Source organism: Streptomyces sp. NPDC026417, assembly GCF_055567695.1.
The window spans coordinates 249,942-304,975 of sequence record NZ_JBVHPY010000007.1 but is presented as its reverse complement, the minus strand read 5'-3'; the positions used below and the strand labels follow the sequence as shown (position 1 = coordinate 304,975).

At 72.3% G+C, this 55,034-nt stretch carries 52 protein-coding genes and 4 pseudogenes (2 of these 56 cut by a window edge); 23 read left to right on the top strand and 33 right to left on the bottom strand.

What is annotated here, in order from left to right; genetic code table 11:
- From ACZ4NT_RS14390 to ACZ4NT_RS14380, 3 genes are all read right to left on the bottom strand, one after another.
- Positions 1-498: the 5' end (the start) of an AI-2E family transporter gene (locus tag ACZ4NT_RS14390; RefSeq protein WP_467725427.1), read on the bottom strand. The gene continues 609 nt to the left of window position 1, outside the view; 498 of the gene's 1,107 nt are visible here — the first part of the coding sequence; it begins with the start codon at positions 496-498; its stop codon lies beyond the left edge, outside the window.
- A gap of 151 nt (positions 499-649) precedes the next feature.
- Positions 650-1,621, bottom strand: a complete 972-nt coding sequence (locus ACZ4NT_RS14385) for a pirin family protein (protein ID WP_121405080.1) — start codon at positions 1,619-1,621, stop codon at positions 650-652.
- Between the two features lie 154 nt (positions 1,622-1,775).
- Positions 1,776-2,240 carry an SseB family protein gene (locus ACZ4NT_RS14380; protein ID WP_121405079.1) on the bottom strand — a complete coding sequence of 155 codons (465 nt, stop codon included), beginning with the start codon at positions 2,238-2,240 and terminating at the stop codon, positions 1,776-1,778.
- A gap of 143 nt (positions 2,241-2,383) precedes the next feature.
- On the opposite strand from ACZ4NT_RS14380, the gene ACZ4NT_RS14375 reads away from it, so the two are divergent.
- From ACZ4NT_RS14375 to ACZ4NT_RS14365, 3 genes are all read left to right on the top strand, one after another.
- Positions 2,384-4,210 carry an acyl-CoA dehydrogenase gene (locus ACZ4NT_RS14375; RefSeq protein ID WP_121405078.1) on the top strand — a complete coding sequence of 609 codons (1,827 nt, stop codon included), beginning with the start codon at positions 2,384-2,386 and terminating at the stop codon, positions 4,208-4,210.
- Positions 4,211-4,364: 154 nt separating this feature from the next.
- On the top strand, positions 4,365-5,657 hold the full coding sequence (locus ACZ4NT_RS14370; RefSeq protein ID WP_121405077.1) for a M18 family aminopeptidase: 1,293 nt from the start codon (positions 4,365-4,367) through the stop codon (positions 5,655-5,657).
- A gap of 78 nt (positions 5,658-5,735) precedes the next feature.
- On the top strand, positions 5,736-5,978 hold the full coding sequence (locus ACZ4NT_RS14365; RefSeq protein WP_121405076.1) for a DUF6458 family protein: 243 nt from the start codon (positions 5,736-5,738) through the stop codon (positions 5,976-5,978).
- 233 nt (positions 5,979-6,211) lie between these two features.
- Here ACZ4NT_RS14365 and ACZ4NT_RS14360 read toward each other — a convergent pair.
- The 3 genes and pseudogenes from ACZ4NT_RS14360 to ACZ4NT_RS14350 form a co-directional block, all read right to left on the bottom strand.
- A pseudogene (locus tag ACZ4NT_RS14360) lies at positions 6,212-6,586 on the bottom strand (alkyl hydroperoxide reductase); the annotation flags it as partial.
- Between the two features lie 73 nt (positions 6,587-6,659).
- Entirely contained in the window at positions 6,660-8,207 is a 1,548-nt protein-coding gene (locus ACZ4NT_RS14355; protein WP_467725424.1) for a recombinase family protein, read from the bottom strand.
- A gap of 45 nt (positions 8,208-8,252) precedes the next feature.
- Positions 8,253-8,384: pseudogene (locus ACZ4NT_RS14350) on the bottom strand (thioredoxin-like domain-containing protein); the annotation flags it as partial.
- Between the two features lie 153 nt (positions 8,385-8,537).
- Here ACZ4NT_RS14350 and ACZ4NT_RS14345 point away from each other — a divergent pair.
- On the top strand, positions 8,538-8,831 hold the full coding sequence (locus ACZ4NT_RS14345; RefSeq protein ID WP_121405074.1) for a hypothetical protein: 294 nt from the start codon (positions 8,538-8,540) through the stop codon (positions 8,829-8,831).
- A gap of 173 nt (positions 8,832-9,004) precedes the next feature.
- The gene (locus ACZ4NT_RS14340; protein WP_121405073.1) at positions 9,005-9,499 is read left to right on the top strand and encodes an LURP-one-related family protein; all 495 of its coding nucleotides are present in this window, start codon (positions 9,005-9,007) and stop codon (positions 9,497-9,499) included.
- Between the two features lie 13 nt (positions 9,500-9,512).
- On the opposite strand, the gene ACZ4NT_RS14335 is transcribed toward ACZ4NT_RS14340, so the two are convergent.
- On the bottom strand, positions 9,513-10,307 hold the full coding sequence (locus ACZ4NT_RS14335) for a carbon-nitrogen family hydrolase (RefSeq protein ID WP_121405072.1): 795 nt from the start codon (positions 10,305-10,307) through the stop codon (positions 9,513-9,515).
- 144 nt (positions 10,308-10,451) lie between these two features.
- Here ACZ4NT_RS14335 and ACZ4NT_RS14330 point away from each other — a divergent pair, with 144 nt between their 5' ends.
- The gene (locus ACZ4NT_RS14330; protein WP_121405071.1) at positions 10,452-11,276 is read left to right on the top strand and encodes a maleylpyruvate isomerase family mycothiol-dependent enzyme; all 825 of its coding nucleotides are present in this window, start codon (positions 10,452-10,454) and stop codon (positions 11,274-11,276) included.
- Positions 11,277-11,348: 72 nt separating this feature from the next.
- On the opposite strand, the gene ACZ4NT_RS14325 is transcribed toward ACZ4NT_RS14330, so the two are convergent.
- Together ACZ4NT_RS14325 and ACZ4NT_RS14320 are read right to left on the bottom strand one after the other, a co-directional pair.
- Positions 11,349-12,644, bottom strand: a complete 1,296-nt coding sequence (locus ACZ4NT_RS14325; protein WP_467725421.1) for an MFS transporter — start codon at positions 12,642-12,644, stop codon at positions 11,349-11,351.
- A complete protein-coding gene (locus tag ACZ4NT_RS14320) occupies positions 12,641-13,339 on the bottom strand; it encodes a GntR family transcriptional regulator (RefSeq protein WP_467725420.1) in 699 nt (232 codons plus the stop codon). The genes ACZ4NT_RS14325 and ACZ4NT_RS14320 overlap by 4 nt, the downstream gene beginning before the upstream one ends.
- Positions 13,340-13,578: 239 nt before the next feature.
- On the opposite strand from ACZ4NT_RS14320, the gene ACZ4NT_RS14315 reads away from it, so the two are divergent.
- A complete protein-coding gene (locus ACZ4NT_RS14315; RefSeq protein WP_467725508.1) occupies positions 13,579-14,424 on the top strand; it encodes a D-alanyl-D-alanine carboxypeptidase family protein in 846 nt (281 codons plus the stop codon).
- A gap of 69 nt (positions 14,425-14,493) precedes the next feature.
- On the opposite strand, the gene ACZ4NT_RS14310 is transcribed toward ACZ4NT_RS14315, so the two are convergent.
- Together ACZ4NT_RS14310 and ACZ4NT_RS14305 are read right to left on the bottom strand one after the other, a co-directional pair.
- Positions 14,494-14,676, bottom strand: a complete 183-nt coding sequence (locus ACZ4NT_RS14310; protein WP_121405068.1) for a DUF397 domain-containing protein — start codon at positions 14,674-14,676, stop codon at positions 14,494-14,496.
- 5 nt (positions 14,677-14,681) lie between these two features.
- Positions 14,682-15,563, bottom strand: coding sequence for a Scr1 family TA system antitoxin-like transcriptional regulator (locus ACZ4NT_RS14305; protein WP_121405067.1), 882 nt, complete (start codon positions 15,561-15,563; stop codon positions 14,682-14,684).
- A 260-nt stretch (positions 15,564-15,823) separates the two neighbouring features.
- Here ACZ4NT_RS14305 and ACZ4NT_RS14300 point away from each other — a divergent pair, with 260 nt between their 5' ends.
- The gene (locus tag ACZ4NT_RS14300; RefSeq protein WP_467725418.1) at positions 15,824-16,312 is read left to right on the top strand and encodes an ATP-binding protein; all 489 of its coding nucleotides are present in this window, start codon (positions 15,824-15,826) and stop codon (positions 16,310-16,312) included.
- On the opposite strand, the gene ACZ4NT_RS14295 is transcribed toward ACZ4NT_RS14300, so the two are convergent.
- From ACZ4NT_RS14295 to pdhA (ACZ4NT_RS14285), 3 genes are read right to left on the bottom strand one after another with little or no spacing between them, the layout of a single operon-like run.
- Positions 16,299-17,726, bottom strand: coding sequence for a dihydrolipoamide acetyltransferase family protein (locus ACZ4NT_RS14295; RefSeq protein WP_467725416.1), 1,428 nt, complete (start codon positions 17,724-17,726; stop codon positions 16,299-16,301). The genes ACZ4NT_RS14300 and ACZ4NT_RS14295 overlap by 14 nt on opposite strands.
- 11 nt (positions 17,727-17,737) lie before the next feature.
- A complete protein-coding gene (locus ACZ4NT_RS14290; protein ID WP_121405065.1) occupies positions 17,738-18,718 on the bottom strand; it encodes an alpha-ketoacid dehydrogenase subunit beta in 981 nt (326 codons plus the stop codon).
- 2 nt (positions 18,719-18,720) lie between these two features.
- Positions 18,721-19,908 (bottom strand): pyruvate dehydrogenase (acetyl-transferring) E1 component subunit alpha, encoded by a 1,188-nt coding sequence (gene pdhA, locus ACZ4NT_RS14285; protein ID WP_121405064.1) that lies wholly within the window; start codon positions 19,906-19,908, stop codon positions 18,721-18,723.
- 368 nt (positions 19,909-20,276) lie between these two features.
- Between pdhA (ACZ4NT_RS14285) and ACZ4NT_RS14280 the strand changes: the two genes are divergently transcribed.
- The 3 genes from ACZ4NT_RS14280 (at position 20,277) to ACZ4NT_RS14270 (ending at position 22,575) form a co-directional block, all read left to right on the top strand.
- Positions 20,277-20,942 (top strand): response regulator transcription factor, encoded by a 666-nt coding sequence (locus ACZ4NT_RS14280; RefSeq protein ID WP_121405063.1) that lies wholly within the window; start codon positions 20,277-20,279, stop codon positions 20,940-20,942.
- Between the two features lie 113 nt (positions 20,943-21,055).
- Positions 21,056-21,454, top strand: a complete 399-nt coding sequence (locus tag ACZ4NT_RS14275) for a pyridoxamine 5'-phosphate oxidase family protein (RefSeq protein WP_121405062.1) — start codon at positions 21,056-21,058, stop codon at positions 21,452-21,454.
- Between the two features lie 89 nt (positions 21,455-21,543).
- Entirely contained in the window at positions 21,544-22,575 is a 1,032-nt protein-coding gene (locus ACZ4NT_RS14270) for a phosphotransferase (RefSeq protein WP_121405061.1), read from the top strand.
- A gap of 103 nt (positions 22,576-22,678) precedes the next feature.
- Here ACZ4NT_RS14270 and ACZ4NT_RS14265 read toward each other — a convergent pair whose 3' ends face one another.
- Complete coding sequence (locus ACZ4NT_RS14265; RefSeq protein ID WP_467725413.1) at positions 22,679-24,220, bottom strand: protein kinase domain-containing protein; 1,542 nt, start codon at positions 24,218-24,220, stop codon at positions 22,679-22,681.
- A gap of 350 nt (positions 24,221-24,570) precedes the next feature.
- Here ACZ4NT_RS14265 and ACZ4NT_RS14260 point away from each other — a divergent pair, with 350 nt between their 5' ends.
- Complete coding sequence (locus ACZ4NT_RS14260; protein WP_121405059.1) at positions 24,571-26,208, top strand: protein kinase domain-containing protein; 1,638 nt, start codon at positions 24,571-24,573, stop codon at positions 26,206-26,208.
- 147 nt (positions 26,209-26,355) lie between these two features.
- Here ACZ4NT_RS14260 and ACZ4NT_RS14255 read toward each other — a convergent pair whose 3' ends face one another.
- The gene (locus ACZ4NT_RS14255; protein WP_121405058.1) at positions 26,356-26,898 is read right to left on the bottom strand and encodes a bacterial proteasome activator family protein; all 543 of its coding nucleotides are present in this window, start codon (positions 26,896-26,898) and stop codon (positions 26,356-26,358) included.
- 154 nt (positions 26,899-27,052) lie between these two features.
- Between ACZ4NT_RS14255 and ACZ4NT_RS14250 the strand changes: the two genes are divergently transcribed.
- Positions 27,053-27,673 (top strand): hypothetical protein, encoded by a 621-nt coding sequence (locus ACZ4NT_RS14250; RefSeq protein ID WP_467725411.1) that lies wholly within the window; start codon positions 27,053-27,055, stop codon positions 27,671-27,673.
- A gap of 29 nt (positions 27,674-27,702) precedes the next feature.
- On the opposite strand, the gene ACZ4NT_RS14245 is transcribed toward ACZ4NT_RS14250, so the two are convergent.
- A complete protein-coding gene (locus tag ACZ4NT_RS14245) occupies positions 27,703-28,683 on the bottom strand; it encodes an NAD(P)H-quinone oxidoreductase (protein WP_121405056.1) in 981 nt (326 codons plus the stop codon).
- Between the two features lie 14 nt (positions 28,684-28,697).
- Positions 28,698-29,345: pseudogene (locus ACZ4NT_RS14240) on the bottom strand (potassium channel family protein); the annotation flags it as partial.
- A gap of 67 nt (positions 29,346-29,412) precedes the next feature.
- On the opposite strand from ACZ4NT_RS14240, the gene ACZ4NT_RS14235 reads away from it, so the two are divergent.
- The gene (locus ACZ4NT_RS14235; protein WP_467725408.1) at positions 29,413-30,660 is read left to right on the top strand and encodes a potassium channel family protein; all 1,248 of its coding nucleotides are present in this window, start codon (positions 29,413-29,415) and stop codon (positions 30,658-30,660) included.
- Between the two features lie 42 nt (positions 30,661-30,702).
- Here ACZ4NT_RS14235 and ACZ4NT_RS14230 read toward each other — a convergent pair whose 3' ends face one another.
- The 6 genes and pseudogenes from ACZ4NT_RS14230 to pdhA (ACZ4NT_RS14205) all read right to left on the bottom strand — a co-directional run bounded on the left by ACZ4NT_RS14230 (position 30,703) and on the right by pdhA (ACZ4NT_RS14205) (position 37,540).
- Complete coding sequence (locus tag ACZ4NT_RS14230; RefSeq protein WP_467725406.1) at positions 30,703-32,073, bottom strand: molybdopterin molybdotransferase MoeA; 1,371 nt, start codon at positions 32,071-32,073, stop codon at positions 30,703-30,705.
- On the bottom strand, positions 32,070-32,990 hold the full coding sequence (locus tag ACZ4NT_RS14225; RefSeq protein WP_467725506.1) for a DUF6457 domain-containing protein: 921 nt from the start codon (positions 32,988-32,990) through the stop codon (positions 32,070-32,072). The genes ACZ4NT_RS14230 and ACZ4NT_RS14225 overlap by 4 nt, the downstream gene beginning before the upstream one ends.
- Positions 32,991-33,329: 339 nt before the next feature.
- Positions 33,330-33,764: pseudogene (gene mobA, locus ACZ4NT_RS14220) on the bottom strand (molybdenum cofactor guanylyltransferase); the annotation flags it as partial.
- A gap of 76 nt (positions 33,765-33,840) precedes the next feature.
- A complete protein-coding gene (locus tag ACZ4NT_RS14215) occupies positions 33,841-35,385 on the bottom strand; it encodes a dihydrolipoamide acetyltransferase family protein (protein ID WP_467725403.1) in 1,545 nt (514 codons plus the stop codon).
- Positions 35,385-36,389, bottom strand: a complete 1,005-nt coding sequence (locus ACZ4NT_RS14210; protein WP_121405053.1) for an alpha-ketoacid dehydrogenase subunit beta — start codon at positions 36,387-36,389, stop codon at positions 35,385-35,387. Before ACZ4NT_RS14210 ends, ACZ4NT_RS14215 begins: the two co-directional genes overlap by 1 nt.
- Entirely contained in the window at positions 36,386-37,540 is a 1,155-nt protein-coding gene (gene pdhA / locus ACZ4NT_RS14205) for a pyruvate dehydrogenase (acetyl-transferring) E1 component subunit alpha (protein ID WP_467725401.1), read from the bottom strand. Before pdhA (ACZ4NT_RS14205) ends, ACZ4NT_RS14210 begins: the two co-directional genes overlap by 4 nt.
- Before the next feature lie 190 nt (positions 37,541-37,730).
- Between pdhA (ACZ4NT_RS14205) and ACZ4NT_RS14200 the strand changes: the two genes are divergently transcribed.
- Complete coding sequence (locus ACZ4NT_RS14200) at positions 37,731-38,222, top strand: Lrp/AsnC family transcriptional regulator (protein ID WP_121405051.1); 492 nt, start codon at positions 37,731-37,733, stop codon at positions 38,220-38,222.
- Between the two features lie 35 nt (positions 38,223-38,257).
- Here the strand turns inward: ACZ4NT_RS14200 and ACZ4NT_RS14195 are convergent, their stop codons facing one another.
- Positions 38,258-38,848 (bottom strand): TetR-type transcription factor C-terminal domain-containing protein, encoded by a 591-nt coding sequence (locus ACZ4NT_RS14195; protein WP_121405050.1) that lies wholly within the window; start codon positions 38,846-38,848, stop codon positions 38,258-38,260.
- Positions 38,845-40,359, bottom strand: a complete 1,515-nt coding sequence (locus ACZ4NT_RS14190) for a 3-hydroxyacyl-CoA dehydrogenase (RefSeq protein WP_467725399.1) — start codon at positions 40,357-40,359, stop codon at positions 38,845-38,847. The genes ACZ4NT_RS14195 and ACZ4NT_RS14190 overlap by 4 nt, the downstream gene beginning before the upstream one ends.
- A 148-nt stretch (positions 40,360-40,507) precedes the next feature.
- On the opposite strand from ACZ4NT_RS14190, the gene paaN reads away from it, so the two are divergent.
- Positions 40,508-42,214: a phenylacetic acid degradation protein PaaN gene (gene paaN / locus ACZ4NT_RS14185; protein ID WP_121405048.1), complete on the top strand. Its 1,707-nt coding sequence runs from the start codon at positions 40,508-40,510 to the stop codon at positions 42,212-42,214.
- Positions 42,215-42,279: 65 nt separating this feature from the next.
- Here the strand turns inward: paaN and ACZ4NT_RS14180 are convergent, their stop codons facing one another.
- From ACZ4NT_RS14180 to ACZ4NT_RS14170, 3 genes are read right to left on the bottom strand one after another with little or no spacing between them, the layout of a single operon-like run.
- A complete protein-coding gene (locus ACZ4NT_RS14180; protein WP_467725396.1) occupies positions 42,280-43,083 on the bottom strand; it encodes a TrmH family RNA methyltransferase in 804 nt (267 codons plus the stop codon).
- Positions 43,084-43,093: 10 nt separating this feature from the next.
- Complete coding sequence (locus ACZ4NT_RS14175) at positions 43,094-44,389, bottom strand: HTTM domain-containing protein (protein ID WP_467725394.1); 1,296 nt, start codon at positions 44,387-44,389, stop codon at positions 43,094-43,096.
- Positions 44,389-45,525, bottom strand: a complete 1,137-nt coding sequence (locus tag ACZ4NT_RS14170) for a DUF5819 family protein (RefSeq protein WP_467725392.1) — start codon at positions 45,523-45,525, stop codon at positions 44,389-44,391. The genes ACZ4NT_RS14175 and ACZ4NT_RS14170 overlap by 1 nt, the downstream gene beginning before the upstream one ends.
- A 269-nt stretch (positions 45,526-45,794) precedes the next feature.
- Between ACZ4NT_RS14170 and paaA the strand changes: the two genes are divergently transcribed.
- The 6 genes from paaA (at position 45,795) to ACZ4NT_RS14140 (ending at position 50,771) form a co-directional block, all read left to right on the top strand.
- Positions 45,795-46,856, top strand: coding sequence for a 1,2-phenylacetyl-CoA epoxidase subunit PaaA (gene paaA, locus ACZ4NT_RS14165; protein ID WP_121405046.1), 1,062 nt, complete (start codon positions 45,795-45,797; stop codon positions 46,854-46,856).
- Positions 46,853-47,137, top strand: coding sequence for a 1,2-phenylacetyl-CoA epoxidase subunit PaaB (gene paaB / locus ACZ4NT_RS14160; protein WP_121405045.1), 285 nt, complete (start codon positions 46,853-46,855; stop codon positions 47,135-47,137). Before paaA ends, paaB begins: the two co-directional genes overlap by 4 nt.
- Entirely contained in the window at positions 47,134-47,868 is a 735-nt protein-coding gene (gene paaC / locus ACZ4NT_RS14155; RefSeq protein ID WP_121405044.1) for a 1,2-phenylacetyl-CoA epoxidase subunit PaaC, read from the top strand. The genes paaB and paaC overlap by 4 nt, the downstream gene beginning before the upstream one ends.
- On the top strand, positions 47,865-48,446 hold the full coding sequence (gene paaD, locus ACZ4NT_RS14150; protein WP_467725390.1) for a 1,2-phenylacetyl-CoA epoxidase subunit PaaD: 582 nt from the start codon (positions 47,865-47,867) through the stop codon (positions 48,444-48,446). Before paaC ends, paaD begins: the two co-directional genes overlap by 4 nt.
- Complete coding sequence (locus ACZ4NT_RS14145) at positions 48,446-49,513, top strand: 2Fe-2S iron-sulfur cluster-binding protein (protein WP_121405042.1); 1,068 nt, start codon at positions 48,446-48,448, stop codon at positions 49,511-49,513. Before paaD ends, ACZ4NT_RS14145 begins: the two co-directional genes overlap by 1 nt.
- 124 nt (positions 49,514-49,637) lie before the next feature.
- A complete protein-coding gene (locus tag ACZ4NT_RS14140; protein WP_467725387.1) occupies positions 49,638-50,771 on the top strand; it encodes an acyl-CoA dehydrogenase family protein in 1,134 nt (377 codons plus the stop codon).
- A gap of 129 nt (positions 50,772-50,900) precedes the next feature.
- Here the strand turns inward: ACZ4NT_RS14140 and ACZ4NT_RS14135 are convergent, their stop codons facing one another.
- The 4 genes from ACZ4NT_RS14135 to ACZ4NT_RS14120 all read right to left on the bottom strand — a co-directional run bounded on the left by ACZ4NT_RS14135 (position 50,901) and on the right by ACZ4NT_RS14120 (position 54,380).
- Positions 50,901-51,230, bottom strand: coding sequence for a rhodanese-like domain-containing protein (locus ACZ4NT_RS14135; RefSeq protein WP_121405041.1), 330 nt, complete (start codon positions 51,228-51,230; stop codon positions 50,901-50,903).
- Positions 51,231-51,379: 149 nt separating this feature from the next.
- Entirely contained in the window at positions 51,380-52,405 is a 1,026-nt protein-coding gene (locus ACZ4NT_RS14130; RefSeq protein WP_467725386.1) for a hypothetical protein, read from the bottom strand.
- 67 nt (positions 52,406-52,472) lie between these two features.
- Positions 52,473-53,921: a DUF2252 domain-containing protein gene (locus ACZ4NT_RS14125; protein WP_121405040.1), complete on the bottom strand. Its 1,449-nt coding sequence runs from the start codon at positions 53,919-53,921 to the stop codon at positions 52,473-52,475.
- Between the two features lie 96 nt (positions 53,922-54,017).
- Complete coding sequence (locus ACZ4NT_RS14120) at positions 54,018-54,380, bottom strand: winged helix-turn-helix transcriptional regulator (RefSeq protein WP_121405039.1); 363 nt, start codon at positions 54,378-54,380, stop codon at positions 54,018-54,020.
- Positions 54,381-54,503: 123 nt separating this feature from the next.
- Between ACZ4NT_RS14120 and ACZ4NT_RS14115 the strand changes: the two genes are divergently transcribed.
- Positions 54,504-55,034: the 5' portion of an FMN-dependent NADH-azoreductase gene (locus ACZ4NT_RS14115; protein ID WP_467725383.1), read on the top strand. Its footprint extends 123 nt past the window's final position; 531 of the gene's 654 nt are visible here — the first part of the coding sequence; the start codon lies at positions 54,504-54,506; its stop codon lies off the right edge, out of view.

The following is a 55,034-nucleotide window of genomic DNA, read 5'->3' as shown; positions in this document are numbered from 1 at the left end:
GAAGAACACGAGCAGCAGGGCGAGCACGGCCATGGCGAGGCTCTCGCCGACCACGCTGACGCCGCTGATGACGCCGGAGGCTGCGGTCCCGCCGAACTTGCCGAGCAGGTCCTTGGAGTTCGAGGCGATGTCGTCCAGGGAGGTGCCGGCCGCCCCGAAGTGCTCGGCGAGCGAGGTCGCGGCCTGTCTGAGGGAGGCGACGATCTGGTCGCCGCTGTTGATGAGTGCGGCGACGACGATGTAGACGGCGCCGCCGACGACCACGACCACCGCGACGCAGGTGAGGCCGGCCGCCAGGGACCGGTTGACCTTCACCTTCACCAGCCGCCGGTACAGCGGTCCGAGCAGGGCCGTCCCGAGGAGGGCGAGCAGCACCGGCACGACGGCCGTCCGGAGTTCGCCGCAGAGCTGCACCCCGACCCATCCGACGCCGGCGACGAGCAGGATGACGGCGCACCAGGCGGCCAGTCGCCGGGCGCCCTCGGGAAGAAGCTGCACGCTTCCACCCGATCACGCGACGGGCGGGCTGTCCTCACGGGACGGCCCGCCCGGGTGACGCGCCGTCACCGGCACGGGCCGCCGGGGTGACGCGGTGTCAGTCGGGGACGCGCGGCCGGAGAGGGCCCGCCCGCCCGTGACGGCGTACGGATCACATGCCGCCCTCGGTCATCCCGTGCACCGCCGGGACGGTGCCGAGGCGGCCCTTCTGGAAGTCCTCGAAGGCCTGCTGGAGCTCCTCGCGGGTGTTCATCACGAACGGACCGTAGTGGGCCATGGGCTCACGGATCGGCTGTCCGCCGAGGATCACGACCTCCAGGTCCGGCGTGTTCGAGTCCTGCCGCTCGTCCGCGCGGACGGTCAGCGAGGACCCGGCGCCGAAGACGGCGGTCTGGCCGGTGTGGACGGGGCGGCGCTCCGCACCGACGCTGCCGCGCCCGGCGAGCACGTACGCGAGGCCGTTGAAGTCCTCGCGCCAGGGCAGGGTCAGCTCCGCACCCGGCGCCACCGTGGCGTGGATCATGGTGATCGGCGTGTGCGTGATGCCGGGACCCTGGTGGCCGTCCAGCTCACCGGCGATGACGCGCATGAGCGCGCCGCCGTCGGGGGTGGTGAGCAGCTGGACCTGGCCGCCGCGGATGTCCTGGTAGCGCGGCGCCATCATCTTGTCCCTGGCCGGCAGGTTCACCCACAGCTGGAGACCGTGGAAGAGACCGCCGGACATGACGAGCGCCTCCGGGGGCGCCTCGATGTGCAGCAGGCCCGAGCCCGCGGTCATCCACTGGGTGTCACCGTTGGTGATGGTCCCGCCACCGCCGTTGGAGTCCTGGTGGTCGAATATCCCGTCGATGATGTAGGTGACGGTCTCGAAGCCGCGGTGGGGGTGCCAGGGGGTGCCCTTGGGCTCTCCCGGCGCGTACTCCACCTCGCCCATCTGGTCCATCATGATGAACGGGTCGAGGTGGCGGTAGTTGATCCCGGCGAACGCACGGCGGACCGGGAAGCCCTCGCCCTCGAAGCCGCCGGGCGCGGTCGTCACGGCGAGTACGGGACGGGCCACGGCATCGGACGCCGCGACCACACGGGGAAGGGTCAGCGGGTTCTCGACGGTCACTGCAGGCATGTCGGGTACCTCCTTGGCTTCGAGTTTAGTTGATTATTGAACTTTCTGCTACCCGTAACGAAGGACGCCCGGAGGGCATTCCCTCCGGGCGTCCCGGGTGCATGGGGCACGTCAGCGGCGCTCGCGACCCGTGGGCCGCGGCGAGGCACGGCCGTCAGCCGTACATCCGGCGCATCGCGAAGTCGACCATCTGCTCCACGGCCTTCGCGTCGAACACCATGCGGTGCTCACCCTCCATGTCGAGCACGAAGCCGTAGCCGGTCGGCAGCAGGTCGATCACCTCGGCACCGGTGATCACGAAGTACTTGGACTCCTTGCCCGCGTACCGGCGCAGCTCCTTGAGCGAGGTGAACATCGGGATCACGGGCTGCTGGGTGTTGTGCAGCGCCAGGAAACCGGGGTTGTCGCCGCGCGGGCAGTAGACCTTCGAGGTCGCGAAGATCTGCTGGAAGTCCTCGGCGGCCATGGACCCCGTGGTGAAGGCGCGGACCGCGTCCGCGAGGGACGGCGGGGACGGCTCGGGGTACAGCGGCGGCTGCTGGCCGTAGCCGCCGGGCATCTGCTGCTGCGGCGGGGCGTACTGCTGCTGAGCGCTCGCGTTCTGGTCGTAGCCGTACATGCCCCAAAGACTACTGAGTCACAGATGACCGGCTCGGGGTTGCGTCTTATTACCGACGGGTAGCATCATCGTAGCTACTTGCCGGTATGTGTAACGAGGCTGCCAGTTCTCCGGCCTCACCGATCTCTTACGGAGCCGTCGCCATGGGGCACTACAAGTCGAATCTCCGCGACATCGAGTTCAACCTCTTCGAGGTGCTCGGGCGCGACAAGCTGTACGGCACCGGCCCGTTCGAGGAGATGGACACCGACACGGCCAAGAGCATCCTCGACGAGCTGACCCGCCTCTCGGAGAACGAGCTGGCCGAGTCCTTCGCCGACGCCGACCGCAACCCGCCGGTCTTCGACCCGGAGACCAACACCGCGCCGGTCCCCGCGTCCTTCAAGAAGAGCTACCAGGCCTTCATGGACTCCGAGTACTGGCGGCTCGGCCTGCCCGAGGAGATCGGCGGCACCACCACGCCCCGCTCCCTGATCTGGGCCTACGCGGAGCTGGTGCTCGGCGCCAACCCGGCCGTGTGGATGTACTCCTCGGGCCCCGCCTTCGCGGGCATCCTCTTCGAGGAGGGCAACGAGGTCCAGAAGCACATCGCGAAGATCGCCGTCGACAAGCAGTGGGGCTCCACCATGGTGCTCACCGAGCCGGACGCCGGCTCGGACGTCGGCGCCGGCCGCACCAAGGCGGTCCAGCAGGAGGACGGCTCCTGGCACATCGAGGGCGTGAAGCGCTTCATCACCTCCGGTGAGCACGACATGTCGGAGAACATCCTCCACTACGTCCTCGCCCGCCCCGAGGGTGCCGGCCCCGGCACCAAGGGCCTGTCCCTCTTCCTCGTCCCGAAGTACGAGTTCGACTTCGAGACCGGCGAGCTGGGCGAGCGCAACGGCGTGTACGCGACCAACGTCGAGCACAAGATGGGCCTCAAGGCCTCCAACACCTGCGAGATGACCTTCGGCGACCGCCACCCCGCCAAGGGCTGGCTGATCGGCGACAAGCACGACGGCATCCGCCAGATGTTCCGCATCATCGAGTTCGCCCGCATGATGGTCGGCACGAAGGCCATCTCCACGCTCTCGACGGGCTACCTGAACGCGCTGGAGTACGCCAAGGAGCGCGTCCAGGGCCCCGACCTGGCGAACTTCATGGACAAGACCGCGCCCAAGGTCACCATCACGCACCACCCCGACGTGCGCCGCTCGCTCATGACGCAGAAGGCGTACGCCGAGGGCATGCGCGCCCTGGTGCTGCACACCGCCGCGATCCAGGACGAGATCCAGGTCAAGGAGGCGGCCGGCGAGGACGCCGCCGCCCTGGAGGCCCTCAACGACCTGCTCCTGCCGATCGTGAAGGGCTACGGCTCCGAGAAGGGCTACGAGCAGCTCGCCCAGTCCCTGCAGACCTTCGGCGGCTCCGGCTTCCTGCAGGAGTACCCGATCGAGCAGTACATCCGCGACGCCAAGATCGACACCCTGTACGAGGGCACCACCGCGATCCAGGGCCAGGACTACTTCTTCCGGAAGATCGTCCGCAACCAGGGCGCCGCGCTGAACTCCCTCGCCGAGGACATCAAGAAGTTCCTGGCGCTCGGCACCGGCGGCGAGGACCTCTCCACCGCCCGTGAGCAGCTCGCCAAGGCCGCCGTCGAGCTGGAGGCCATCGTCGGCCTCATGCTCACCGACCTCGCCGCCACCGAGCAGGACGTCAAGAACATCTACAAGGTGGGCCTCAACACCACCCGCCTGCTGATGGCCTCCGGTGACGTGGTCGTCGGCTACCTGCTGCTGCGCGGCGCCGCCGTGGCCGCCGAGAAGCTCCAGACCGCCTCCGCCAAGGACAAGGCCTTCTACACCGGCAAGATCGCGGCGGCGAAGTTCTTCGCGGCCAACGTCCTGCCCGGCGTCACCGGCGCGCGCAAGCTCGCCGAGGGCGTGGACCTGGACCTCATGGAGCTCGACGAGGCCGCCTTCTAGGTCGCGTCCAGGGGCCCCTCGCCCCGCCCGGCGGTCCCCGGCGGCGGCGCCGGCACCGGTCGGCGGGCCGGGTGTCCGCCCTTCACATCCCTCTCACCAGGGCCCGTTCCCCATCCCGGGGAGCGGGCCCTCGTGCGTCGTTAAGGTGAACCCCATGCGCACACCCTCTCGCTTCGATCGCGGCCACACCGACGACCTCATGACCTTCCTCGCGGCGACACCGACGCCGTACCACGCCGTGGCGAACGCCGCCGAGCGGCTGGAGAAGGCCGGATTCCGTCAGGTCGCCGAGACCGACGCATGGGACGGGACCACCGGCGGCAGGTTCGTGCTGCGCGGCGGCGCGATCATCGCCTGGTACGTCCCCGAGGGCGCCGCACCGCACACCCCGTTCCGGATCGTCGGCGCGCACACCGACTCCCCCAACCTGCGCGTCAAGCCGCTGCCCGACACCGGTGCCCACGGCTGGCGGCAGGTCGCCGTCGAGATCTACGGCGGCCCGCTCCTGAACTCCTGGCTGGACCGCGACCTCGGTCTCGCCGGACGCGTCTCGCTGCGCGACGGCACCACCCGCCTGGTGAACATCGACCGGCCGCTGCTCCGCGTCCCCCAGCTCGCCATCCACCTCGACCGCTCCGTGTCCGCCGAGGGACTCAAGCTCGACAAGCAGCGCCATCTGCAGCCCGTCTGGGGACTCGGCGACCCCCGCGAGGGCGACCTGATCGGCTTCGTCGAGCAGGAGGCGGGCCTCTCCGCCGGCGAGATCACCGGCTGGGACCTGATGACCCACTCCGTCGAGCCCCCCGCGTACCTGGGCCGCGACGAGGAGCTCCTCGCCGGTCCGCGCATGGACAACCTGCTCTCCGTCCACGCCGGCACCGCCGCCCTCGCCGCCGTGTCCGCCGCCGGGGACCTCCCGTACATCCCCGTCCTCGCCGCCTTCGACCACGAGGAGAACGGCTCCCAGTCGGACACCGGCGCGGACGGCCCGCTCCTCGGCGGCGTCCTGGAGCGCTCGGTGTTCGCCCGCGGCGGTACGTACGAGGACCGGGCGCGCGCCTTCGCCGGCACCGTCTGCCTCTCCTCCGACACCGGTCACGCCGTCCACCCCAACTACGCCGAGCGGCACGACCCGACGCACCACCCCCGCGCCAACGGGGGCCCCATCCTCAAGGTGAACGTCAACAACCGCTATGCCACCGACGGTTCGGGGCGCGCGGTGTTCGCCGCCGCCTGCGAGAAGGCCGGCGTCCCGTTCCAGTCCTTCGTCTCCAACAACGCCATGCCCTGCGGCACCACCATCGGGCCCATCACCGCGGCGCGGCACGGCATCAGGACCGTCGACGTCGGCGTGGCCATCCTCTCCATGCACAGCGCGCGTGAACTGTGCGGCGCGGAGGACCCGTTCCTGCTGGCCAACGCCCTCGCGGCGTTTCTGGAGGGGTAGCCGGGCATGCCCGCGACGGCCCCGGGTACCCGGAGTTGACCTAAGAGAAGCCGACTCGGCTACAGGAGGCGACACCCAATGGGCCTGGGCGGGTGCATCATTCTGATCGCCACAGGGGCGATCCTCACATTCGCGACCGACTGGGACATGGAAGGGGTCAACCTCGACCTGGTCGGCATCATCCTCATGATCGTCGGTCTGATCGGCGTGGCGACGTTCAGCAGCATCGCCAAGCGCCGCCGCACGGTCGTCCAGCCGACCACTCCGGTGATCAGCGAGGAGCGGCCCCGCGGCGGTTACAACGACGGCTACGGCGCATAGCCGGAAGACCGGCACCGGCCGGCGCCGCGGACAGCTCCCCGGACGTACCGTCCCGCACGGGCGGACGGCCGCCGGGGACCGGGCGCCGCACCGGGCACCCCGACGGCGGTCATGGCAGGACGGGCGCCCGTGTGCGGTAGCGGTAGGCGGGGAGGACGGCATCGGCCGTCCTCCCCGCAGCCGCGACCGGGCCGGGCCGGGCCCGCTCCCGAGCCGCGCCACGGCATGCGCCGTCAGTCCTCGTCGACCTCGTCGGTGAGGACCAACGGCAGCCGCCGCGCGCCCCCTTCGGCGAGACGGACCGGCACGCCCCAGTCCCGCTGGTGGACCCGGCACGCCGGATACGCGTGCGCCGGGTCGCTGTCGCACGACGCGGCCGAGGCGGAGACGTGCAGGACGCCCTCCGGAACGGCCGGGTCGAGCACCAGGTCACGAAAGAGGTCCGTCCCCTCACCGGCACCGCCCGCCAGCAGCTCCGGCGGGGTCGCCGAGACCAGCAGCCGGGAGCCGGGGCCGTACCGCGTGTCCGGCTCCCGACCGGCCGGTGCCCGGAAGGCCACGTCCAACCGGACCCCGCCCGGGGCGAGTTCGGTGACGGTCCGCTGCGTCCCGCGGTCCACACGAGCCGGTCACTTCGTCACCCGTGTCCGCTGCCGGCAGCTGGAGGGGTTACGCCGGTGCTCAGGTGGCGCTGTCGGCACCCAGCTCCGCCCAATGGATCTGGATGCGTTGCTCCGGGATGAATCGCTGTCCGCGCACTCCCTTGGTCACTTCAACCCGGTCTATGGCGAGTGACAACCTGCCGCGCCGGTCTTCGTTCGTCGCCTCAGCCCACGCCTCACGCAGGATGAGTCCGTCGAGCATCGGTGACACGTCCACAGACGGCATGGGCAGCTTACGAAGATCGGTGCCAAGCCCTTCGATGCGCCCCCTCAGGCGCTCTGCAAGCCGGTTGTAGCGCTCCACGGCTGCGGGGCCACTGAACTCACCGCGCACGTATCGCGCGTCCTCCAGATCGGCGAGGCGGGCTTCCTCATCCTGGATCTCAGCAGTAAGCGCATCACGTTTCGCGAAGGTCTCCGGGTCCACGCGGTGCACCCAGCGGTCTGCGATCGCGACAAGCAACGGGTCGTCCGGTTCGAGCGCTGGGAGCTTCGTAAGGAACTGTTCCGTCACATACTGGTCAACCGCTTCCGCCAGCGCCGACGCTCCGATGCACTGGTTGCCCGCGCGGCGAGCCATGCACTGGTAGCTACCTCCCACACGGTGCATCCGGCGACCGCAGCCGGGTACCGCGCAATAGACGAGCCCCGTGAGCAGCGCCGTCCCCTCGGGCTTCGGCCGCCGCTTTCCTGCGTGTACGAACGTCCTGGATTCCAGGGTGCGGATGATCTGTTCACGCTCTCCGACCGTGATGATCCCCTCGCCGATCTCGACGGTGTCCAGAGTCTCGGGATCGCGGTACGGGAAGACCCTGCCCGTGTACTTCCGCTCGCCGTCGTCCGTCTCGACGGTTTCGGTCTCCGGCATCAGGCCGGCGAACGCTGGGGAGCGCAGGAGCTGCATGATGCTCGCCGCGTTCCACTGCCCGCCTCTGGGCGAAAGAATCTCGTACTCGTTGAGAAGTCGGGCGATCTTGACCAGCGACGTTCCTGCAAGCGCTTCATCCGCGATGAGACGGGCGTAAACGGCGTGCTCCGGGTCATGGACGAGCTTCTTGGCCTGCGGGTCGATGAGCAGCCCGTACGGAGGCTGTCCGCCGATCCACTGACCCTTGCTGCGTAGGTATCGCTTGGCATGGCCGACGCGTGTGCCGAGATTCTTCGATTCGGATCGGGCGAGTTCGGCGAGCATCGCCACGACCATGCGTGCCGAGTCGTTCGAAGTGTCGAGACCGTCCACGACGGAGACGAGACGGCCGCCAGCCTTCTCGATGTCGTCCAGCACCTTGCCGACCTGGCCGATGCCCTTGCGGGACAGGCGGTCCAATTTCCAGACGATCAGCGTGCCGACGACGCCCGCCGTCACGGCCGCCAGCGCGGCGTCGAAGCCCTTGCGCTCAACGGTCTTGTAGCCGGAGCGCCCTCTGTCCATGTGGACTTTGCGGACGGTCAGTCCGTTGCGTTCGGCCCAGGCACGGCAGTCTGCTTCCTGCCGTTCGATTGCGGTCTTGCCGTCCCGGTCAAGAGACAGGCGCAGGTACAGGTCACAGATTGTGTCTTGGTGCACACAGTCAGTCTGACGAAGAGTTAGGTGGTCTGTTGTCTATTTTCAGAAATCCAGGACGACCACCCGTCCGCGCAGCTCGGCGAGGCTGTACTGCCTGCCTCCCGTGTTCAGCCAGCCGCCCTTTCCGACCAGCTCGGGGGCGCGGACGCGGACACGGCGCGGTGCGGAGCGGTTCATGGATCAAGGGTGCCATCGGCGCCGGATCCGGCGGCCTCCCCTGTGGAAAAACGGTCACTCTGTGTGCTCGATCTCCTACGGGATGCGCACGGGGCGCCACGGGGAGATGCTCGAAGCAAGCACGCAGGGGGGTCACTGCAAGGGAGCAGTTTCATGGCACGACAGGCCGACGAATCCATGCGCGAACCCGGTATGCGCGACCGCGACGAGATGCGCGACCCCGAGGGCATGCCCGACCGCATGCGCGACCGCGAGAACCGGCGGGACCCCGAGGGCATGCGCAACCGCGAGACGCCGCGCGACCCCGAGGGCATGGAGGACAGGGACCGCAGGGAGCGGCGCGGCTCGGACGCCGGCATGCCCGGCTCCACCCCCCGTGAGCGCGCCCGCGGCGACGAGCGCGCCGCCGAGGACGACGACGAGATGTGGTCGGACGGCTACCGGTAACCGGTGACCGTCAGCGCGGTTCGTGTCGAGCCCCTCGCGGCCCCAGGGCGGCGGGGGGCTCTTCCGTGCCGCCGCCCGCCCGGGCCGGCGGCGCGGCCGCGGAGCGAGACGGGACTCAGCCCGTCGGCCTACCGGCGGCGTTTCGGAGGAGCCGCCGGGGAAGCCCTGAGGACATGAGATACCTCGTACGCGAACGACTGCTCGGCTTCGGTGACGACTACTGGATCGAGGACCAGCACGGCAACAAGGTCTTCCTGGTCGACGGCAAGGCGATGCGGGTGCGCGACACCTTCGAGCTGAAGGACACCCGCGGGCGGGTCCTCGTCGACATCCACCAGAAGATGTTCGCGCTGCGCGACACGATGGTGATCGAGCGGGACGGCGATCCGCTGGCCACCATCAAGCGCAAGCGCCTGTCGCTGCTGCGCAACCACTACCGGGTGTCGCTGGTGGACGGCACCGAGCTCGACGTGAGCGGCAAGATCCTCGACCGCGAGTTCGCCATCGACTACGACAACGAACTGCTCGCGCAGATCTCCCGCCGCTGGCTGCACGTCCGCGAGACCTACGGCGTGGACGTGGTGCGCGACGACGCGGACGCGGCCCTCCTGATCGCCGTGGCGGTGTGCGTGATCCACCTGGCGGAGAAGGAGGGCGAGGACGACTGACGGGCGGCCCGCCTCAGCGGCGGGGTGCGCGCAGGCCCAGCACCCGGTCCTTCAGCGCCGGGAACTGCTCCCGGGTGACGGGCACCTTCCCGGGGTCGAGGTCCACGGTGAGGATCTGCTCGCCGTCGCCCGCCTCGGCGAGCACCTCGCCCCAGGGGTCGACCACGATCGAGTGACCGGCCTGGGGAACTCCCGCATGCGTGCCGCCCGTTCCGCAGGCGAGCACGTACGCCTGGTTCTCGACCGCTCGCGCCCGGGCGAGCAGGGTCCAGTGGGAGCGGCGCCGCTCGGGCCATCCGGCGGGGACGACGAGGGTCTCGGCGCCGGCGTCGACGAGCCCGCGGAAGAGTTCGGGGAAGCGGAGGTCGTAGCAGGTGGCGAGCCCGAGGGTCGTCTCGGGCAGGGGCACGGTGACCAGGTCGGTCCCGGCGCCCATCAGCACGGCCTCGCCCTTGTCGAAGCCGAACCGGTGGATCTTGCGGTAGGAGGCGGCGAGCCCGCCGTCCGGGCCGAGGACGAGCGAGGTGTTGTACAGCGTGCCGTCGGCGGCGCGTTCGGGGATGGAGCCGGCGTGCAGCCACACGCCCGCGTCGCTCGCGGCCTTGGCCATCGCCTCGCGGGTGGGCCCGTCCAGCGTCTCGGCCTCGGTGCCGAACGCCTCGTAGGCGAACGCCCCGGTGGTCCACAGCTCGGGCAGCACGACGAGATCGACTCCGGCCTGATCGCGTACGAGCGAGGCCACCCGCCGCCTGCGCGAATCGACCGATTCGCCCTCGTCTACACCGATCTGGATGAGGGAGGCGCGCACACTACCACCGTCCTGGCATTCGAGCCGTCTTTACGGGCCTACGATCGTCACACGAAAGCACTGCCGGGGTGCCTCACAGCAGCGTAACTTAGCGTTCCAAGACACCCACTGCCCGCGTACCGACCGCCCGAGGGGTCCCGTTCCGTGAGTCTGCATCCCAGTCTTCAGTCCTACGCCGACGCCTGGACCCACTCGATCGACGCGATATCGGAGCTGGTGAACCCCCTTGTGGAGGGCGAGTGGAACCGGCGGACGCCCTGCCCCGGCTGGTCGGTGCGGGACCTCGTGTCGCACGTGATCGGGCTGGACTGCGAGATGCTGGGCGACCCGCGGCCGATCCACACCCTTCCCCGCGACCTGTACCACGTGACGAACGAGCACCAGCGGTACATGGAGATGCAGGTCGACGTGCGGCGCCACCACACGGCGCCGGAGATGACGTCCGAGCTGGAGTACACGGTCATCCGCCGCAACCGCCAGCTCCGGAACGAGTCGCGGACCCCGGACACCAAGGTGCGCGGCCCGCTGGGCACGGAGCCGACCCTGGAAGAGGCCATGCGGTACCGGGCGTTCGACGTGTGGGTGCACGAGCAGGACCTGCGGGCGGCCCTCGGACGGCCGGGCAACCTCGACTCGCCGGGCGCGTTCATCACCCGGGACGAGCTGCTCGCCGCCCTGCCGAAGGTGGTCGCGAAGGACGCGGGCGCCCCGGCCAACTCGGCGGTCGTGTTCGACGTCCACGGGCCCGTCGAGTTCCTGCGCACGGTCCGCATCGACGCGGACGGGCGCGGCTCGATAGACGGCACCCCCTCGCTCGGTCCCGCCGCGACCCTGACGCTGGACTGGGAGACGTACGTCCGGCTGGCCTGCGGGCGGGTCACGGCCGACTACGTCGCGGACCGCATCAAGGTCGAGGGCGATCCGGAACTGAGCGCGGCGATCCTGCGGAACTTCGCGGTCACGCCGTAGCCGTCGGCGCCGTCTCCGCGGCTCGGCGCGGAGGCGGGCACCCTCTCACCGGAGGCGGGCACCTCCGCGTCGCTACGCGGGGACGTGCACCGTCTCCACCCGGCTGGCCACCAGCCGCTCCCGCTCCCGGCGGGCCGCCTGTTCCCGCAGCCGGAAGATCTGGCTGAGCCCGAGCGCCTGGAGCACGAACACCGCCGAGAACGCCACCCGGTAGTTGTCCCCGGTGGCGTCCAGCAGGACGCCGATCGCCAGCAGCGTGGTCATGGAGGCGACGAAGCCGCCCATGTTGGTGATCCCGGATGCGGTCCCCTGCCGCTCGGGCGGGTTGGCGGGCCGGGCGAAGTCGAAGCCGATCATCGAGGCGGGCCCGCAGGCCCCGAGTACGGCGCAGAGCACCACGAGCAGCCACACCGGCGCGTGCTCGCCGGGCCAGGCCAGCGCCGCGGCCCAGGCGGCGGCGGTCGCGGTCACCGTGCCGAGCGCGAGCGGCAGCCGCGCCGCGTGGTGCCGGGCGACGATCTGCCCGTAGACGAGGCCCACGACCATGTTGGACAGGACGACCAGCGTCAGCAGCTCGCCGGCCGAGGCCCGCGACAGCCCCTCGGCCTCGACGAGGAACGGCATGCCCCACAGCAGCAGGAAGACCATGGCGGGGAACTGCGTGGTGAAGTGCACCCAGAGCCCCAGCCGGGTCCCCGGCTCCTGCCAGGAGCGCGCGATCTGGCGCCGCACGTAGGCGGCTCCCCGGTGCGGGAACGGCTCGGGTTCGTGTCCCTCGGGGTGGTCCTTCAGGAAGAGCAGCAGCAGGACCAGGACGACGACCCCGGCGAGCGCGCTGCCCGCGAAGGCCGCCGTCCAGCCGACCCCGTGCAGCAGCCGGGCGATCACGAGCGTCGAGACGAGGTTGCCGGCCATCCCGACCAGGCCCGCCATCTGCGCAACGAGCGGTCCGCGGCGGGCGGGGAACCAGCGGGTGCCGAGCCGCAGCACGCTGATGAAGGTCATCGCGTCGCCGCAGCCGAGCAGCGCGCGCGAGGCGAGCGCCATGCCGTACGAGGGGGAGAAGGCGAAGCCGAGCTGTCCCGCGGTGAACAGCAGGACGCCGATGGTCAGCACCTTCTTGGTGCCGAGCCGGTCGACCAGCAGGCCCACGGGTATCTGCATGCCCGCGTACACGAGGAGCTGGAGGATGGAGAAGCTGGAGAGGGCGGAGGCGTTGACGTGGAAGCGGTCGGCGGCGTCCAGGCCCGCCACGCCCAGCGAGGTGCGGAAGATGACCGCGACGAAGTAGACGGCGACGCCGATGCCCCAGACGGCGACGGCACGCCGGCCTCCGGGCGGGTCCCCGGGCAGGGCCGCGGCGCTCATCGGACCTCGCCCCGGGCCAGGTTGGAGAACCAGCTGACGTGCCGGTGCACGATCTCGACCGCCGCCTCGGCGTCCCCGTCCCGCAGTGCCCGGAGGATCTCCTCGTGCTCGCTGAGCGTCTTGGTGATCCGGTCGGGGTGGGCGTGCATCACCGCGACGCCCATCCGCAACTGCCGGTCGCGCAACTGGTCGTAGAGCCGGGCGAGGATCTCGTTGCCGCCGCTGCGGACGATCTCGGCGTGGAAGCAGCGGTCGGTGACGGCGGCGCCCGCCAGGTCGCCCGCGGCGGCCTGGGCCTTCTGCTGGGCGAGCAGTTCCTCCAGGCGCGCGATGAGCCGCGGCGAGGCCGGTACGGCCTTGCGGGCGGCGTGCTCCTCGACGAGCTGCCGGGTCTCGACGACGTCGGCGATCTCCTGCGCGGAGACGGGCAGGACGAGCGCGCCCTTCTTCGGATAGAGCCGGATCAGCCCCTCGACCTCCAGCCGGAGCAGCGCCTCGCGGACGGGGGTGCGCGAGACCCCCACGGCCTCGGCGAGCTCGCCCTCCGTGAGCAGCGTCCCGCCCTCGTAGTGGCGCTCCAAAACCCCCTGCTTGACGTGCGCGTAGACGCGGTCGGCGGCCGGGGGCGGTTTCACTGCGGGCACGGCGGACGCACTCGCCGCGGCGGGCACGTCGGACACGGGGGCGACAGGCATGCGCACAGCATAGATACAACACGTACGCATGGTCGCGTCCCGTCCGGATCGCGGACACCACTCGGCAGGATGAGAAATCGGCCCCCGCCGGGTGTGCGCACAACTTTCCGTGCTACTCAGGTGTCAGACGAGAAGCGGTGCTCCCATGTGACCGCACTCCAGGGGCATTTAACGTATTCGGGGTACTCAACTTGATAACCGGCATTAAGGGCGCACGCGTTCGCCGCGCTGTCGCCGTGATGATGACGACCGGCGCCGTGGTCGCGACCGGGGCCCTCAGTGCGGCTCCGGCACAGGCCGTCGCCACACCCACGATCGTCGCCAAGGGCGGCTACGTGATGAACGACGCCACCGGCAAGAGCCTGTTCACCAAGGCCGCGGACACCAAGCGGTCCACGGGATCCACCACAAAGATCATGACCGCCAAGGTCGTGCTCTCCCAGTCGAACCTGAACCTGGACTCCAAGGTCACGATCCAGAAGGCCTACAGCGACTACATCGTCGCCAACAACGCCTCCTCGGCCCGTCTGATCGTCGGGGACAAGGTCACGGTCCGCCAGCTCCTGTACGGGCTGATGCTGCCGTCCGGCTGCGACGCCGCGTACGCGCTCGCCGACAAGTTCGGCAGCGGCTCGACCCGTTCGGCTCGCGTCAAGTCGTTCATAGGCAAGATGAACACCACGGCGCGCAGCCTGGGCCTGACGAACACGCACTTCGACTCGTTCGACGGCATCGGCCACGGTTCCAACTACTCGACGCCGCGCGACCTCACGAAGCTCGCGAGCAGCGCGATGAAGAGTGCCACGTTCCGTTCGGTCGTGAAGACCAAGTCGACCCAGCAGAAGGTGACCACCAAGAGCGGTGGCTACCGCTACATGAACTGGTCGAACACGAACAACCTGCTCAGCGAGTACAGCGGCACCATCGGCGTGAAGACGGGCTCGGGCCCGGAGGCGAAGTACTGCCTCGTCTTCGCCGCCACCCGCAACGGCAAGACGGTCATCGGTACGGTCCTCGCCTCGTCGTCGGTCGCCAACCGCACGGCGGACGCGAAGAAGCTGATGACCTACGGCTTCTCCCGGTAGGCGTCCTCCTGAGGGACTTCAGCCGGCGCGTGGAGGCCGGCCGCATCCGCGGCCGGCCTCTTCGCTTCGCTACCGGCCCGCGTGCGCCGTGAACGCCGCCCAGGCGCCCGGCGCGAGCCGGAGGACGGGCCCGCCGGGCACCTTGGAGTCCCGGACGGCGACGACGCCGGGGAGATTGCGGGCGACTTCGACGCACTCCTGACCGGCATTGCCCCCGCTGTGGCTGGACTTGACGAACTCGTATGCGGTCACGCCTGCTACATCTCCTTCAGGATCCCGTCGACCAGCCCGACCGAGTTCCGCTGCGCGAGGCTCAGTCGCGTGATGCGGTCGAACAACCCGTTGTGGCGTTCGGCATCAGTATCGCTCTCCAGCCAGAGGGTCGACGAGGTGGTGTCCAGGTGGACCACGTCCAGCGCGCCCGGGTCCGCGAAGGAGACGATGGTGAAGGCGCTGGTCATCCCGGGGTGGGCGCCGGCGAGATACGGCAGCACCTGAAGTTTCACGTTGGGCTGCCGGGCCATGTCCAGCAGGTGCCCGAGCTGCTCCCGCATGACGGCCCGTCCGCCGACGAGTTGGCGCAGGGCACCTTCGTGCACGACTGCCCACAGCTCCAGCGGGCGCTCCCCACCCAGTCGCGCCTGCCGCGCCATCCGGGACTCGACGAACGGCTCGATCTCATCCGGATCCTCCCAGTGCCCGTTGCCGACGGCGAGCGCGCGAGCGTAGTCGGGCGTCTGCAACAGGCCCGGAACGACGGCCAGTTGCCAGGTGCGCACCGTGGTGGCGATGTCTTCGAGGGCCACGTACTCGACCATCGCCTGCAACTGGGGGTACTGGTTCCACCAGCCGCGCGCCTTCCGGCGCTCGCGGTCCGCCTTGGCCAGCGCCAGCAGGCGGTCGACCGCCGACTCGTCCGTCTCCCCGTACAGGTGGCACAGCGCCCGGACGTCCGGATCCCGCATCGGCACCTGGCCGCGCTCGATCTTCGCGACCTTCGGGGCGGACGCGGTGAGCGCCTCGGCGGCCTCGGCCTGGCGCAGTCCGCGCTCCTCCCGCATGCGCAGGAGTTCACCTCCCAGCCGTCGCCCGAGCACCGTCGACACCGTTCGCCCGCGCTCGGGGTCCTTGCCTGCCATCTCGCGTCCCTCCGGGTGAGTGGCCCCAGTCTGGAGGCGTCGATCCGCACGGCACAACCGGGACAGAATTATTTCTGCCCGATTGGGTTGCTGCACGCCCCGCGTCGCCGCTACCGTCAGTGTTCAATCGCCCACGCAGTGGTACCAGTTGGCGGAAGTGCACCGTGCTGCCCGTTCCGGGGTGTGTACGGCCGAGCCACCTCCCCCCACCCACCTGGACGCCGCCCGGGCACCGGCCCCGCACGAGGAGGTGCGCGTCCATGTACGGACCCTGCGACCCGGATCGCCACGCCCCCAGCCGCTACGACGCCGTCAGCTACACCCCGTATCCCCACAACGTTCCGCCGGCCCGCAGACGCGTGGCGCGGCTCGCCGTCGAGTGGGGTCATCCCGGCGTCGCCGGCGACGCCGCACTCGTCGCCGCCGAGTTGTGCACGAACGCTCTGCTCCACGGCTGCCTGCGGGACCGCCTGTTCCGCGTGGAGACCTCCCTCACCGGGCCCGTGCTGCGCATCGCGGTGACGGACCCGAGGGGTGAACGCCTGCCGCGGCTCCGGGCGGCGCAGGAGGACGACCGGTTCGGGCGGGGGCTGCTGATCGTCGGCCTGCTCGCCAGCCGGTGGGCGGTGGAGAGACTGCCCGTGGGCAAGACGGTGTGGGCGGAGCTGGACGTCCGGAACGACACACGGGACCGCCCCCGTGAGGAGGCGGTCCCGTGTCGGTGTGCGCTCGGGCCTACGCCCAGGTGATCAGCCGCTTGGGCTGCTCCAGGATCGCGGCCACGTCGGCCAGGACCTTGGAGCCCAGCTCGCCGTCGACCAGGCGGTGGTCGAAGGAGAGGGCCAGCGTGGTGACCTGGCGGGGCTTGACCTTGCCCTTGTGGACCCACGGCTGGAGCTTGATCGCACCGACCGCGAGGATCGCGGACTCGCCGGGGTTGAGGATCGGCGTGCCCGTGTCGACGCCGAAGACGCCGACGTTCGTGATCGTGACCGTGCCGCCCTGCATCGCCGCCGGGGAGGTCTTGCCCTCGCGGGCCGTGGCGACCAGCTCGCCGAGGGACTCGGCCAGTTGCGGCAGGGTCTTGGCGTGGGCGTCCTTGATGTTCGGGACGATCAGGCCGCGCGGCGTGGCCGCGGCGATGCCCAGGTTCACGTAGTGCTTGCGCACGATCTCCTGGTTGGCCTCGTCCCAGGACGCGTTCACGTCCGGGTTGCGCTTGATGGCGACCAGCAGGGCCTTGGCGATGAGCAGCAGCGGGTTCACCCGCAGCCCCGCCATCTCCTTGTCCTGCTTGAGCTCCTCGACCAGCTTCAGCGTGCGCGTCACGTCGACGGTGACGAACTCCGTCACGTGCGGCGCGGTGAACGCGGAGCCGACCATCGCCTGCGCGGTGGCCTTGCGGACGCCCTTGACGGGGATCCGGGTCTCGCGGGCACCGTCGTAGGTCGCCACGGGCGCCGGGGCGGCGGCCGGGGCCGGGGCCTCGGTCACGGCCGGGGCGGCCACGGGCTCCGCCGCCGGCGCCACCGCCGCGTGCACGTCCTCGCGCGTGATGATCCCGTCGGGGCCCGACGGGGTGATCGTCGCGAGGTCCACGCCGAGGTCCTTGGCGAGCTTGCGGACGGGCGGCTTGGCCAGCGGGCGCTGCCCGCCGTGTCCGTTCAGCTCGGCCTGGACCGCGGCGGCCGCACGGTTCTCGCCGGCCGGGGCCTCAGTCCTGGGCTCCGCTCCCTTGCGGGGGCGGCGCTTGGTGGAGGCCTCGGCGACCCCGTACCCGACGAGGACCGGCTTGCGGCCCTCGGACTTGGCCTCCTCGGCGACCGGCGCGGCCGGGGCCACGGGTGCCGCGGGGGCTTCCGCGACGGGAGCCTCGGGCGCCGGGGCGCCGGCACCGCCGGACACGTCCACCGAGATGATGACCTGGCCGACGTCCACCGTCGTCCCCTCGGGGAAACGGAGTTCGCTCACCACGCCGTCGTACGGAATGGGCAGTTCGACCGCGGCCTTGGCGGTCTCGACCTCGCAGACGACCTGGCCGTCGGTGACCTGGTCACCGGGCTGGACGTACCACTTGAGGATCTCGGCCTCGGTGAGTCCCTCGCCCACGTCGGGCATCTTGAACTCGCGGAGGCCGGAGGCGGTCTCTGTCATCGTCGTCACGACCCTCTCCCTCAGTACGCCAGCGAGCGGTCGACGGCGTCGAGCACCCGGTCGAGGCCCGGCAGGTACTCGTCCTCCAGGCGCGCCGGCGGATACGGGGCGTGATAGCCGCCGACCCGCAGGACGGGCGCCTCCAGGTGGTAGAAGCACCGCTCCGTGATGCGGGCGGCGATCTCCGCGCCCGTGCCCAGGAACACCGGGGCCTCGTGGACCACCACGAGCCGCCGGGTCTTCTCCACGGAGGCCTGGACGGTGTCGAAGTCGATCGGCGACATGGAGCGCAGGTCGACGACCTCCAGGGACTTGCCCTCCTCCTGGGCCGCGTCGGCGACCTCCTGGCAGACCTTCACCATGGGGCCGTACGCCACCAGCGTCAGATCGCTGCCCTCACGGACCACCCGCGCCTTGTGCAGCGGCCCGGGGATCGCGCTCGTGTTGACCTCGGCCTTGTCCCAGTAGCGGCGCTTCGGCTCGAAGAAGATCACCGGGTCGTCGCTCTGGATGGCCTGCTGCATCATCCAGTAGGCGTCCGAGGCGTTCGACGGGGAGACCACCTTCAGGCCCGCCACGTGCGCGAAGAGCGCCTCGGGGGACTCGGAGTGGTGCTCGACGGCACCGATGCCGCCGCCGTACGGGATACGGACGACGACGGGGAGCTTGATCTTGCCGAGCGCCCGCGCGTGCATCTTCGCGAGCTGCGTGACGATCTGGTCGTACGCGGGGAAGACGAAGCCGTCGAACTGGATCTCCACCACGGGCCGGTAGCCGCGCAGCGCGAGACCGATCGCGGTGCCGACGATGCCCGACTCGGCGAGCGGGGTGTCGATGACCCGGTCCTCGCCGAAGTCCTTCTGCAGACCGTCGGTGACCCGGAAGACACCGCCGAGCTTGCCGACGTCCTCGCCCATGATCAGGACCTTGGGGTCGGTGTCGAGGGCCGTGCGCAGCGACTCGTTGATCGCCTTGGCCAGCGCCATCTTTTCTGCTGCCATCGCTACTTGCCCTCCCCTTCATCGGCGAACGACGCCTGGTAGGCGGCGAACTGTGCCCGCTCCTCGTCGACGAGCGCGTGCCCGTCCGCGTACGCGTTCTCGAAGATCGCGAAGTGGTCCGGGTCCGGCATGGCACGCACCACGTCGCGCACCCGCTTGCCCAACGCCTCGCTCTCCGTTTCGAGTTCCGCGAAGAACGCCTCGTCGGCGTGGCCCGCGGCCTCGAGGTAGGCGCGCAGGCGCAGGATCGGGTCCTTCGCCTCCCACGCCTCGCGCTCCTCGTCGGCCCGGTACTTGGTCGGGTCGTCGGACGTGGTGTGCGCGCCCATGCGGTACGTGTACGCCTCCACCAGGGTGGGGCCCTCGCCGTTGCGGGCCCGCTCCAGGGCCCACTTGGTGACCGCCAGGCAGGCGAGGACGTCGTTGCCGTCCACGCGGACGCCCGGGAAGCCGTAGCCCTGCGCGCGCTGGTAGAGCGGGACGCGGGTCTGCTTCTCGGTCGGCTCGGAGATCGCCCACTGGTTGTTCTGGCAGAAGAACACGACGGGGGCGTTGTAGACCGCGGAGAAGGTGAAGGACTCGGCGACGTCGCCCTGGCTGGAGGCGCCGTCCCCGAAGTAGGCGATCACGGCCGAGTCGGCGCCGTCCTTGGCGATGCCCATGGCATAGCCGGTGGCGTGCAGCGTCTGCGAGCCGATGACGATCGTGTACAGGTGGAAGTTGTTGCTGTTCGGGTCCCAGCCGCCGTTGTTCACGCCGCGGAACATGCCGAGCAGGTTCGTCGGGTCCACGCCGCGGCACCAGGCGACGCCGTGCTCCCGATAGGTCGGGAAGACGTAGTCGTCGTCCCGGGTGGCCCGGCCGGAGCCGATCTGTGCGGCCTCCTGACCGAGCATCGAGGCCCACAGGCCCAGCTCGCCCTGGCGCTGCAGCGAGGTGGCCTCGGCGTCGAAGCGACGGCTCAGCACCATGTCCCGGTACAGGCCGCGCAGCTCGTCCGGGGTGATGTCGGCGACGTACGCGTCGTACGTCGCGTCCTTGACCCGCTTGCCTTCCGGGGTCAGCAGCTGGACGAGTTCGGGCTCGGCGCCCGGGGCCGCCTTGGCGGCCGCGCCGGCGCGCTTGCTCGCGGCGGTCTTCGTACCGGCGCTGCGTCGCGGCTTGCGCGCGGCAGTGCTCTCCACGGTCACGTGTGCTCCTCCGTCGGTCCGGCCCCCGGGGTTGCCGGGTGGCCAGTGCGGCTCGCCTGATCCCGATCCCGTGCACGGGGTGGGTGCCACTCGGCCGGGAACAGACGTGACAGGTGCCCCGGCGAGCGCCCTGCAATATGCACGTTACCCAGTGCTCCACATTTCTGTGAAACCCCGCCTGACCTGCGATTTTGCTTGGATTTCCAAGTACTTTGTACTCGGTCTCCCAGGAACGTCGCTTGAGTCGGGGACATGCGCTGGTCACAGCCTTGCAGGGGGCCGGAACACGGGCACGTTATCCCGGTCACCCCGGGGACGGGAAGACTTGACCTCAAGCGGTTATCCGGACCCTGTGTGAAACTGACCCCGTGCACGAAGACGGGAAAATCACCGTATTTCTCCTCGACGACCACGAGGTGGTGCGCCGGGGCGTCCATGAACTGCTGTCGGTGGAGCCCGACATCCAGGTGGTCGGCGAGGCCGGGACGGCCGCCGACGCGCTGGTGCGGATTCCGGCCACCCGCCCGGACGTCGCGGTGCTGGACGTGCGGCTCCCGGACGGCAGCGGCGTGGAGGTGTGCCGCGAGATCCGCTCGCAGGACGAGGGCGTCAAATGCCTCATGCTGACGTCCTACGCCGACGACGAGGCCCTTTTCGAGGCGATCATGGCGGGCGCCTCGGGTTACGTCCTCAAGGCCATCCGGGGCAACGAACTGCTCACGGCCGTCCGGGACGTCGCGGCCGGAAAGTCCCTGCTCGACCCGGTCGCCACGGCCCGGGTACTGGAGCGGCTGCGCGACGGCGGCGGCCCGAAGAGCGACGACCGGCTCGCGCACCTCACCGACCAGGAACGCAGGATTCTCGACCTGATCGGCGAGGGGCTCACCAACCGCGCGATCGGCGAAAGGCTCCATCTCGCGGAGAAGACGATCAAGAATTACGTGTCCAGTCTGCTGTCGAAACTCGGCATGGAACGCCGTTCCCAGGCGGCCGCCTATGTGGCCCGCCTGCAGGCGGAGAATCAGCAGCGCTGACCGCACCACGGAGAATCAGCCGTACCGGCGGCACCCATTCGGGACTTTCGTCCCTCCTTCCCGGGGCGAGCGGCTCTTTTTCCCGGTGCCGCCCGTGCCGGACATTGAGGGGCATGCCCACCGACGAACAACTCGCCGTGGACCTCCTCGGCCGGGTCGCCCACGGCCGCGCGGCCACCAGCGTGCGCGCGCTGCCCGCTCTCGCCCTCGCCCGCCACGTCGTGGCGGACGGCCGCGTCCTGCTGCGCATGCACCGGGGCCAGGGACACCATCTCGCCCGCAGCGGGGGCGTCGTCGCGTACGGCTCCGACAACCTCGGCTCCGCCGGTCCCGGCGAGAGCGTGTGGTCCGCCCAGATCGTCGGCCCCTGCGAGCGCATCGAGCCGACCCCGGCCCAGCGGGAGCTCTTCGGACCCGGGCCGCGGTGCGTGGACGGCGAGCCCTTCGACCCGGTCCATCTGGTGATCGAGCCCCGGTTCGCCACCGTGCACACCACCGACGGTGGCCTGTAACGGCGATTCCGGCACGTCCTGTGACCGAAGACGACTGTGTGTGACAAGCGCGAGGTCAGCGCCCCGGCTCGTGCCCTAGCATCTGGCGCGTGCCGCGCTCATCTGTACCACCCCCTGCACCTCATGCGCCCCCCTTGGGTGCTCTGCTGCGCCGCTACGCCGCCGGGTCCGCGCTGACCTGCGAGCCCGTCGACCAGGGCCTGCTCAACCGCGGCTACCGGCTGCGCACCACACGCGGCCGGTACTTCCTGAAGCACCACTTCGACCCCGAGACCGCCGACCCCGCCGCGATCGTCCGGCAGCACCGCGCCACCCAGCGCCTCGCGGACCTCGGTGTCCCCGTCGCCCCGCCGCTGGCGGGCACCGACGGCCGTACGGTGGCGGTCGTCGGCGGGCACACCTGGGCCCTGCATCCCTGGATCGACGGCGGCCACCGGCACGGCGGCCAGCTGACCGAGGAGGAGTGCCGGCGGCTGGGCGCGCTCCTCGGCGTCGTGCACGCCTCCCTGGAGCGGGTGATGCCGCCGGACCGCCGGGGACCGGCGAAGCCCGCGGACGGCGCCGATCCCGCGCGGACCCTCGCCCTCATCGACGACCTGCTCGCGCACGTACACCGCCACCACCCCCCGGACGCCTTCGACGAACTGGCCCGGCACCGGCTGCTCGAACGGCGGGTCCTCCTGGAGGAGCACGCCGGCCGGAGGCCCCCGCGGGGCGGCTCGGTGGGGTGGGTGCACGGCGACTTCCACCCGTTCAACCTGCTCTACCGGGACGGCGAGCCGGCGGCGATCGTCGACTGGGACAGACTGGGCGTCCAGCCGCGTGCGGAGGAGGCGGTCCGCGCCGCGGTGATCTTCTTCGTCCGCCCGGTCGGCACCCTGGACCTGGCGAAGGTGCGGGCCTACGCGCGCGCGTACCGGCGCTCCGCGGGCGCCTCCCCGGCCGAGCTCACGGCCGCCGTCCACCGCGTCTGGTGGGAGCGCCTCAACGACTTCTGGATACTGCGCTGGCACTACGAGCGCGGCGACACCCGCGCCGACCCGCAGTTCCCCGCGGCCTCCGCGCTGGTGGTGTGGTGGACCCGGGAGTACGACGCGGTGCGCGAGGCGTTCGCGGGGTGAGCCGCGGGCCCCGGCCCGCCGGGGGTGCCGCGGAAACGCCACGCGCGCGTGGGGCCCCGCCTCCGGGGCTCCACGCGCGCGTGAAGGAAAGCGATGTGCCCGCTCAGGGGCCCTCGACGTCCCCGCTGCCGGAGGGCTCCGGCGACTCCTCCGGATCGGGCGACTCCGGAGTCGCCGACGGCGTCGTCTTGGTCGGCGGCACCTTGGTGGGCGCGGTCTTCGTCGGCTTCTCCGACGGCTCGCCGGTCGGGGTGTCGGACGGCGAGTACGACGGCGACCAGTCGTCGCCGGTGCCCGTGCCGGTCCCGCTGTCCGTGGAGTCGTCCGTGGCGTCGCCCGTGGAGTCGTCGCTCGGGCTCGCGTCCTTGTCCTTGTCCTTGGTCGTGGACGCCGTGGGCGACGTCGTGGTGCCGTTGCCCCCGCCGCCACCGCCCCCGGTGGTGTTCAGCGCGAGCGCCACTCCGGCCGCGATCGCGATGATCGCGAAGACCGCGAGGATCCACAGCTTGCCGCGGCCGCTGCCCCGGTTGCCGTGCCCCTCGAAGCCCCCGTCGTCCCCGCCGCCGGTCTGCGGCAGCAGCGGCGAGGGGATCTGCGCCGTGCCGGAGTCGCCGGGATGCGGCAGCATGCCCGCGCCCGCGAAGCCCGCCGCCGGGGTGTGCCGCCCCTCCTGCAGGGTCACGGGCCCGGTGTTCCAGGTGCCGGTGTGGCCGCCCTGGTCGTACAGCATCTGCAGCGCGTACTGGACCAGTCCGCGCATCTCCTCGGCGGTCTGGAACCGGTCGTCGGGCTCCTTCGCCAGCGCACGCATCACGAGGCCGTCGAGCTCCGGCGGCACCGTGTCCGAGACGCTCGACGGGGGCGCCGGAATGTCCTGGACGTGCTGGTAGACCACGGACAGCGGTGTCTCACCGGTGAACGGGGGCCGCAGCGCGAGCAGTTCGTACAGCAGGCAGCCGGTCGCGTACAGGTCGGAGCGGTGGTCGACGGCCTTGCCGAGCGCCTGCTCCGGGGAGAGGTACTGGGGCGTGCCCATGACCATGCCGGTCTGGGTCATCGTCGACTGCGCGCCGTGCAGGGCGCGGGCGATGCCGAAGTCCATCACCTTCACGGCGCCGGTGTCGGTGATGATGACGTTGGCCGGCTTGATGTCGCGGTGCACGATGCCGTGCTGGTGCGAATAGGCCAGCGCCTCCAGGACACCGGAGACGATGATCAGCGCCTGCTCCGGGCCGGGGGCCTCGGCGTTGAGCAGCAGGTCGCGGATCGTGCGGCCCTCGACGATCTCCATCACGATGTACGGGACGACCCCGTGGCCGACGGCGTCCTCGCCGGAGTCGTACACGGCGACGACCGCGTGGTGGTTGAGACCGGCCACCGACTGGGCCTCGCGCGTGAAGCGGGCCTTGGAGACCGGGTCCTCGGCCAGGTCGGACCGGAGCAGCTTGACCGCGACGGTGCGGCCCAGACGTACGTCCTCGGCCGCGAACACCTCGGCCATACCGCCCCGGCCGAGTCTGCGGGTCAGCCGATATCGGCCGTCGCCGACCAGTCCGCCGTTACCCCACATCTCCGGCGCATCTGACATACCGCCGCCAGTCGCCTCGGGGTCGGACGGGCCCTGAGCGCGCTGCTGCTGTGCCATCAGTCCTCGCCGTCGTTTCTGCCCGCGGTCTGCGCGGTGGTTGTTACGGTCTCCGTCGAGCCACGCTACAGGCTCCACGCAAGGCGCCGGTCCGAGTTCGATTCGAGATGAACCGGCCATGAAACCCGCACCGGGTCTCCGCGTGCAAATCCTGTGTACCGGCCGTACGCCGGCTGTAACGCTTCCGCGACTCTTCTTTCGCGTACGGTCACGGAACGGGCACCGAGCTTGACGTGTCACTGCCCTCGGGCAGACTTGGCCGGGAATAGCACATTGGATCACTGAGGACCGATCGCCGACCGCGGGAGCACACCAGCCGCTGCCGCCGCGCCAATGGGGGACGCAGAAACATGAGCCAGGACGGCGCACAGGGCCGGTACGCGGGGCGTGCGGTCGCCGGCGGGCGCTACCAGCTGCGTGACTTGCTCGGCGAGGGCGGCATGGCCTCGGTGCACCTCGCGTACGACTCGGTGCTCGACCGCCAGGTCGCGATCAAGACGCTGCACACCGAACTCGGACGCGAGCAGGCCTTCCGCGAGCGGTTCCGCCGCGAGGCCCAGTCGGTGGCCAAGCTCACGCACACGAACATCGTCTCGGTCTTCGACACCGGCGAGGACGACCTCGACGGCATGACGACGCCCTACATCGTCATGGAGTACATCGAAGGCCACCCGCTCGGCTCGGTCCTCGACACGGACATCCGGCAGTACGGCGCCATGCCCGCCGACAAGGCCCTGAAGATCACCGCGGACGTCCTGGCCGCCCTGGAGATCAGCCACGAGATGGGCCTGGTCCACCGGGACATCAAGCCGGGCAACGTGATGATGACGAAGCGCAACGTCGTCAAGGTGATGGACTTCGGCATCGCCCGCGCCATGCAGTCCGGGGTCACGTCGATGACCCAGACGGGCATGGTCGTCGGCACCCCGCAGTACCTCTCTCCGGAGCAGGCCCTCGGCCGGGGCGTGGACGCGCGCAGCGACCTCTACTCGGTCGGCATCATGCTGTTCCAACTGGTCACCGGGCGGCTTCCGTTCGAGGCGGACTCGCCGCTCGCCATCGCGTACGCGCACGTCCAGGAGGAGCCGGTCGCGCCCTCCTCGGTCAACCGCGCGCTGCCCCCGGCCGTGGACGCCCTGGTCGCCCGCGCGCTCAAGAAGAACCCGAACGAGCGTTTCCCGAGCGCCGAGGCGATGCGCGACGAATGCCTGCGCGTGGCCCAGTCCCTGCAGCCGGCGACGCCGAACATCGTGCCGGGCGCCCAGACCTCCAGCGGGGCCGGTGTCGGCTCCGCGGTCTTCCCGCCGGTCGACCAGTCGGCCCCGGCCCCGACGGGCCCGGTGCAGACGCCCTACCAGCCCGGACCCTACGGCCCGCCCACCCCGGCGCACGCGCACACTCCGGCGCCGTCGTACGGCTATCCGCAGCAGGGCGGCTACCAGACCCCGCAGCAGACCTCGGCGTACTCGCCGCAGCAGGGCACGTCGACCCCGCCGCCGTACAACCTGACGCCGCACTCCCCGGCGCCGGGCGGCTCCGGCGGCAAGAGCAACAAGGGTGTGATCATCGGTTCGGTCGTCGTCGCGCTGGTCGCCATAGGCGGTCTGATCACGGCACTCACGATGAGCGGCGGTGACGACGACAGGCGCGGCGGTGGCGACTCCACCGCCTCGGCCTCCGCGTCCGAGGTCGCGGGCCACAAGGGCCCGGACACGACGAAGACGATCGAGACGACCGAGTGCACGGAGCCGGACGAGTCGTACAACGACCCGGACAAGATCAAGGTCCCCGAGTTCACCTTCAAGTACATCAAGTCGGTCAAGTCCTGTTTCCAGGCCGCCGGTTGGCAGATGAACATCAAGGACATCGACGAGAACACCTACGGCGAGGGGATGGTCATGGACCAGTTCCCCGCCGCGGGCACGGACGTGGACCCCAAGAACATGCCCGACATCGAGCTGAGGGTCTCGACGGGCGACCCGTCCTGACGGACGGCTGAGGCCGGTCCGCCGGCCGCACCGACACGGCGAAGGGCCCGGCACGTGGGTGCCGGGCCCTTCGTCTGCGCGTCCGTCCGGTCGGGCCGGCCGGGACGGCCCGGGGTCCGTGCCCCGGGGCCCGGCGATCCGGCGGATCTAGAGGTACGGGCCGCCCGAGCGGCCGCCCGCGCGCGGGTCCTCCTCGTCGTCACCGCCGCCCATTCCCGGGGGCAGGGCCCTGCGCATCTGCTCCAGCTGAGCCCTGGCCGCCATCTGCTGGGCGAACAGGGTCGTCTGGATCCCGTGGAAAAGGCCCTCCAGCCACCCCACCAGCTGGGCCTGCGCGATCCGCAGTTCGGCGTCGCTCGGCGTCCCCCCTTCGGTGAAGGGGAGGGACAGCCGCTCCAGCTCCTCGACGAGCTCGGGCGCCAGCCCGTCCTCCAGCTCCTTCACCGAGCTGGCGTGGATCTCCTTGAGACGCACCCGGCTGGCCTCGTCCAGAGGGGCCGCGCGCACTTCCTCCAGCAGCTGCTTGATCATGCTGCCGATCCGCATCACCTTGGCGGGCTGTTCCACCATCTCCGTCACCGGGACCTCGCGGGAGTCGTCGTCTCCGGCGCCGCCGAGAGGCAGTCCGTCCTGGCCCACGACCAGGATCTGGGGGTTCTCCGGCGACCGTTCGTTCCTCGGCATCTCCATGCCGCCATTGTCTCGCACACGTCCACCTCATCACGGTGGTGCCCCCTCCGGAGGATGATCCACCGCGTACGGGCCGAGATGCCGGACTCGTCACCCCATGTGAGTCTTGTTCCGTTGATCTTGGCGACCCTCGCACCGGGAGGGGGTCACGGACGTGACTCCAGGGCTCCGCACACAGCGGCACCACGGCCATGCGCGGCGCGCGGCGGGCCTGGGACTGCTGCTGGTCCTGCTGACCGGCGGCACCACCCGGACGGCGTACGCGGCCCCGTCCGCGCACGAGGCGGGGCCACGGCCCTCGCCGAGCGCCTCCGCGTCCCGCACCGCGTCGGCGGCGGCGTCCCCCGCACCGGCCGCGGACGCGTCCCGCGCCGGGAGCCGGGCGGGCGAGGGCCGGGAGCGCCCGGGACGGGAGGAGCCGGACCCGCGGGAGGACGACGCGGGACCGACGTACACGGACCGCGACCCCGGCAGCCGCAAGCGGCCCGAACACCCCGACCGGCCCGCCGACGGGGACGACACGGAGCGCGCGGACGCCACCGCCGACGCGGACGACCCGCAGGACTCCGGCACCGCGGACGGCGACGGCACCCCGGAGAGCGCGGTCGCCCCCGAACCGCCGCAGGACGCGGCGCGGCAGCCGGGCGGGCCGGGCCTCACCCGGTCCGCGCCGGAGGAGCCCGTGCTGCGGATACTGCCGCTGGGCAGCGGACTGATCCTCATCGGCTGCGGTCTGGGCCTCGCCTTCCTGGCCCTGCGGACCCGGCGCGGCTGAGAGCCGCCGAGGCGCCCGCGCCGAGCGGGCTACTCCACGACGAGCAGCACCTTGCCGATGTGCCCGCTCTCCTCCAGCACCCGGTGCCCCGTGGCCGCGTCGCTCATCGGGATCTCCCGGTCCACGATCGGCCGTACGTGACCGGCGGAGATCAGCGGCCACACGTGCTCACGCACGGCGGCAACGATGGACGCCTTCTCACCGAGCGGTCGGGCCCGCAGCGAGGTCGCGCTGATCGCGGCCCGCTTGCCGAGGAGCGTGCCGATGTTCAGCTCGCCCTTGACGCCGCCCTGCATGCCGATGATCGCCAGCCGCCCGTTGACGGCCAGCGCCCGGACGTTGCGCTCCAGGTACTTGGCGCCCATGTTGTCGAGGATGACGTCGGCGCCCGCTCCGTCGGTGGCCCGCTCCAGCTCCTCGACGAAGTCCTGCTCGCGGTAGTTGACGAGGACGTCCGCACCGAGATCGGCGCAGAACTGCAGCTTCTCCTTGGTGCCGGCGGTGACGGCGACCTTGGCGCCGACCGACTTCGCCAGCTGGATCGCCATGGTGCCGATGCCGCTGGAGCCGCCGTGCACGAGCAGCGTGTCGCCGGGACGGAGGTGGGAGATCATGAAGACGTTGGACCAGACCGTGCAGGTCACCTCGGGCAGGGCCGCCGCCAGACGCAGGTCGACTCCGTCCGGAACGGGCAGCAGCTGACCGGCCGGGACGGCGACCTTCTCGGCGTACCCGCCGCCCGAGAGCAGCGCGCACACCTCGTCCCCGACGGCCCACCCCGACACCCCGGGGCCCAGGGCGGCGATCCGCCCGGAACATTCGAGGCCGGGGTACGGGGACGCGCCGGGCGGCGGGTTGTAGAAACCCTGCCGTTGCAGCAGATCCGCTCGGTTGACGGCACTGGCCACCACCTCGACCAGGACTTCGCCCTCCCCGGGCACCGGATCCGGGACGTCGTCCCACACCAGCGCCTCGGGACCACCAGGTTCGGGAATCGTGATCGCTCGCATGCCGCGAGGCTACTTCAGGAGACCCGCACGATCGTGATGAGACGGTCCGTCAACTCCAGCGTGCCGATGGCCGGATCGTCGTACCCGAGCACCCGGTGGCCGCGTACCACGCTCACGATCAGCTCCCCGGTCTCGCGCACGCCCTTGCCGACCTCGGCCTTTATGACCGGGCGTTCCACGATGTCCAGGCCGCTGCCCTGCTGGATGAGGTCCTCCATGACCAGGCCCGCGCTGGGGCTGAGGACGGAGAGCCCGAGCAGCCGGCCCGCCGCACCGGCGCTGGTGATGACGGCGTCGGCGCCGGACTGCCGCAGCAGAGGGGCGTTCTCCTCCTCCCGCACCGCGGCCACGATCTTCGCCGCGGGGTTGAGCTGCCGGGCCGTCAGGGCGACGAGCACCGCCGTGTCGTCCCGCTGCGTGGCGATGATGATCTGCCGCGCCCGCTGCACCTCGGCCCGCAGCAGCACGTCGCTGCGCGTCGCGTCCCCGACCACGCCCGCGTAGCCCTCGGCCACCGCCGCGTCGACCACCTTCGAGCCGGGGTCGACGACGACGATCCGCTCCTTCTTCAGTCCGGTCGCACAGACGGTCTGCACCGCGGACCGCCCTTTCGTCCCGAAACCGACCACCACCGTGTGGTCACGCAAGGCGGGCCTCCCACGAATCGACGGACGTCACCCGCGCCGACGTTACCCATCCGGAGGCCAAGATCCGAGAGCATGGCCTCCGGTGCCGGCCGACGACCGGACCGCGAGCCGCTGGGAGCAGGCCATGAACGGGCAACAACGACCGCCCAGAACCGCCGTACGCCGCGAGGACACGGGCCGAGGGAGCACGGGCCGGAGGGACGCCCGGGGCGACGGCGCCCGCGGGAGGGAGCGGGGCGGCGCGGGCCGCTTCCCCATCCTCCGTTCCCTCTGGTACCGGTCGCGCACCGAGGCCCTGGACGACGCCGAGGCGGGCCGCTCGATCCGGCTGCCCGTGGAGGGCACCGTGCCGCCGCTCCAGCAGGTGCTGCGGCGGCTGGCCATGGCGCTGCTGGTCCTCGCCCTCACCACGCTCCTGGTCTGGGTCGACCGGTCCGGCTACAGCGACAGCTCCGACCAGACGGTCGACCTCCTCGACGCCGCGTACTACGCGACCGTGACCCTCTCCACCACCGGCTACGGCGACATCACCCCGGTCAGCGACTCGGCCCGGCTCATCAACATCCTGGTCATCACCCCGCTGCGCGTGCTGTTCCTGATCATCCTGGTCGGCACCACCCTGGAAGTCCTCACCGAGCGCACCCGGCAGCAGGTGCGCATCCACCGCTGGCGCTCGCGGATGCGGGACCACGTGGTGGTCGTCGGGTACGGGACCAAGGGCCGGCACGCCGTCGAGACGCTGCTGGGGCAGGGCATCGCCCGGGACCGGATCGTCGTCGTCGACCCCCAGCCGAAGACGGTGGACGCGGCCGGCAGCGACGGGCTGGTGTCCGTCCTCGGGGACGCCACCCGGTCCGACACCCTCCTCAAGGCCGAGATCCAGCACGCCGCCCAGGTGATCGTCGCCCCGCAGCGCGACGACACCGCGACGCTCGTCACCCTCACCGCCCGCCAGCTCAACCGGCGCGCCACGATCGTCGCCGCCGTCCGGGAGGACGAGAACGTGCCGCTGCTCAAGCAGAGCGGCGCCGACATGGTCGTCACCAGTTCCAGTTCGGCCGGCCGGCTGCTGGGCGTGTCGGTGGCCAGCCCGCACGCCGCCGACGTCCTGGAGGGCCTGATGACCTACGGCAGCGGCCTCGACCTGTCGGAACGGCCGGTGTCCGAGCGGGAGATCGGGGCCGCGCCGCACGACTGCACCGACCTCGTGGTGGCCGTCGTACGCGGCAGGAAGGTCCTCGACCAGGCCGCTCCCGACACCGCGCCCCTGCGGGCGGGCGACCGCCTGATCACGATCAGCCGGACGGCGAACGGCGGGCACCGTCCGTAGCGCAGCCCGGGTCCGCCCGCCGCGAGCCGCCCGGTGCTCCGGTCAGTCCAGGCACGCCTCGAGCCCGGCCAGCGCCCAGGGCAGGTCGAGGATCTCCAGCTCCTGACCGGCCCGGGCGCCGCCGGGAGGTACGACGGCGAGCGCGTCGGAGGCGGCGATGCCCCGCAGCATGGCCGGCCCGTTGTAGTGCAGCGGCACGGCCTGCTCGCCGCGCAGCGCGACGGGAACGAGCCGGGTGTCGTACGGATGCCCGTGCACCGCTTCCCCGAGGGGCATCGCGTACGGCTCCGGAGCCGTCCGTCCGGCCAGGGTGCGCAGCAGGGGTTCGGCGAGCGTGAGCAGCCCGGAGACGGCGGCGAGGGGGTTGCCGGGCAGGCCGACGAGGTGCTGGTCCTCCTTGGTGCGGGCCAGCAGCATGGGGTGCCCGGGGCGGACCTCGACGCCGTCCACGAGGAGTTCGGCGCCGAGCCGTCCGAGGACGGGGTGCACGTGGTCCACGGGGCCGGAGGCGGTGCCGCCGGTGGTGACGATCAGGTCGGCGGCGGAGCCCGCGATCGCCCTGCGCAGGGCGTCAGCGTCGTCGCCCAGCCTGCGCACGGCGACGACCTCGGCGCCGAGCGACCGCAGCCAGGGCGGCAGCATGGGGCCGAGCGCGTCCCTGATCAGCCCGTCCCGGGGGAGACCGGCGGTGAGCAGCTCGTCGCCGAGGACCAGGACTTCGGCCCGCGGGCGGGGCCGGACGGCGAGCGTGTCGTAGCCGGCGGCCGCGGCGAGGCCCAGCACGGCCGGCGTGACCACCGCGCCGACCGGCAGCAACTGGTCGCCGCTGCGGCACTCCTGGCCGCGCGGGCGGATGTCCTGACCGTGCACGACGTCGCGGGTCGGGTGCAGCCGCCCCTTGTCGTCGAGCCGTCCGTGCTCACCGCGCAGGACGGCGGTCACGTCCTGCGGGATGCCGGCGCCGGTGGCGATGCGCACGGCCTCGCCGTCGGTGAGCCGTTCCGGCCGGGCGTCCCCGGCCAGCACTCCTTCGGCGCGCACGACCCAGGGACCCGGGCCGGCCACCGCCCACCCGTCCATCGCGGAGGTGTCGAAGGAGGGCAGGTCGGTGAGCGCGGCGAGCGGCGCGGCGAGGACCAGACCGAGGGAGGCGTCGACCGGCACGGAGACCGGCGCCCGGCGGGCCCCGGCACGGCCGGCCCGTTCGGCGACGGCGCGCGCCCGCGGCCAGGGGGTGGCCCGGTGTTCGCCGGGAGCGCTCCGCTGCGCCTGCCGCTCGCCGTCGGGGGCGGGCTCGGGCACCGGACGGCTCTGGGGCATCGGCACGGCATCTCCCTTGACCAGGGCGAGGGCCTCCTCGACGTCGAAGTCCTCGTCCTCCTGGCTGTCGCGGGTGCCGCGGGCGGCGGTCATCCGGCGTCCGGCCGACCGGCGGGACCCTCACCGGACGCCCCGGAGGCCGGGGTGGCCGGTTCACCGCCGGACGGCGTGGCCGGGGCGTCGGAGGCGGGGGTGGCCTCGTCCGCCCAGGCGAGTGCCAGCGCCGACGCCCGGCGGGCGGCTTCGGCCACCGCCTCGGGGCCTCCCCCGGCGCGGGCCGCCGCGTACCCCACGAGGAACGTGGTCAGCGGCGCCGAGGGGCGGGCCACCGAGTGCGCGGCGTCGCGGGCGAGGTCCAGCAGGACGCCGGTGTCGACGTCCAGGTCGATGCCCAGTTCGTCCTTGACTGCGGAGATCCATTCATCCAACACGTGCCCATGCTCCCTGATGCGTGACCGAGCGGCGGCGATGTCGTCCCAGGTGTCGCAGTCGAAGGACGCGACGGGATCGGCGATACGGGTGAGGTCGAGGGCGGCGGTGACCCGCCGCAGCGGCAGCCCGGTCAGCCCGCCGTGCTCGACCCCGAGCCCGCGGAGCACTCGCCGCAGCGCCTCCGCGCGGTACACGGCGACCAACGGCTGCTCCCGCCCCCCGGAATCGGTGAGGAGAACTCCGTCGGCGAGCGAACCGGGGAGACCGGGGGCGGGGGTGGCGGACTGAGCGGTGGCAGAACCGGGGTCACGCGGACCGGCGTCGGCCGGACCGGGGGTTCCCGCACCGGGGGTGGCCGGACCGGGGGCGCCTGGACCGGGGGTTCCCTCACCGGGGGCGGCCGACTCCGAGGCGTACGCCCCGGCGGGGCCCGAGCCGGGGGCGCGCGGGCCGGGGGCGGCCGGATCGGGGGTTCCCGCACCGGGGGCGCCTGGACCGGGGGTTCCCTCACCGGGGGTGGCCGACTCCGAGGCGTACGCCCCGGCGGGGCCCGAGCCGGGGCTGTCCGCACCGGCGATGGCAGAGCCGGCGGGGCCACGGCCAGGGGCACCCGCGCCGGAGGGGCCGGCAGCGGTGTCGGCCGGTCCGGCGGTTCCCGCACCGAGAGTGGCCGGGCTGGGGTCGCCTGGACCGAAGGCGGCCGGACCGGGAGTTCCCGCACCGAAGATGGCCGGACCGGGGGTTCCCGCACCGGGGGCGGCCGGACCGGGGGCGCCTGGACCGGGGGTTCCCGACTCCGACGCGTACGACCCGTTGGGGTCCGAGCCGGGGCTGTCCGCACCGGCGATGGCAGAGCCGGCGGTGCCACGGCCAAGGGCACCCGCGCCGGAGGAACCGGCACCGGTGTGGGCGGGAGCGGCGGGGCCTCGGCGGAGCGCCGTCAGCAGGCGCCGTACCGTTCCCGCCGTCAGGAACGGCAGGTCGGCGGAGAGGACCACGACGTACTCGGCGGTGACGTGCCGCAGGCCCGCGTCCAGCGCGGCGACGGGGCCCGCCCCGGGCGGATCCTCGCGTGCCCACACCACGGGCCGGGCGGTCGGCCGCGGACCGGCCACGACGACGGTGGTCCCGGCACCGGCACACGCGGCCAGCACCCGGTCGAGCAGCGCCCGTCCGCCCACCCGCACCCCGGGCTTGTCCGCGCCCCCCAGCCGCCGCGCGCCGCCCCCGGCGAGCACGACGGCGTCGTACACGGCGGGCGCGGCGGGCGCGGTGGAGCCGCCCCCCGCGACGGGAGCGACGGAGGCATCGGCGGGGCCGCCGGCGGCGCCCGCCGTCTCGTGCGCGGTCATCCCCCGAGTATGGGCGCCCGATGGATCATTGCCACCCCCGTGCACAGCATGTGGACGGGGGCGGCCCGAGGGACGACTACAGCGTCCGCAGCAGCACCGCAGGCTGCTCCACGCAGTCCGCGACATGGCGCAGGAAGCCCCCCGCGGTGCCTCCGTCGCACACCCGGTGGTCGAAGGTGAGCGAGAGCTGCACGACCTGCCGGACCGCCAGCTCCCCCTCGTGCACCCACGGCTTGGGGATGATGCGGCCGACGCCGAGCATGGCCGCCTCCGGGTGGTTGATGATCGGCGTGGAGCCGTCGACACCGAACACGCCGTAGTTGTTCAGCGTGAACGTGCCGCCCGTGAGGTCCCCCGGCGTCAGCGTCCCGGTCCGCGCCGACTCGGTGAGCCGGGCGAACTCCGCGCCGAGCGACTCCGCGTCCCGCGTGTGCGCGTCCCGGACGACGGGCACGACGAGCCCGCGCTCGGTCTGGGCGGCGAAGCCCAGATGCACCCGGTCCAGCCGCACGATCTCGCGGGCGTCCATGTCGACCGTCGAGTTGAGCTCGGGGTAGCGGGCCAGCGCGGCGGTGCAGATACGCGCGAGCAGCGCCAGCAGCGAGATCTTGGGCCCGCCGGCCGCGTTCATCGCCGCGCGCGCCCGCATGAGCTCCGTCGCGTCGGCGTCCACCCAGCAGGTCGCGTCGGGGATCTCGCGCCGGCTCCGGGAGAGCTTGTCGGCGACGGCACCACGGACCCCGCGCAGCGGTACCCGGACACCGTCCGCGGCGGCCGAGGTCCGGGCGGCCCCGGCCGGGGCGGCGACCCCCATGCCGTTGCCCTGCGCACCCGGGAGCTCCGGCGCGACGGCGGGGGAGGCGCCCGCGGCGGCCCCGCGCTCGGCCGGCACACGCGCCGCGCCCTGCCCGGAAGCGGCTGCCCGCAGGGCGTACTCGACGTCCGCCCGGAGGATCAGCCCGTCCGGGCCCGAACCCTCCAGCTCGCGCAGGTCGAGCCCGTTCTCGCGGGCGAGCCGGCGCACCAGCGGCGAGATCACCGGAACGGGCCCGTCCGCCCTCGGCCCACCGACGACCGGACCACCCGCACCGTCGGCCCGGCCCGCCGCGACGGCCTCGGACCGGAACGTGTCCGGCACGACGACCGGCGCCGGCACGACGCCCGCACCGGCCGCGCCGGACGCGCCCGCCGGGGCCGGGGCGGCCGTCTCGGCGGACGCGGACGCCGCTGCGGCCCCCGCGTCCGCGAAAGCGTCCTGACGGCGCCCGGACACGGACGGCGTCGGCCGCACTCTCCTGCGCCGCGAGGGCGGCGCCTGCGTGCCGTATCCCACCAGCACGTTGCCCGAACCCTCGTCGCCGTCGGACGACGCGGGCGCCCCGACCGCGACCGTGATCAGGGGGGCGCCGACGGGCAGCTCGCTGCCCTCGTCACCGAACCGGGCGGTGACCACGCCCCCGTAGGGACACGGCACCTCGACCATCGCCTTGGCCGTCTCGACCTCGACGACCGGCTGGTCCACGGCGACGACGTCACCGACCTGGACGAGCCAGCGGACGATCTCCGCCTCGGTGAGCCCCTCCCCGAGGTCGGGCAGCTTGAACTCCAGCACCTGGGCCATCAGCTCTCGCCCTCCCATTGCAGCCGTGCCACCGCGTCCAGGATCCGGTCGACGCCCGGCAGGTGGTGGCGCTCCAGCATCGGCGGCGGATACGGGATGTCGAACCCGGCCACCCGGAGCACCGGCGCCTCCAGGTGGTGGAAGCAGCGCTCGGTGATCCGCGCGGCGATCTCCCCGCCCGGACCGCCGTACCCGCCGGACTCGTGGACGACGACGGCGCGTCCGGTCCGCCGGACGGCGGCGCAGACCGTCTCGTCGTCGAAGGGCACCAGGGAGCGCAGGTCGACGACTTCGAGGTCCCAGCCCTCGGCCCGCGCCGCCTCGGCCGCCTCCATGCACACCGGCACGGACGGGCCGTACGTGACGAGGGTGGCGCTCCGGCCCGGGCGCCGCACCACCGCGCGGCCGATCGGCTCGACGGCGGACGGCTCCTGCGGGTTCCAGGAGTCCTTCGACCAGTACAGCCGCTTGGGCTCCAGGAAGACGACGGGGTCGTCGGAGGCGATGGCCTCGCGCAGCAGCCCGTAGGCGTCGGCCACGGTGGCGGGCGTGACGACGTGGAGACCGGGCGTCGCCATGTAGTACGCCTCGGAGGAGTCGCTGTGGTGCTCGACGCCGCCGATACCGCCCCCGTAGGGCACGCGGATGGTGATCGGCAGCGGCATCGCGCCGCGCGTGCGGTTGCGCATCCGCGCGACGTGGCTGATCAGCTGCTCGAACGCCGGATAGGCGAACGCGTCGAACTGCATCTCCACGACGGGGCGCAGCCCGTACATGGCCATGCCGACGGCGGTGCCGAGGATGCCCGCCTCCGCGAGGGGCGTGTCCGTGCAGCGGTCCTCGCCGAACTCCGCGGCGAGCCCGTCGGTGACCCGGAAGACACCGCCGAGCGCGCCGACGTCCTCGCCCATGACGTGGACCGTCGGGTCCTCGGCCATGGCGTCCCGCAGCGCGCGCCCGAGGGCCTGCGCCATGGTGGCGGGTTTCAGGGCCACGGTCGTCATCGGCCGGCCCCTTCCGCGCCGTGCGTGCCGTCGGCCTCGGCTTCGAGCTCCGCGCGCAACTGCGCCTCCTGCTCCCGCAGTTGCGGGGTGGGCTCGGCATACACATGGGCGAACAGGTCCATCGGGTCGAGCACTGGGTCCTGGTTCATCCGCTCGCGCAGGTCCGCGGCCATCGCCTCGGCGTCCTCGCGCGCGGCCCGTATGCCGTCCTCGTCGAGCCAGCCGCGCTCGGTCAGCTCCTGCTCCAGCAGGGCGATCGGGTCGTGCGCGCGCCAGGTCTCGACCTCGGCGTCACCGCGGTAGCGGGTGGCGTCGTCGGCGTTCGTGTGGGCGTCGATGCGGTACGTGACGGCCTCGACGAGCGTCGGACCGCCCCCGGCGCGCGCGTGCCGCACGGCCTCGGTGAGGACCTCGTGCACGGCGGCCGCGTCGTTGCCGTCGACCAGTCGTCCCGGCATCCCGTAGCCCACGGCCTTGTGGGCCAGGGAGGGGGCCGCGGTCTGCTTGGCGAGCGGCACGGAGATGGCGAAGCCGTTGTTCTGCACCAGGAAGACGACCGGGGCCTGCCACACGGCGGCGAAGTTCAGCGCCTCGTGGAAGTCGCCCTCGCTGGTGCCGCCGTCACCGACCATGGCGAGCGCGACCACGTCGTCGCCCTTGAGTCGGGCGGCGTGGGCGAGGCCCACCGCGTGCGGGAGCTGGGTGGCGAGCGGGGTGCACAGGGGGGCGATGCGGTGCTCGCGCGGGTCGTAGCCGGTGTGCCAGTCGCCGCGCAGCAGGGTGAGGGCCTCGACGGGGTCGAGGCCGCGGGCGACGGCCGCCAGGGTGTCCCGGTAGCTCGGGAAGAGCCAGTCGCGCTCCTCCAGGACGAGCGCGGCGGCGACCTCGCAGGCCTCCTGACCGGTGGTGGAGGGGTACACGGCGAGGCGGCCCTGCTTGGTGAGGGCCGTGGCCTGCGTGTTGTAGCGGCGGCCGCGGACCAGCTGGGCGTACAGCCGGCGCAGCAGGTCGGGGTCGGCCTGCGCGGCGGCCTCGGTGCCGAGGACGCGATGGGGCAGCGCGTCGGGCAGCAGCGGCGCGGGGTCGGTGCGTGGCTGCCAGGCGGGCGGCGGTGTGGGCCGGTAAGCGCCTCGCTGCTCCATGACCGTCATGACGGCACCTCCTCGTGGGAGCGGCTGGAAGAGACGCATCGGGTGTGATGCGCCTCACCTACCGATTGTTCGGTCGTCGGCACATTTTGGCTACAGGCACCGCCAGGCTGTGGACAAACGGTTCTGCACAGCCTGAGATGGACGCAGTACGTCCATGGTAGGGAGGCGGGGGGACATGGCACCTGAACAAATGGCCGAGGGACCCGAGCCCGGACCGGGGCTGCCGCCCGCCCGCCCGCTCGACGCCATCGATCAGGACATCCTGCAGATGCTCCAGGCGGACGGCCGCGCCTCGATACGCTCCGTGGCCGAGCGCGTCCACGTGTCCCGGGCCAACGCCTACGCGCGGATCAACCGGCTCATCGAGGACGGCGTCATCCGCGGCTTCGGAGCCCGCGTCAACCACGAGCGCGCCGGACAGGGCACCTCGGCGTACATCACCCTCAAGATCGTGCAGAACTCCTGGCGCACGGTGCGCGCACAGCTGCGGGCGCTGCCCGGGGCCGCCCACATCTCGCTGGTGGGCGGTGACTTCGACGTCCTGCTCCTGGTGCACACCCCGCACAACCGGGCACTGCGCGAGCTGGTGCTCACCCGCCTCCAGGCCATCCCCGAGGTGCTCAGCACCCGGACGCTGCTGGTCTTCGAGGAGGAGGACGTGGAACCGGAACCGGAGGGGTGAGGGACGCGGGCCGTGCGGAGCCGCCCCTGCCCGGCTCAGCCCTGCTTGCGGAGCCCCTCGAAGACCAGCCGCACCACCGCGTCGGCCACTTCCCGTTCGGCCGTGCCCCGGCCGTCGGGCCGGTACCACTCCACGATGGAGTTGATCATCCCGAAGACCAGCCGGGTCGCGAGCCGGACCTCCACGTCGGCGCGCACGTCGCCGTCGTCGGCCGCGGCCCGCAGCAGCTCGGCCACCCGGTGGTCGAAGTCCCGGCGCCGCTCCAGGGCCCAGCGCTCGGTGTCCGTGTTGCCCCGCACGCGCAGCAGCAGCGTCACGTACGGCAGCTCGGAGGTGAGCACCTCGACCATCCGCCGTACGACGTACTCCAGCCGCTCCACGGCACGCCCCACGCGCGCGTGCTCCTCGTCGAGGATCCCGAAGAGGCCGTCCAGCGCCCGGCGCACGGCCCGGCCCAACAGCTCCTCCTTGCCCGCCACGTGGTGGTAGATCGACGACTTGGAGATGCCGGCGGCCTTGGAGAGGTGCTCCATGGAGGTGCCGTCGTAGCCGCGCTCGATGAAGACCTGGACGGCGACGTGGAGCAGCGTCTCCGGCGTGTACGTGTCCCGCTTGGCGGTGGTCACGAGGTGCCCTCCCGCTTCTCGGAGGCGTGCCCGTGGCGGTACAGCGCGAGCGAGGGCGCGTACCGGCCGGAGGGCTCCCGCAGATGCAGCTCCTCCAGGAGGTCGTGCGCCCAGGTCCTGCCCAGCCTGCGGCTCCACTCGAAGGGGCCCAGCGGGTAGTTGACGCCGAGCCGCATCGCGGTGTCGACGTCCTCCTCGGTGGCCACCCCCTTGGCGACGGCGTCGTGCGCCAGGTCGACGATGCGGGCCACCGTCCGGGCGACGATCATGCCGGGGGCGTCCCCGATGACGCTGACGTCCTTGCCGAGTGCCTGGAACAGGCCGGTGGCCTCGGAGAGCGTCTGGGAGGCGGTGTCCTGGGAGGCCGACAGGGCGATCCGGGTGGCCCTGCGGTAGTCCAGCGCGAGGTCGAAGTAGACGACGTCGCGGAACTCGACCGAGGTCTGGCCGTCGGCGAGGACCAGCTGGCCGCCGGAGGGCAGCATCAGACGGGTGCCGTGGTCCTCCTCCTCCTCGCGGACCTGGATGCCCGCCTCGCGGATCAGGGCGACGAGTTCGGAGGCGGGTCCGAGGTCGCCCTCGACGGTGACGTACGCGGGCGGGCGGGCCCGCTCCGCCGTGTGCGGCTCGGGCCGGTCGGCGCCGTCCGCGTAGTCGTACCAGCCGTGTCCCGACTTGCGGCCGTGCCGGCCGGACTCGACGAGCCGCCGCTGGGCGAGCGAGGGCGTGAAGCGCACGTCCTGGAAGAAGGCCTGCCACACGGAGTGCGTGACCGACTCGTTGACGTCCTGCCCGATCAGGTCGGTCAGCTCGAAGGCGCCCATCCGGAAGCCGCCGGACTCGCGCAGGACGGCGTCGATCGTGGCCGGGTCCGCGGCCTGGGACTCGTAGACCGCGAACGCCTCGGCGTAGAAGGGCCGGGCGATGCGGTTGACGATGAAGCCCGGGGTGTCCGCGCAGGCCACCGGCGTCTTGCCCCAGGCGCGGGCCGTCTCGTACGCGCGCGTGGCCGACGTGACGTCGGTGGCGAACCCGGAGACGACCTCCACCAGGGGCAGCAGCGGAGCGGGGTTGAAGAAGTGCAGCCCGACGAAGCGGCCCGGGTGGCGCAGCGCGCCGCCGATGGCCGTGACGGACAGCGAGGAGGTGTTCGTGGCGAGCAGGCAGTCTTCCGCGACGACGTCCTCCAGGTCGCGGAACAACTGCTGCTTCACATCGAGCTGTTCGAGCACCGCCTCCACGACCAGCACGCAGTCCGCGAGCTCGTCGAGGCTCCCCGCCGGGTGCAGCCTGGCGCGCGCGGCGTCCCGGTCGGCGGCGGTGAGCCGGTCCTTCTCGACGAGCCGGTCGAGTCGGTCGCCGATCGCCCGGGCGGCCGCTTCGGCACGTCCGGGTACGGCGTCGTAGAGCCGCACGGGCCGGCCTGCGACCAGCGCGACCTGGGCGATGCCCTGGCCCATGGTGCCGGTACCGACGACGGCCACGGGGCTGCTGAGGTCGAGTGCTGTCATGCTCGCGATCCTCCCGCACACGGTTTTCCACAGATGCGGCGGTCCCCCTTGTCCCGACCGATCGTTCGGTTACTCTAACCGTGTCCGTCCCTTCCTGCCCAGCTCGCGAGCTCGACGAGGAGCTCCTGAGACGAGGAGTTGGTCCTTGATGGCCGCCGAACTCACCGCGCACCAGCTGATCGCCCAGCACCGGCCCACCCTCGACCAGGCGCTGGAAGCGATCCGCACACGCGCGTACTGGTCCCCGCACCCCGAGCACCCCAAGGCCTACGGGGAGCACGGGAGCCTGGGCATGGCGGAGGGCAAGGCCGCCTTCGACGCCCTTCTCGGCACCCGCCTCGACCTCGCCCAGCCCGGCACCGACGACTGGGTCGGCGGCGAGACCTCGCCGTACGGCATCGAGCTCGGCGTCACCTATCCGCACGCGGACGTCGACGTGCTGCTGCCGGCCATGCGCGCGGGCATGCGCGCGTGGCGCGACGCGGGCGCCGAGATGCGCGCGGTGGTCTGCCTGGAGATCCTCAAGCGGATCAGCGACCGGACGCACGAGTTCGCGCACGCGGTCATGCACACCAGCGGCCAGGCCTTCATGATGGCGTTCCAGGCGGGCGGCCCGCACGCCCAGGACCGCGGCCTCGAAGCGGTGGCGTACGCGTACGTGGAGCAGGTCCGCACCCCGGACACCGCGGAGTGGACCAAGCCCCAGGGCAAGCGCGACCCGCTGGCGCTGAACAAGCAGTTCACCCCGGTCCCGCGCGGCATCGCCCTGCTGATCGGCTGCAACACCTTCCCGACGTGGAACGGCTACCCGGGCCTGTTCGCCTCCCTGGCCACCGGAAACGCGGTGCTGGTGAAGCCGCACCCGCGCGCGGTCCTGCCCCTGGCGCTCACCGTCGCCGTGGCCCGCGAGGTGCTCGCCGAGGCCGGCTTCGACCCGAACCTGGTGGCGCTGGCCGCCGAGCGGGCCGGAGAGGGTATCGCCAAAACCCTGGCGGTCCGCCCCGAGATCCGCATCATCGACTACACGGGCTCGACCGAGTTCGGCGACTGGCTGGAGGCCAACGCCCGCCAGGCGCAGGTCTACACGGAGAAGGCCGGCGTCAACACGGTCCTCGTCGAGTCGACCGACGACTACAAGGGCATGCTGTCGAACCTGGCCTTCTCGCTGTCCCTGTACAGCGGCCAGATGTGCACGACCCCGCAGAACCTGCTGATCCCCCGCGACGGCATCCGCACGGACGAGGGCCCCAAGTCGTTCGACGAGGTGACCGCCGACCTCGCCAGGTCGGTCGACGGGCTCCTCGGCGACGACGCCCGCGCGAACGCCCTGCTGGGCGCCATCGTCAACCCGGACGTGAAGGCCCGCCTGGAGGCCGCGTCCGGTCTCGGCGAGGTGGCCCTGCCCTCGCGCGAGGTCGCCAACCCGGAGTTCCCGGACGCCGTGGTCCGCACCCCGGTGATCGTGAAGCTCGACGGCGCCAGGAAGTACTGGGAGGGCGCCGAGGACGAGGCCGCCTACCTGAGCGAGTGCTTCGGCCCGGTCTCCTTCGCGGTCGCCGTCGACTCGGCGACGGACGCCGTGGACCTGCTGCGGCGCAGCATCAGGGACAAGGGCGCGATGACGGTCGGCGCGTACACGACCTCCGAGGAGGTCGAGCAGGCCGTGCAGGAAGCCTGCTTCGACGAGTGCGCGCAGCTCTCGCTGAACCTGACCGGCGGGGTCTACGTCAACCAGACGGCGGCCTTCTCCGACTTCCACGGCTCCGGCGGCAACGCGGCGGCCAACTCGGCCCTGTGCGACGGCGCCTTCGTGGCGAACCGCTTCCGGATCATCGAGGTCCGCCGGGAGGCGTAGCCCCGGGATCCCGTCCGGCCGTTCCCGTCGTCGCCGCGAGGCGGCCGGGCAGGGCCGGACAGGCCTCAGGCCGACGCGCCCCCGGCGGCGCTCCAGTGGAACAGCGTCATGGCCACGCTGGTCGCGAGGTTGTAGCTGGAGACCTGGGGGCGCATCGGCAGCGACACCAGATGGTCGGTCCGGGCGCGCAGTTCGGCGGAGAGCCCGCTGCGCTCGGAGCCGAAGGCGAGGACGGCGTCGTCCGGCAGCTTGATGCCCCGGATGTCCTCGCCCTCCGGGTCCAGGGCGAAGACCGGCCCCGGCGGCAGCCCGTCGACCGTCAGCCGTTCCACGACGGTCGCGAAGTGCAGTCCCGCCCCGCCCCGCACGACCGTGGGATGCCAGGGGTCGAGCGTGCCGGTGGTGACCACCCCGGTCGCCCCGAAGCCCGCCGCGAGCCGGATGACGGCGCCCGCGTTGCCCAGGTTCCGCGGCTGGTCGAGCACGACGACGGGCGCCGTGCGGCCCGGGCGGGCCAGGATCTCCAGATGGGCCGCCCGGGAGGGGCGTACGGCCAGAGCGGCCACCGCGGTGGGGTGCGGACGCGGGACGAGCCCCCGCAGCGTCGTCTCCGGCACCTCGACGAGGAGCCGGTCGAGCGCCTCTCCGACGTCGGGGGCCAGTTCCCCGGCCAGGGCGAGCGCCGCCGGCCGGTCGGCGGTGACGGCCACCGGAATCCGGCCCCCGAAGCGCACCGCGTGCTTGAGGGCGTGGAAACCGTCGAGCAGGACCGAGCCGTCGGCCAGCCGGTGCCAGGTGCGTACGGCGTCGTCCGCATCTCCGGTACCGGTGTCGCCGTTCGTGCCTCGCCTGCTGCCCGGGTCGTTCATGCCGTGAAGCCTACGTGCGTCCCCTCAACGGCTCCGGGCTGCGCGGTCGCTGCCCGCGCTGCCCCGGCACCGTCCGGGCCCGGGCGGGCAGCAGGCCCGCACGCGCGCGTGCCGTCCAGCCCCCCAGCCGCTGCAGGAAGGACGTCGGCAGGAACACCGCGTCGGCGGCGATCATCGCGAGCGAGAAGAACGGCAGACCCAGGACCACCGCGATCACCGCGTGCTCGAGCATCATCACGGCCAGCAGGACGTTCTTGACCCGCCGGTTGAAGAGGGTGAACGGGAAGGCGACCTGGGCGACGACCGTCCCGTACGTCACCAGCAGCACCGTCGTGCCGTGCGCGGTCAGCAGGTCGGAGAGGGCGGGCCAGGGCGAGAAGTAGTCCAGGTGCAGCGGGTAGTAGACGGCGGTGCCGTCCTGCCACCGCGAACCCTGGATCTTGTACCAGCCCGCGGTGCTGTAGATCAGGCAGGCCTCGGCCATGATCACGAGCAGTGCCGCGTTGTGCGCGAGGTTGGCCACGACGTCGAGCAGGATCCGGGGCTGCGCGGTGCGTGCGCGGCGCCCGACCGCCCACCAGAGTCCCTGCCCGGCCCACAGCCCCCAGAAGACCGTGGCCCAGCCCCCGAGCCACCCACCGTCGATCTTCCCCGCGAGCGTCGCGGCGACGAGGGCGAGGCCGAGCACGCACCAGAGGGCGGGCCCCACGCGGTCCGGTACGCCCCGGAGGGCGGGCCCCACACGGTCGGGCACGCCCCGGCGGGCTGGCCCCACGCGGTCGCCGGCCGTGGCGAGGTCCGGGGCACCGCCACGCGCGCGTGCCGCGGGGGCGAGGCGGGCCCGCCGCTCGTCCAGCGACCAGACCTGTCCGCAGCGCGTGAAGATCAGATAGATCGACATCAGGTGGATGACGTTGTCCCCGCCGTCCCCCATGAACACACTGCGGTTCTGCAGGGACAGTACGCCGATCATGAACAGCACGGACATGGTGCGGGTGCGCCAGCCGAGCATCAGCAGCGCGCTCGACAGCACGGCGAGGGCGTAGAGGCTCTCGAACCAGAGCTGGCTGTCCGACCACATCAGGGCCGTGAAGGCGTGGTTGTTCGCGATGAGCTGCTGGGCCAGATCCCAGTTCCAGGGCCCGTCCGGCCCGTACATCTCCTGGCGGTGCGGGAACTCCCGCAGCAGGAACAGCAGCCAGGTGGCGGAGAAGCCGATGCGGATCACGGCCGTCTGGTACGGCCCGAGCGCCGTCTCGGTGATCCGGGCGATCGCCCGCGCGAGGCAGAGGGAGAACCGGTTCATCAGGCGCTCGCCCCCGCGCCGGACGGCACCCGCCACCAGGGCAGCACCCGGAACACCGGCTTGTCGGAGACCTGCTCCACGCTCCAGTCGGGCGGCGGCACGTTGGTGGTCCGGGAACGGACCTGGACGCGCTCGACGAGACCGCTGTCGGCCTTCACCCGCTCACGGTCGAGACGCAGGACGACGATGCGGCGCAGATAGCGCTCGGAGAGGTCGCCGCGCAGGCCCGTCGGCCGGTTCTCGCCGTCGTGCGAGGCGAGGAAGAAGTCCCAGGCCCGCCGCAGTTCGTTCTGCTGCGTGTGGCTCGGCAGCAGATTGCCGTCGATGGCCTCGCCGTCCTGCGCGGACAGGTCGTACCAGCCGGTCGTACGGTGCCCCCCGTCGGCGGTCCTGACCTCCGCACGGACCTGGACCGCGATGTTCTGCTGCAGCGGGTTGGGGGCGAACAGCTTCCAGTTCTGCTCGAACTCGGGGTAGATCCACTCCTCGACGGCCCTGCCGTGCTGCCTGGTGGCCGTGTTCGAGGGCGCGACGTGCAGGAACACCGTGCCGAGGTGCACACACGCGGCGACCATGACGAACGCGAGGGCGGTGGCGGCCGCGATCCGGTACGGCAGGGACAGCGCGGCGAGCCCGGTCCGGTCGGCGGGCAACGCACCCGCCTCACCCGCGGGCCCGGCGGGAGGCGGCCACGCCTCGTCCCCCGCCCCGGCCGGAGCCCCGATCCGGTCGGGAGCGCCCGGCCCACGGCCGGGCCGCCCGGCGTCGGGGCCGGATACGCGACCGGCGGCCCCGGCGCCGGATGCGTCGAGTACGCCGCCTTCAGCCCCGGCTTCACGGTCCTCCGACAGCCGGCCGGCCTCCCCGGCGCGGGGGCCGCCCGGCCCCGAACCACCGTCCCCGGGCTCGGGGAGGCCGTCGCCGGTCACGGCCTCGGGATCGCGCGGTGCGCGGTCGCCGGCCCCGGCCCCGGCCCCGGGAACGTCCCCGTCGCCGCACACGGCCTCGGGGTCGCGCGGTACGCGGCGGTCCGCCGTGGCCTCCGGGCGGGCGGGCTCGGCCGGTGGGGGCGGCGCGGAGCCGTCGGGCCGGTCCGGCCCGTGCCGGGCATCCGAGCCCTCGTCGTACGCGTCCATTACGCCCCGTTCCCCGATCCCGGTCCGCTTCCCCGCCATCCGGCCGTACGGCGCCGTGCCACGCGCGCACCCCGCGCCACGGCGTTCGCACCGGAACGGAACGGTACTCAGGCGCGCGGTCCAGCACAGCCCCACGGGTCACAGCGGTCGCAACAGGACCCGTGAGGTTATCCACAGCGGTTGACACCTTACGACGCTCGACCGACCATGGATCCGAGCGAACCGAACGATCGGTCGGTAGCCAGGAGCGAGAGGTCGAGGGGGACCGCATGGCAACAGCAGCCGCGCAGCGTACGGCCCGCACGGAGGCGGACCCGGCGACGGACGGCGCCGCCCACGAGGCGTACGAGCGAGCCTTCGACGCCGCCGTCGCGGCCGACGAGCGCATCGAGCCCCGCGACTGGATGCCCGACGCCTACCGCTCCACGCTGGTCCGGCAGATGGCGCAGCACGCCCACTCCGAGATCATCGGCATGCAGCCGGAGGCCAACTGGATCACGCGCGCCCCCTCCCTGCGCCGCAAGGCGATCCTGATGGCCAAGGTCCAGGACGAGGCGGGGCACGGCCTGTATCTCTACAGCGCCGCGGAGACCCTGGGCACCGGCCGCGAGGAGCTGCTGGACAAGCTGCACACCGGCCGTCAGAAGTACTCCTCGATCTTCAACTACCCGACGCTGACCTGGGCGGACGTCGGCGCCATCGGCTGGCTGGTGGACGGCGCCGCGATCACCAACCAGGTCCCCCTCTGCCGCTGCTCCTACGGGCCGTACGCCCGCGCGATGGTCCGCATCTGCAAGGAGGAGTCCTTCCACCAGCGCCAGGGGTACGAGCTGCTGCTGGCCCTCAGCCGCGGCACCCCGGAGCAGCACGAGATGGCCCAGGACGCAGTGAACCGCTGGTGGTGGCCCTCCCTGATGATGTTCGGCCCGCCGGACGACGAGTCGGCGCACTCGGCGCAGTCGATGACGTGGAAGATCAAGCGCCACTCGAACGACGAGCTGCGCCAGCGTTTCGTCGACATCTGCGTCCCCCAGGCGGAGTCCCTCGGCCTGACCCTCCCCGACCCGGACCTGCGGTGGAACGAGGAGCGGGGGCACCACGACTTCGGTCCGATCGACTGGTCGGAGTTCAAAGAGGTCCTCAAGGGCAACGGGCCGTGCAACGAACAGCGGATCACCCAGCGCAAGCGGGCCCATGACGAGGGCGCCTGGGTCCGCGAGGCCGCGGCCGCGTACGCCGGCAAGAAGGCCGCAGGGACGGATGCAGTCGGCGCGGGCACCGGCACCGGCACCGGCACGCACGAGGACGCACACGGAAAGGCGCGAGCATGACCACCGACTGGCCCCTCTGGGAGGTCTTCGTGCGCTCGCGCCGCGGACTCTCCCACACCCACGCGGGCAGCCTGCACGCGCCGGACGCCGAGCTGGCCCTGCGCAACGCACGCGACCTGTACACCCGTCGCGGCGAAGGCGTCTCGATCTGGGTCGTCCCGTCCTCCGCCGTCACGGCCTCCTCGCCCGACGAGAAGGACCCCTTCTTCGAGCCGTCCGCCGACAAGCCCTACCGGCACCCGACCTTCTACGAGATCCCGGAAGGAGTGCAGCACCTGTGACGCCCACCCTGCCCGCGACCGGCACCACGGCCGCCGCGGCCCTCTGCCTGGGGGACGACGCCCTGGTGCTCTCGCACCGCCTGGGGGAGTGGGCCGGCCACGCCCCGGTCCTCGAAGAGGAAGTCGCCCTGGGGAACATCGCGCTGGACCTGCTCGGCCAGGCCCGGGTCCTGCTGTCGATGGTCGGCGACGAGGACGAGCTGGCCTACCTCCGCGAGGAGCGCGCCTTCCGCAACCTCCAGCTGGTGGAGCAGCCGAACGGCGACTTCGCGCACACCATCGCCCGCCAGCTGTACTTCTCCGTCCACCAGCACCTGCTGTACGGGCGGCTGGCGGCCGGCGACGGCCCGTTCGCGCCGCTCGCCGCCAAAGCCGTCAAGGAGGTCGCCTACCACCGGGACCACGCGGAGCAGTGGACCCTGCGGCTCGGCGACGGCACGGAGCTGAGCCACGAGCGCATGCAGCGGGCCTGCGATGCCCTGTGGCGGTTCACCGGTGAGCTGTTCCAGCCGGTCGAGGGCCTGGACGTCGACTTGGAGGCGCTGCGCGCCGACTGGCTCGCGTCCCTCACCGACGTCCTGCACCGCGCCACCCTCCAGGTGCCCCAGGGCCCGCAGTCCGGAGCGTGGAGGGCCGGCGCCGGTCGACAGGGCCTGCACACCGAGTCGTTCGGCCGGATGATCGCCGAGATGCAGCACCTGCACCGCAGCCACCCGGGAGCGTCCTGGTGACCCCCGCCCCCACGGCCGCGGACCGCGCGACTCCTCTGGAGCAGGAGCTGCGCAGGCTCGCCGGATCCGTGCCCGACCCCGAGCTGCCCGTCATCACCCTGGAGGAGCTGGGCGTCCTGCGCGCGGTGCACGTCCGCGAGGGCGGCTCGGTCGAGGTCGAGCTCACCCCGACGTACACGGCCTGCCCGGCCATCGAGTCGATGTCCACCGACATCGAGCGCGTCCTGCACGAGCACGGCGTGCGCGAGGTGTCCGTCCACAAGGTGCTCAGCCCGGCCTGGTCGACGGACGACATCTCCGACGAAGGCCGCCGCAAGCTGCGGGAGTTCGGCATCGCGCCCCCGCGCGGCGGCCGCCCGTCCGGCCCGGTGGCGGTCGGACTCGGCCCGACCCGCACGGCCGGCTCATCCCCCGAGGCCGCCCTCGGTGAGGCCGCCTCGGCGACCGAGCCGGTCCGCTGCCCCCTCTGCGGCTCGGCCGACACCGAGCTGCTCAGCCGCTTCTCGTCGACCGCCTGCAAGGCGCTGCGGCGCTGCCTGTCCTGCCGCGAACCGTTCGACCACTTCAAGGAGCTGTGATGGCCCGGTTCCACCCGCTCCCGGTGGCCGCGGTCGACCGGCTCACCGACGACTCCGTCGCCCTGACCTTCGCCGTGCCGCCCGGCCTGCGCGAGGAGTACCGGCACGCCGCCGGCCAGCACCTCGCCCTGCGCCGGACCGCCGACGGCACGGAGATCCGGCGGACGTACTCGATCTGCTCCCCCGCGCCCGCCCCGTCCGACCCCGAGGGCCCGCGCACCCTGCGCGTGGGCGTCCGCCTCGTCGACGGGGGCGCCTTCTCGACGTACGCGCTCAAGGAGATCGCCGTCGGCGACGAGGTGGAGGTGATGACACCGGCCGGACGCTTCACGCTGGAGCCGGCCCCCGGTCTCTACGCGGCCGTGGTCGGTGGCAGCGGCATCACTCCCGTGCTGTCGATCGTCGCGACCCTGCTGGCACGCGAGCCCGAGGCGCGCTTCTGTCTCCTGCGCGGCGACCGGACGTCCGCCTCGACGATGTTCCTGGAGGAGGTCGCCGACCTGAAGGACCGCTACCCCGAGCGGTTCCAGCTGGTGACGGTGCTCTCCCGGGAGGAGCAGCAGGCGGGGCTGCCCTCCGGGCGCCTCGACGAGGAGCGGCTCACCGCGCTGCTGCCCGCGCTGCTGCCCGTGGACCGGGTGGCGGGCTGGTTCCTGTGCGGGCCACTGGGGCTCGTCCAGGGTGCGGAGCGGGCTCTGCGCGGCCTCGGTGTGCCGCGGGCTCGTCTGCACCAGGAGATCTTCCATGTGGACACCGCCGCCGTCCTCCCGAGCACCGCACCGGCCCCCGCCCACAGCACGGTGACCGCCCGGCTCGACGGCCGCGGCGGGACCTGGCCCGTCCAGGACGGCGAGTCCCTTCTGGAGGCCGTCCTGCGCAACCGTCCCGACGCCCCGTACGCCTGCAAGGGCGGCGTGTGCGGCACCTGCCGGGCCTTCCTCGTCTCGGGCGAGGTCCGGATGGACCGCAACTTCGCGCTGGAACCGGAGGAGACCGAGGCGGGGTACGTCCTGGCCTGCCAGTCCCACCCGGCCACGGAGAAGGTGGAGCTGGACTTCGACCGCTGACGCCGCGTCCGCCGTTCCTCTTCGCCCGTTCCCTTCTCGTAGAACCTGTTCTATCTTGACGCTCCGTCAGATCCGCCCGCCGGGAGCTCCGGTGGGCGGACCGGGTGCGTGGGAGGGCGGGACCGTGGACTTCACCTTCACCGAGGAGCAGCAGGCGGCGGTCGAGGCGGCCAGGGCGGTGTTCGCCGGGGTCGCGCCGGACGGTGTGCCCAGCCCCTCGCTCACCTCGGGAGCCGTCTCCGAGGACTTCGACCGCCCGCTCTGGGCGAAGCTCGCCGACGCCGACCTCCTGAGCCTCCTGCTGGACGCGGAGTTCGGCGGGGCCGGGCTGGATCCCATCGCGCTGTGCCTGGTGCTGCGCGAGTCCGCGAAGGTACTGGCCCGGGTGCCGCTGCTGGAGAACACCGCGGCCGCGGTCGCCGTACAGGCCCACGGCAGCCCGGAGTTGAAGGCCGACCTGCTGCCGCGGGCGGGCCGGGGCGAGCTGGTGCTGACCGTCGCCGCGAGCGGCCGTACCGGTCACGACCCCGCCGAACGCGCCGTGACCGCCCGGCAGGACGGGGACTTCTGGGTGCTGGACGGACTGCAGACCGCCGTGCCCTGGGCGCACAACGCGGACCTCGTCGTCGTCCCCGCCCACACCGCGGCCGACCGCACCGTCCTCGCGCTCGTCCCCCGTGTCCACGAGGGCGCCGTACTCGCCGAGCAACTCTCCACCACCGGAGAGCGGTTGGGCGAGCTGCGCCTGGACTCGGCGCGGATCCCCGCGCGCGACGTCATCGACGCCGACGGCGCGTGGGAGCGGCTGCGCGAACTGCTGACCACCGGGACGTGCGCGCTGGCGCTCGGGCTCGGCGAGGGCGTGCTCGCGATGACGAGCGCGTACACCGGCAAGCGGGAGCAGTTCGGCTTCCCGATCGCCACGTTCCAGGCCGTGGCCGTGCAGGCCGCCGACCGCTACATCGACCTGCGCGCGATGGAGGCGACGCTCTGGCAGGCCGCCTGGCGGATCGCCACGGGCGCGGGCGGGGCCCTGCCGGCCGCGGCGGACGTGGCCGTCGCGAAGACGTGGGCGTCCGAGGGCGTACGACGCGTCGTGCAGACCGCGCAGCACCTGCACGGCGGCTTCGGCGCCGACGTGGAGTACCCGCTGCACCGCTACCACGCCTGGGCCAAGCAACTCGAACTGTCCCTGGGCCCGGCTGCGGCGCACGAAGAGGCGCTGGGAGACCTGCTGGCGGCGCACCCCCTGAGCTGACCACCTCGCCGGCCCGGCAATCACGGCCCGTCCGATCACCCCACGGCGGCTCGCCACCGCAACCCCGCCCCCGGGGCCCGGTCGGCCACCACACCTCGGGCGGGCCCGCCGCTCACCGCGGCTGCGCGCCTAGAGCACGAAGCCCGGCTCGCCCTTGGCGTTCACGACGGGGCGCCCCGCAGCGGCCCAGACCTGCATGCCGCCGTCCACGTTCACGGCGTCGATGCCCTGCTGGGTGAGGTACATGGCCACCTGAGCGGAGCGGCCACCGGAGCGGCAGATCACATGGACCCTGCCGTCCTGCGGCGCCGCCTCGGTCAGCTCGCCGTAGCGGGCCACGAAGTCGCTGATCGGGATGTGCAGCGCCCCTTCGGCATGACCTGCCTGCCACTCGTCGTCCTCGCGGACGTCCAGCAGGAAGTCTCCGTCCTTGAGATCCGCGACCTCGACGGTGGGCACACCAGCTCCAAAATGCATGCCCCCGACGCTACCCGACCCCACGGGCCGCCCGAGTCCCCGGACCCGCGCAGCCGACGCGGCCGTCCGCCGGGCGCCGTCACGCTGCCGGGCGGTGGACGGCTGCCGGGCCGCGGCCCGGCAGCTCCCCGCTATCCGATCAGCTCGGCCAGCTGGTTCTCCCGCTCCCCGACCTGGGCCAGGAGCTGCTCGGCGATCTCCTCCAGCAGGCGGTCGGGATCGTCCGGAGCCAGCTTGAGCATGGCGCCGATCGCACCCTCCTCCAGCTCCCTGGCGACGAGGGTGAGCAGCTCCTTGCGCTGGGAGAGCCATTCGAGGCGGGCGTAGAGCTCCTCGCTGCGACTCGGCTTCCACTCCTCCGGCACGGGACCGGCCGCCCACTCCCCGGCCAGTTCCCGCAGCAGGCCTTCGTCGCCGCGTGCGTATGCGGCGTTGACCCGGGTGATGAACTCGTCGCGCCGGGACCGCTCGCCCTCGTCCTGCGCCAGGTCGGGGTGGGCCTTGCGCACGAGCTCGCGGTAGAGCTTGCGTGCCTCGTCGCTGGGGCGGACGCGCTGCGGAGGCCGCACGGGCTGGTCCGTGAGCATCGCCACGGCCTCCGGATACAGCCCCTCGGAGTCCATCCAGCCGTGGAAGAGCTCCTCGACACCCGGCATCGGCATGACCCGCGCCCGCGCCTCGTCCGCCTTGCGCCGGTCCTCCGGATCACCGGTGCGGGCCGCCTGCGCCTCGGCGATCTGCGCCTCCAGCTCGTCCAGCCGCGCGTACATCGGCCCGAGCTTCTGGTGGTGCAGCCGCGAGAAGTTCTCGACCTCGACCCGGAAGGTCTCCACGGCGATCTCGTACTCGATCAGTGCCTGCTCGGCCGCGCGAACGGCCCGCTCCAGCCGCGCCTCGGGGCGCGTGTCCTCGCCGTCCGCCGCGCTCGCGCCGGCGTCCGGCGCGGTGGCCGCGTCGGCGGCCTCGCCCTGGTCGGCCGGATCGCCCGGGGCCTGGCCGGGCCGGGCGTGGTCGCTCCGCCCGTCGGCGGGCGGCGAACCCGGCTCGCCGTCGGGCCGAGGCTCCGCAGCGCTTCGGACCCGGGCGTCCTCCGCCGTGCGGGCGGTCTCCGCCTCGGTGCGGTCGGGCTGGCTGTGCTCGGCTTCCGGGGTCGTCACCCGTCCAGCCTAGGCCACGGAACGGCGGGCCTTCCGGCCCATCCCGCACGGCCGCCCGGCCGGCCCGTCACACGCCCGGCTCCGCGGCTGTCCGGCCGTCCCCGATGGCCGCCACCAAGTCCGCGTGGTCCGCCTCCGTACGGTCCGCGTAGGCGACCGCGAAGGCGGCCATCGCCTCGTCCAGCTCCTCGTTCTTGCCGCAGTAGCCGGCGATCAGACGCGGGTCGGCGCCGTGCGCGTGGGCCCGGGCGAGGAGGGCGCCGGTCATCCGGCCGTAGTCGTCGAGCTGGTCGGCGGCGAGGGCCGCGGGGTCGACGCTGCCCTTGCGATTGCGGAACTGGCGAACCTGGAAGGGCCGGCCGTCGACCGTGGTCCAGCCCAGCAGGAAGTCGCTCACGACCTGGATGCGCTTCTGGCCGAGGACCACCCGGTGCCCCTCGTGATCCACGTCGGGCACGGCGTGGCCCGCCGTCACCAGGTGGGGGACCAGCGCCGAGGGCCTCGCCTCCTTGACCTGGAGGATCAGCGGTTCCCCGCGGTGGTCCAGGAGCAGCACCACGTACGAGCGGGTGCCGACGCTGCCGGTGCCGACGATGCGGAAGGCGACGTCGTGCACGGCGTAGCGGGCGAGGAGGGGGAGGCGGTCCTCCGCCAGGGTCGTCAGGTAGTCCTCCAGGGACGCCGCGACCGCCGCGGCCTCCGCGTCGGGGACGCGGCGCAGCACGGGCGGCGAGTCGACGAACCGGCGGCCGCCGCCCTCCACCGCCTCGGTCGACTTCTCGGCGAACCGGCCGCTGGTGTTGGCCCGCGCCTTCCGGGAGACCCGCTCCAGGGTGCCGAGCAGGTCGTGGGCGTCGGTGTGCGAGACGAGCTCCTCGTCCGCGATGGCGTTCCACGCGTCGAGGACGGGGAGCTTCGCGAGCAGGCGCATCGTTCGGCGGTAGGCGCCGGCCGCGTCGAACGCCGCCTTGCGGCAGGTGTCCTCGTCCGCCCCGGCCACCCGGCCCGCGAGGACGAGGGAGGTGGCGAGCCGCTTGAGGTCCCACTCCCAGGGGCCGTGCACCGTCTCGTCGAAGTCGTTCAGGTCGATGACCAGGCCGCCGCGGGCGTCGCCGTACAGGCCGAAGTTCGCCGCGTGCGCGTCGCCGCAGATCTGGGCCGCGATGCCGGTCATGGGGGTGCGCGCCAGGTCGTACGCCATCAGGCCCGCGGAGCCGCGCAGGAAGGCGAAGGGGTTCGCGGCCATTCTGCCGACCCGGATCGGCGTGAGCTCGGGGATGCGGCCGCGGTTGGACAGCTCCACCGCGGTCACCGCGTCCGGCCGGTCGGGGTCGAGGGTCAGCTCGGCGTGGGCGGCCCGGGGGACCTGCTGACGCAGCGCCTTGCCCTGCGCCTTGGGCCCCTGGCGCGTGCCGCTCTCCCCGGCCGCGCCGTCGTGGGCCGCTCCGGCGAACCCCGGGACGCGGAAAACCCTGCGCGCCCGCTGCTGCGCGCCCTCTGTACCGGTCTCGGTCATACCGACAGCCTCCCCCGTGCCACGAACATCAACTCGTGATGACCGTACCGCCGGGCGCCGAGAGTCGTCAGAGCCTGTGGAAAACTCCGCGACCGGCTATTTCCCGGGGCAGGAGCCGCCCTCGGGGAGGTGCCTCTCGGCCCAGGCGCCGAGTTCCTTCAGCGCGGGTTCCAGAGCGGCGCCCGCCTCCGTCAGGCGGTACGCGACCCGCAGCGGGGGCCCCTCGTCGACCTCGCGCACGACCAGTCCCGCCGCGCCGAGTTCCGTGAGGCGGTCCGAGAGCATCCGTTCGCTGATGCCGGGGATGGCCCGGCGCAGCTCGGCGAAGTGCACCGGTCGCTGCAGCAGCACGGCCACGACCAGTCCCGTCCAGCGTTTTCCGAGCAGCTGGAAGACCCGTGTCATGCCGTCGTCGACCTTCTGACACGGACCTGCTTCGTGGCTCACCGGCTCCGCCATGGCTCCAGGGTACTGCGTTCACGCAAGGGGATGAAAAAAAGTAAGTAGCTGTGTTATCACTAGTTAGGTACGAATCAGAAGCCCGTCCCTCGCGGGCTGCGCCGCATTTCCCTTGGAGAGCCCATGGCCACGCTGCTTCACATCGACTCGTCCGTGTTCCCCGCCGCCGCGTCGGCCTCCCGCGCGGTGACGGACGCCTTCCGCACGACCTGGGAGGAGCAGCACCCGGAGGGCTCGGTGATCTACCGCGACCTCGCCGTGCACCCCGTGCCGCACATCACCGCCGACGCCCACACCGCCGGCTTCGCCGCCCCGGACACCCACACCCCGGAGCAGGCCGCCGCGTTCGCCGAGCGCGAGAAGCTGATCGCCGAGCTGGAGCAGGCGGACGCCGTGCTGATCGGCGCCCCGATGCACAACTTCTCGATCCCCTCGACCCTCAAGGCGTGGCTGGACAACGTGATCCTCATCGGCCGCACCGCGATGACCGAGGAGTCGCGGATCAAGGGCACCCCGGTCACCGTCGTCGCCAGCCGCGGCGGCTCGTACGCGCCGGGCACGCCCCGCGAGCCCTACGAGTACGTGCAGAACTACCTGCAGGCCGTCCTCGGCGACGCGCTCGCCCTGGACGTCCACTTCATCGTCCCGGAGCTC

Bases quoted from the DNA above. Each gene is read 5' to 3' on its own strand.
- ACZ4NT_RS14385 (WP_121405080.1), bottom strand. From the start codon at position 1,621: ATGCCTGCAGTGACCGTCGAGAACCCGCTGACCCTTCCCCGTGTGGTC.
- ACZ4NT_RS14380 (WP_121405079.1), bottom strand. From the start codon at position 2,240: ATGTACGGCTACGACCAGAACGCGAGCGCTCAGCAGCAGTACGCCCCG.
- ACZ4NT_RS14375 (WP_121405078.1), top strand. From the start codon at position 2,384: ATGGGGCACTACAAGTCGAATCTCCGCGACATCGAGTTCAACCTCTTC.
- ACZ4NT_RS14370 (WP_121405077.1), top strand. From the start codon at position 4,365: ATGCGCACACCCTCTCGCTTCGATCGCGGCCACACCGACGACCTCATG.
- ACZ4NT_RS14365 (WP_121405076.1), top strand. From the start codon at position 5,736: ATGGGCCTGGGCGGGTGCATCATTCTGATCGCCACAGGGGCGATCCTC.
- ACZ4NT_RS14345 (WP_121405074.1), top strand. From the start codon at position 8,538: ATGGCACGACAGGCCGACGAATCCATGCGCGAACCCGGTATGCGCGAC.
- ACZ4NT_RS14340 (WP_121405073.1), top strand. From the start codon at position 9,005: ATGAGATACCTCGTACGCGAACGACTGCTCGGCTTCGGTGACGACTAC.
- ACZ4NT_RS14325 (WP_467725421.1), bottom strand. From the start codon at position 12,644: ATGAGCGCCGCGGCCCTGCCCGGGGACCCGCCCGGAGGCCGGCGTGCC.
- ACZ4NT_RS14320 (WP_467725420.1), bottom strand. From the start codon at position 13,339: ATGCCTGTCGCCCCCGTGTCCGACGTGCCCGCCGCGGCGAGTGCGTCC.
- ACZ4NT_RS14315 (WP_467725508.1), top strand. From the start codon at position 13,579: ATGATGACGACCGGCGCCGTGGTCGCGACCGGGGCCCTCAGTGCGGCT.
- ACZ4NT_RS14305 (WP_121405067.1), bottom strand. From the start codon at position 15,563: ATGGCAGGCAAGGACCCCGAGCGCGGGCGAACGGTGTCGACGGTGCTC.
- ACZ4NT_RS14300 (WP_467725418.1), top strand. From the start codon at position 15,824: ATGTACGGACCCTGCGACCCGGATCGCCACGCCCCCAGCCGCTACGAC.
- ACZ4NT_RS14290 (WP_121405065.1), bottom strand. From the start codon at position 18,718: ATGGCAGCAGAAAAGATGGCGCTGGCCAAGGCGATCAACGAGTCGCTG.
- ACZ4NT_RS14275 (WP_121405062.1), top strand. From the start codon at position 21,056: ATGCCCACCGACGAACAACTCGCCGTGGACCTCCTCGGCCGGGTCGCC.
- ACZ4NT_RS14265 (WP_467725413.1), bottom strand. From the start codon at position 24,220: ATGGCACAGCAGCAGCGCGCTCAGGGCCCGTCCGACCCCGAGGCGACT.
- ACZ4NT_RS14260 (WP_121405059.1), top strand. From the start codon at position 24,571: ATGAGCCAGGACGGCGCACAGGGCCGGTACGCGGGGCGTGCGGTCGCC.
- ACZ4NT_RS14255 (WP_121405058.1), bottom strand. From the start codon at position 26,898: ATGGAGATGCCGAGGAACGAACGGTCGCCGGAGAACCCCCAGATCCTG.
- ACZ4NT_RS14245 (WP_121405056.1), bottom strand. From the start codon at position 28,683: ATGCGAGCGATCACGATTCCCGAACCTGGTGGTCCCGAGGCGCTGGTG.
- ACZ4NT_RS14230 (WP_467725406.1), bottom strand. From the start codon at position 32,073: ATGACCGCCGCCCGCGGCACCCGCGACAGCCAGGAGGACGAGGACTTC.
- ACZ4NT_RS14215 (WP_467725403.1), bottom strand. From the start codon at position 35,385: ATGGCCCAGGTGCTGGAGTTCAAGCTGCCCGACCTCGGGGAGGGGCTC.
- ACZ4NT_RS14210 (WP_121405053.1), bottom strand. From the start codon at position 36,389: ATGACGACCGTGGCCCTGAAACCCGCCACCATGGCGCAGGCCCTCGGG.
- pdhA (WP_467725401.1), bottom strand. From the start codon at position 37,540: ATGACGGTCATGGAGCAGCGAGGCGCTTACCGGCCCACACCGCCGCCC.
- ACZ4NT_RS14200 (WP_121405051.1), top strand. From the start codon at position 37,731: ATGGCCGAGGGACCCGAGCCCGGACCGGGGCTGCCGCCCGCCCGCCCG.
- ACZ4NT_RS14190 (WP_467725399.1), bottom strand. From the start codon at position 40,359: ATGACAGCACTCGACCTCAGCAGCCCCGTGGCCGTCGTCGGTACCGGC.
- paaN (WP_121405048.1), top strand. From the start codon at position 40,508: ATGGCCGCCGAACTCACCGCGCACCAGCTGATCGCCCAGCACCGGCCC.
- ACZ4NT_RS14180 (WP_467725396.1), bottom strand. From the start codon at position 43,083: ATGAACGACCCGGGCAGCAGGCGAGGCACGAACGGCGACACCGGTACC.
- ACZ4NT_RS14175 (WP_467725394.1), bottom strand. From the start codon at position 44,389: ATGAACCGGTTCTCCCTCTGCCTCGCGCGGGCGATCGCCCGGATCACC.
- ACZ4NT_RS14170 (WP_467725392.1), bottom strand. From the start codon at position 45,525: ATGGACGCGTACGACGAGGGCTCGGATGCCCGGCACGGGCCGGACCGG.
- paaA (WP_121405046.1), top strand. From the start codon at position 45,795: ATGGCAACAGCAGCCGCGCAGCGTACGGCCCGCACGGAGGCGGACCCG.
- paaB (WP_121405045.1), top strand. From the start codon at position 46,853: ATGACCACCGACTGGCCCCTCTGGGAGGTCTTCGTGCGCTCGCGCCGC.
- ACZ4NT_RS14145 (WP_121405042.1), top strand. From the start codon at position 48,446: ATGGCCCGGTTCCACCCGCTCCCGGTGGCCGCGGTCGACCGGCTCACC.
- ACZ4NT_RS14125 (WP_121405040.1), bottom strand. From the start codon at position 53,921: ATGACCGAGACCGGTACAGAGGGCGCGCAGCAGCGGGCGCGCAGGGTT.
- ACZ4NT_RS14120 (WP_121405039.1), bottom strand. From the start codon at position 54,380: ATGGCGGAGCCGGTGAGCCACGAAGCAGGTCCGTGTCAGAAGGTCGAC.